The sequence below is a fragment of the Mycobacterium sp. AZCC_0083 genome (assembly GCF_014202335.1).
Classification (GTDB): Bacteria; Actinomycetota; Actinomycetes; order Mycobacteriales; family Mycobacteriaceae; genus Mycobacterium.
Genome location: NZ_JACHGP010000004.1, coordinates 202024 through 259294, shown reverse-complemented (window position 1 = coordinate 259294; position 57271 = coordinate 202024). Strand labels below are relative to the sequence as shown.

General features: G+C 67.3%; 59 protein-coding genes, 1 pseudogene and 1 riboswitch (1 of these 61 cut by a window edge). Of the genes and pseudogenes, 27 read left to right on the top strand and 33 right to left on the bottom strand.

Features of this window, described 5'->3' with window-relative positions:
* The 6 genes from HNP02_RS11570 to HNP02_RS11545 form a co-directional block, all read right to left on the bottom strand.
* Positions 1–42 carry the 5' end (the start) of an ABC transporter ATP-binding protein gene (locus HNP02_RS11570; RefSeq protein WP_184438331.1) on the bottom strand. It extends 1779 nt beyond the left edge of the window, so 42 of the gene's 1821 nt are visible here — the first part of the coding sequence; the start codon lies at positions 40–42; its stop codon lies beyond the left edge, outside the window.
* 28 nt (positions 43–70) lie between these two features.
* The gene (locus HNP02_RS11565) at positions 71–1987 is read right to left on the bottom strand and encodes an ABC transporter ATP-binding protein (RefSeq protein ID WP_184438329.1); all 1917 of its coding nucleotides are present in this window, start codon (positions 1985–1987) and stop codon (positions 71–73) included.
* 105 nt (positions 1988–2092) lie between these two features.
* Positions 2093–4000, bottom strand: a complete 1908-nt coding sequence (locus tag HNP02_RS11560; protein ID WP_184438326.1) for an ABC transporter ATP-binding protein — start codon at positions 3998–4000, stop codon at positions 2093–2095.
* A gap of 116 nt (positions 4001–4116) precedes the next feature.
* Complete coding sequence (locus HNP02_RS11555) at positions 4117–4662, bottom strand: chromate transporter (protein ID WP_184438324.1); 546 nt, start codon at positions 4660–4662, stop codon at positions 4117–4119.
* Positions 4659–5237 carry a chromate transporter gene (locus tag HNP02_RS11550; RefSeq protein ID WP_184438322.1) on the bottom strand — a complete coding sequence of 193 codons (579 nt, stop codon included), beginning with the start codon at positions 5235–5237 and terminating at the stop codon, positions 4659–4661. Before HNP02_RS11550 ends, HNP02_RS11555 begins: the two co-directional genes overlap by 4 nt.
* On the bottom strand, positions 5230–6219 hold the full coding sequence (locus HNP02_RS11545) for a phospholipase D-like domain-containing protein (RefSeq protein WP_184438320.1): 990 nt from the start codon (positions 6217–6219) through the stop codon (positions 5230–5232). Before HNP02_RS11545 ends, HNP02_RS11550 begins: the two co-directional genes overlap by 8 nt.
* Positions 6220–6345: 126 nt before the next feature.
* Between HNP02_RS11545 and HNP02_RS11540 the strand changes: the two genes are divergently transcribed.
* The gene (locus tag HNP02_RS11540; RefSeq protein WP_184438318.1) at positions 6346–7047 is read left to right on the top strand and encodes a response regulator transcription factor; all 702 of its coding nucleotides are present in this window, start codon (positions 6346–6348) and stop codon (positions 7045–7047) included.
* 12 nt (positions 7048–7059) lie between these two features.
* Positions 7060–8400 (top strand): HAMP domain-containing sensor histidine kinase, encoded by a 1341-nt coding sequence (locus tag HNP02_RS11535; protein WP_184438316.1) that lies wholly within the window; start codon positions 7060–7062, stop codon positions 8398–8400.
* 4 nt (positions 8401–8404) lie between these two features.
* Here the strand turns inward: HNP02_RS11535 and HNP02_RS11530 are convergent, their stop codons facing one another.
* From HNP02_RS11530 to HNP02_RS11515, 4 genes are read right to left on the bottom strand one after another with little or no spacing between them, the layout of a single operon-like run.
* Positions 8405–8848, bottom strand: a complete 444-nt coding sequence (locus tag HNP02_RS11530) for a hypothetical protein (RefSeq protein WP_184438314.1) — start codon at positions 8846–8848, stop codon at positions 8405–8407.
* Positions 8845–9000 carry a hypothetical protein gene (locus HNP02_RS11525; RefSeq protein WP_184438312.1) on the bottom strand — a complete coding sequence of 52 codons (156 nt, stop codon included), beginning with the start codon at positions 8998–9000 and terminating at the stop codon, positions 8845–8847. The genes HNP02_RS11530 and HNP02_RS11525 overlap by 4 nt, the downstream gene beginning before the upstream one ends.
* 11 nt (positions 9001–9011) lie before the next feature.
* Entirely contained in the window at positions 9012–10025 is a 1014-nt protein-coding gene (locus tag HNP02_RS11520; RefSeq protein ID WP_255506433.1) for an OmpA family protein, read from the bottom strand.
* Between the two features lie 58 nt (positions 10026–10083).
* On the bottom strand, positions 10084–10452 hold the full coding sequence (locus HNP02_RS11515) for an FKBP-type peptidyl-prolyl cis-trans isomerase (RefSeq protein ID WP_184438310.1): 369 nt from the start codon (positions 10450–10452) through the stop codon (positions 10084–10086).
* A 31-nt stretch (positions 10453–10483) separates the two neighbouring features.
* Between HNP02_RS11515 and HNP02_RS11510 the strand changes: the two genes are divergently transcribed.
* Positions 10484–10732 (top strand): DUF2630 family protein, encoded by a 249-nt coding sequence (locus HNP02_RS11510; protein ID WP_184438308.1) that lies wholly within the window; start codon positions 10484–10486, stop codon positions 10730–10732.
* Between the two features lie 103 nt (positions 10733–10835).
* Positions 10836–12398 (top strand): NAD(P)/FAD-dependent oxidoreductase, encoded by a 1563-nt coding sequence (locus HNP02_RS11505; RefSeq protein ID WP_184438306.1) that lies wholly within the window; start codon positions 10836–10838, stop codon positions 12396–12398.
* On the opposite strand, the gene HNP02_RS11500 is transcribed toward HNP02_RS11505, so the two are convergent.
* The 8 genes from HNP02_RS11500 to pdxH all read right to left on the bottom strand — a co-directional run bounded on the left by HNP02_RS11500 (position 12332) and on the right by pdxH (position 22309).
* On the bottom strand, positions 12332–15553 hold the full coding sequence (locus tag HNP02_RS11500; RefSeq protein WP_184438304.1) for an adenylate/guanylate cyclase domain-containing protein: 3222 nt from the start codon (positions 15551–15553) through the stop codon (positions 12332–12334). The two genes, HNP02_RS11505 and HNP02_RS11500, sit on opposite strands and share 67 nt — an antisense overlap.
* An 88-nt stretch (positions 15554–15641) precedes the next feature.
* Positions 15642–16061 carry a MarR family winged helix-turn-helix transcriptional regulator gene (locus tag HNP02_RS11495; RefSeq protein WP_184438302.1) on the bottom strand — a complete coding sequence of 140 codons (420 nt, stop codon included), beginning with the start codon at positions 16059–16061 and terminating at the stop codon, positions 15642–15644.
* A complete protein-coding gene (locus HNP02_RS11490; protein ID WP_184438928.1) occupies positions 16051–17490 on the bottom strand; it encodes an MFS transporter in 1440 nt (479 codons plus the stop codon). The genes HNP02_RS11495 and HNP02_RS11490 overlap by 11 nt, the downstream gene beginning before the upstream one ends.
* Before the next feature lie 92 nt (positions 17491–17582).
* Positions 17583–18887, bottom strand: a complete 1305-nt coding sequence (locus tag HNP02_RS11485) for a citrate synthase (RefSeq protein ID WP_184438300.1) — start codon at positions 18885–18887, stop codon at positions 17583–17585.
* Positions 18888–18956: 69 nt separating this feature from the next.
* On the bottom strand, positions 18957–19628 hold the full coding sequence (locus HNP02_RS11480; RefSeq protein WP_184438291.1) for a TetR/AcrR family transcriptional regulator: 672 nt from the start codon (positions 19626–19628) through the stop codon (positions 18957–18959).
* Positions 19621–20292: a TetR family transcriptional regulator gene (locus tag HNP02_RS11475; protein ID WP_184438289.1), complete on the bottom strand. Its 672-nt coding sequence runs from the start codon at positions 20290–20292 to the stop codon at positions 19621–19623. The genes HNP02_RS11480 and HNP02_RS11475 overlap by 8 nt, the downstream gene beginning before the upstream one ends.
* A gap of 34 nt (positions 20293–20326) precedes the next feature.
* A complete protein-coding gene (locus tag HNP02_RS11470) occupies positions 20327–21598 on the bottom strand; it encodes an MFS transporter (protein WP_184438287.1) in 1272 nt (423 codons plus the stop codon).
* A complete protein-coding gene (pdxH, locus tag HNP02_RS11465) occupies positions 21599–22309 on the bottom strand; it encodes a pyridoxamine 5'-phosphate oxidase (RefSeq protein ID WP_309241515.1) in 711 nt (236 codons plus the stop codon).
* A gap of 83 nt (positions 22310–22392) precedes the next feature.
* On the opposite strand from pdxH, the gene HNP02_RS11460 reads away from it, so the two are divergent.
* Positions 22393–23520 carry a citrate synthase 2 gene (locus HNP02_RS11460; RefSeq protein ID WP_184438285.1) on the top strand — a complete coding sequence of 376 codons (1128 nt, stop codon included), beginning with the start codon at positions 22393–22395 and terminating at the stop codon, positions 23518–23520.
* Positions 23517–24125, top strand: coding sequence for a maleylpyruvate isomerase family mycothiol-dependent enzyme (locus tag HNP02_RS11455; protein ID WP_184438283.1), 609 nt, complete (start codon positions 23517–23519; stop codon positions 24123–24125). Before HNP02_RS11460 ends, HNP02_RS11455 begins: the two co-directional genes overlap by 4 nt.
* Here the strand turns inward: HNP02_RS11455 and HNP02_RS11450 are convergent.
* Positions 24056–25492 (bottom strand): cytochrome P450, encoded by a 1437-nt coding sequence (locus tag HNP02_RS11450; RefSeq protein WP_184438281.1) that lies wholly within the window; start codon positions 25490–25492, stop codon positions 24056–24058. The genes HNP02_RS11455 and HNP02_RS11450 overlap by 70 nt on opposite strands.
* Positions 25493–25635: 143 nt before the next feature.
* Between HNP02_RS11450 and HNP02_RS11445 the strand changes: the two genes are divergently transcribed.
* Entirely contained in the window at positions 25636–26088 is a 453-nt protein-coding gene (locus tag HNP02_RS11445; protein WP_184438271.1) for a VOC family protein, read from the top strand.
* Between the two features lie 512 nt (positions 26089–26600).
* On the opposite strand, the gene HNP02_RS11440 is transcribed toward HNP02_RS11445, so the two are convergent.
* Positions 26601–28979, bottom strand: a complete 2379-nt coding sequence (locus HNP02_RS11440) for a family 1 glycosylhydrolase (protein ID WP_309241514.1) — start codon at positions 28977–28979, stop codon at positions 26601–26603.
* On the opposite strand from HNP02_RS11440, the gene HNP02_RS43670 reads away from it, so the two are divergent.
* From HNP02_RS43670 to HNP02_RS11430, 3 genes are all read left to right on the top strand, one after another.
* On the top strand, positions 28972–29328 hold the full coding sequence (locus HNP02_RS43670) for a hypothetical protein (RefSeq protein ID WP_309241513.1): 357 nt from the start codon (positions 28972–28974) through the stop codon (positions 29326–29328). The two genes, HNP02_RS11440 and HNP02_RS43670, sit on opposite strands and share 8 nt — an antisense overlap.
* A gap of 99 nt (positions 29329–29427) precedes the next feature.
* The gene (locus HNP02_RS11435) at positions 29428–31041 is read left to right on the top strand and encodes an HNH endonuclease signature motif containing protein (RefSeq protein WP_184438267.1); all 1614 of its coding nucleotides are present in this window, start codon (positions 29428–29430) and stop codon (positions 31039–31041) included.
* 26 nt (positions 31042–31067) lie between these two features.
* Positions 31068–31454, top strand: a complete 387-nt coding sequence (locus tag HNP02_RS11430; RefSeq protein WP_184438265.1) for a hypothetical protein — start codon at positions 31068–31070, stop codon at positions 31452–31454.
* Between the two features lie 10 nt (positions 31455–31464).
* Here HNP02_RS11430 and HNP02_RS11425 read toward each other — a convergent pair whose 3' ends face one another.
* Entirely contained in the window at positions 31465–33144 is a 1680-nt protein-coding gene (locus HNP02_RS11425; protein WP_184438262.1) for an FAD-dependent oxidoreductase, read from the bottom strand.
* Positions 33145–33167: 23 nt separating this feature from the next.
* The gene (locus HNP02_RS11420; protein ID WP_184438260.1) at positions 33168–34181 is read right to left on the bottom strand and encodes a diiron oxygenase; all 1014 of its coding nucleotides are present in this window, start codon (positions 34179–34181) and stop codon (positions 33168–33170) included.
* A 137-nt stretch (positions 34182–34318) separates the two neighbouring features.
* Here HNP02_RS11420 and map point away from each other — a divergent pair, with 137 nt between their 5' ends.
* The 4 genes from map (at position 34319) to HNP02_RS11400 (ending at position 38160) form a co-directional block, all read left to right on the top strand.
* Positions 34319–35083, top strand: a complete 765-nt coding sequence (map, locus tag HNP02_RS11415; RefSeq protein ID WP_184438257.1) for a type I methionyl aminopeptidase — start codon at positions 34319–34321, stop codon at positions 35081–35083.
* Positions 35084–35104: 21 nt separating this feature from the next.
* Positions 35105–36211: a phosphoserine transaminase gene (gene serC, locus HNP02_RS11410; RefSeq protein ID WP_184438255.1), complete on the top strand. Its 1107-nt coding sequence runs from the start codon at positions 35105–35107 to the stop codon at positions 36209–36211.
* Between the two features lie 126 nt (positions 36212–36337).
* A complete protein-coding gene (gene sepH / locus HNP02_RS11405; RefSeq protein ID WP_184438924.1) occupies positions 36338–37135 on the top strand; it encodes a septation protein SepH in 798 nt (265 codons plus the stop codon).
* Positions 37136–37251: 116 nt separating this feature from the next.
* Positions 37252–38160, top strand: coding sequence for an SAM-dependent methyltransferase (locus tag HNP02_RS11400; protein ID WP_184438240.1), 909 nt, complete (start codon positions 37252–37254; stop codon positions 38158–38160).
* A gap of 15 nt (positions 38161–38175) precedes the next feature.
* On the opposite strand, the gene HNP02_RS11395 is transcribed toward HNP02_RS11400, so the two are convergent.
* The 3 genes from HNP02_RS11395 to HNP02_RS11385 are packed head-to-tail and all read right to left on the bottom strand — an operon-like array spanning position 38176 to position 39704.
* Positions 38176–38448: a DUF2537 domain-containing protein gene (locus HNP02_RS11395; protein WP_184438237.1), complete on the bottom strand. Its 273-nt coding sequence runs from the start codon at positions 38446–38448 to the stop codon at positions 38176–38178.
* Positions 38449–38457: 9 nt separating this feature from the next.
* A complete protein-coding gene (locus HNP02_RS11390; RefSeq protein ID WP_309241512.1) occupies positions 38458–39276 on the bottom strand; it encodes an RNA methyltransferase in 819 nt (272 codons plus the stop codon).
* Entirely contained in the window at positions 39273–39704 is a 432-nt protein-coding gene (locus HNP02_RS11385; RefSeq protein WP_184438231.1) for a MarR family winged helix-turn-helix transcriptional regulator, read from the bottom strand. Before HNP02_RS11385 ends, HNP02_RS11390 begins: the two co-directional genes overlap by 4 nt.
* A gap of 95 nt (positions 39705–39799) precedes the next feature.
* Here HNP02_RS11385 and HNP02_RS11380 point away from each other — a divergent pair, with 95 nt between their 5' ends.
* Together HNP02_RS11380 and HNP02_RS11375 are read left to right on the top strand one after the other, a co-directional pair.
* Entirely contained in the window at positions 39800–40069 is a 270-nt protein-coding gene (locus HNP02_RS11380) for a DUF2530 domain-containing protein (RefSeq protein WP_184438228.1), read from the top strand.
* Positions 40070–40083: 14 nt separating this feature from the next.
* Positions 40084–40539 carry an SRPBCC family protein gene (locus tag HNP02_RS11375; RefSeq protein WP_184438226.1) on the top strand — a complete coding sequence of 152 codons (456 nt, stop codon included), beginning with the start codon at positions 40084–40086 and terminating at the stop codon, positions 40537–40539.
* On the opposite strand, the gene HNP02_RS11370 is transcribed toward HNP02_RS11375, so the two are convergent.
* Complete coding sequence (locus HNP02_RS11370; protein ID WP_255506462.1) at positions 40536–41498, bottom strand: DUF3027 domain-containing protein; 963 nt, start codon at positions 41496–41498, stop codon at positions 40536–40538. The two genes, HNP02_RS11375 and HNP02_RS11370, sit on opposite strands and share 4 nt — an antisense overlap.
* Positions 41499–41596: 98 nt before the next feature.
* Here HNP02_RS11370 and HNP02_RS11365 point away from each other — a divergent pair, with 98 nt between their 5' ends.
* Together HNP02_RS11365 and HNP02_RS11360 are read left to right on the top strand one after the other, a co-directional pair.
* Complete coding sequence (locus tag HNP02_RS11365; RefSeq protein ID WP_375373658.1) at positions 41597–43285, top strand: MFS transporter; 1689 nt, start codon at positions 41597–41599, stop codon at positions 43283–43285.
* Positions 43282–43770 (top strand): DUF2771 domain-containing protein, encoded by a 489-nt coding sequence (locus HNP02_RS11360; RefSeq protein WP_184438220.1) that lies wholly within the window; start codon positions 43282–43284, stop codon positions 43768–43770. Before HNP02_RS11365 ends, HNP02_RS11360 begins: the two co-directional genes overlap by 4 nt.
* Here the strand turns inward: HNP02_RS11360 and HNP02_RS11355 are convergent.
* A complete protein-coding gene (locus HNP02_RS11355; RefSeq protein ID WP_184438216.1) occupies positions 43767–44801 on the bottom strand; it encodes a glutathione S-transferase family protein in 1035 nt (344 codons plus the stop codon). The genes HNP02_RS11360 and HNP02_RS11355 overlap by 4 nt on opposite strands.
* A gap of 120 nt (positions 44802–44921) precedes the next feature.
* On the opposite strand from HNP02_RS11355, the gene HNP02_RS11350 reads away from it, so the two are divergent.
* The gene (locus HNP02_RS11350; RefSeq protein WP_184438213.1) at positions 44922–45800 is read left to right on the top strand and encodes an endonuclease domain-containing protein; all 879 of its coding nucleotides are present in this window, start codon (positions 44922–44924) and stop codon (positions 45798–45800) included.
* A gap of 43 nt (positions 45801–45843) precedes the next feature.
* Here HNP02_RS11350 and HNP02_RS11345 read toward each other — a convergent pair whose 3' ends face one another.
* On the bottom strand, positions 45844–46254 hold the full coding sequence (locus tag HNP02_RS11345; protein WP_184438210.1) for a cold-shock protein: 411 nt from the start codon (positions 46252–46254) through the stop codon (positions 45844–45846).
* Positions 46255–46433: 179 nt separating this feature from the next.
* Between HNP02_RS11345 and HNP02_RS11340 the strand changes: the two genes are divergently transcribed.
* From HNP02_RS11340 to HNP02_RS11325, 4 genes are all read left to right on the top strand, one after another.
* Positions 46434–46838, top strand: coding sequence for a YccF domain-containing protein (locus HNP02_RS11340; protein WP_184438207.1), 405 nt, complete (start codon positions 46434–46436; stop codon positions 46836–46838).
* Positions 46835–47893 (top strand): GTP 3',8-cyclase MoaA, encoded by a 1059-nt coding sequence (gene moaA / locus HNP02_RS11335; RefSeq protein WP_184438204.1) that lies wholly within the window; start codon positions 46835–46837, stop codon positions 47891–47893. Before HNP02_RS11340 ends, moaA begins: the two co-directional genes overlap by 4 nt.
* Position 47894: 1 nt before the next feature.
* Positions 47895–48164, top strand: coding sequence for a MoaD/ThiS family protein (locus tag HNP02_RS11330; RefSeq protein WP_309241511.1), 270 nt, complete (start codon positions 47895–47897; stop codon positions 48162–48164).
* Between the two features lie 217 nt (positions 48165–48381).
* Positions 48382–48586, top strand: a riboswitch (cyclic di-AMP (ydaO/yuaA leader).
* A 10-nt stretch (positions 48587–48596) separates the two neighbouring features.
* On the top strand, positions 48597–49850 hold the full coding sequence (locus HNP02_RS11325; RefSeq protein WP_184438201.1) for a transglycosylase family protein: 1254 nt from the start codon (positions 48597–48599) through the stop codon (positions 49848–49850).
* 11 nt (positions 49851–49861) lie between these two features.
* Here the strand turns inward: HNP02_RS11325 and HNP02_RS11320 are convergent, their stop codons facing one another.
* From HNP02_RS11320 to HNP02_RS11305, 4 genes are read right to left on the bottom strand one after another with little or no spacing between them, the layout of a single operon-like run.
* A complete protein-coding gene (locus HNP02_RS11320; protein ID WP_184438198.1) occupies positions 49862–50290 on the bottom strand; it encodes a molybdenum cofactor biosynthesis protein MoaE in 429 nt (142 codons plus the stop codon).
* The gene (locus tag HNP02_RS11315; protein ID WP_184438195.1) at positions 50287–50766 is read right to left on the bottom strand and encodes a molybdenum cofactor biosynthesis protein B; all 480 of its coding nucleotides are present in this window, start codon (positions 50764–50766) and stop codon (positions 50287–50289) included. Before HNP02_RS11315 ends, HNP02_RS11320 begins: the two co-directional genes overlap by 4 nt.
* Positions 50763–51191, bottom strand: coding sequence for a cyclic pyranopterin monophosphate synthase MoaC (gene moaC / locus HNP02_RS11310; RefSeq protein ID WP_184438918.1), 429 nt, complete (start codon positions 51189–51191; stop codon positions 50763–50765). Before moaC ends, HNP02_RS11315 begins: the two co-directional genes overlap by 4 nt.
* A 56-nt stretch (positions 51192–51247) precedes the next feature.
* The gene (locus HNP02_RS11305) at positions 51248–51451 is read right to left on the bottom strand and encodes a hypothetical protein (RefSeq protein WP_184438192.1); all 204 of its coding nucleotides are present in this window, start codon (positions 51449–51451) and stop codon (positions 51248–51250) included.
* Positions 51452–51521: 70 nt separating this feature from the next.
* On the opposite strand from HNP02_RS11305, the gene HNP02_RS11300 reads away from it, so the two are divergent.
* From HNP02_RS11300 to HNP02_RS11285, 4 genes are all read left to right on the top strand, one after another.
* Positions 51522–53777 carry a helicase-associated domain-containing protein gene (locus tag HNP02_RS11300; RefSeq protein ID WP_184438189.1) on the top strand — a complete coding sequence of 752 codons (2256 nt, stop codon included), beginning with the start codon at positions 51522–51524 and terminating at the stop codon, positions 53775–53777.
* A 43-nt stretch (positions 53778–53820) separates the two neighbouring features.
* Positions 53821–55470, top strand: coding sequence for a DNA repair helicase XPB (locus HNP02_RS11295; RefSeq protein WP_184438185.1), 1650 nt, complete (start codon positions 53821–53823; stop codon positions 55468–55470).
* Entirely contained in the window at positions 55467–55817 is a 351-nt protein-coding gene (locus HNP02_RS11290; RefSeq protein WP_184438182.1) for a VOC family protein, read from the top strand. The genes HNP02_RS11295 and HNP02_RS11290 overlap by 4 nt, the downstream gene beginning before the upstream one ends.
* Before the next feature lie 84 nt (positions 55818–55901).
* A complete protein-coding gene (locus HNP02_RS11285) occupies positions 55902–56753 on the top strand; it encodes an NAD(P)H-binding protein (RefSeq protein ID WP_184438179.1) in 852 nt (283 codons plus the stop codon).
* Positions 56754–56755: 2 nt separating this feature from the next.
* Here HNP02_RS11285 and HNP02_RS11280 read toward each other — a convergent pair.
* Positions 56756–57271: pseudogene (locus HNP02_RS11280) on the bottom strand (hypothetical protein); the annotation flags it as partial.

Genomic DNA, 57271 nt, shown 5'->3' with positions numbered 1-57271 from the left:
GTCATTGGTGACGGCCCGTCCCCGCCAGTCCGTGGTGGTCATCGGTGCCGTCTACTCTTCGCGCAAGCGCTCATCGGCGTTCCGCCGCTTCCCGCTCGCGCCCGTCTTCGCGCGGTTCGGCCGCCCCGCGCTCCTCGTACAGATGGTCGAGCCGGTTGCGGTCCTCGTCCTGCTCCCACTCGCAGCTGCGCTCGGCTCCGTCGTCGAGGTCGTCATCAGCTGCCAACAGATAGCGGTACTCCGGTGCGTCGGAGAGCAATTCGGTGTGCGTGCCGACGCGCGTGATGGTCCCGCCCTCGATCAATGCCACCCGGTCGGCGAGCAGCACCGTCGAGGCGCGGTTCGCGACGACGACGCCGGTCACCGATCCAAGGATGCGGCGCAGCGCCTCGGTGACCACGGCCTCGGTGTGCACGTCGAGTGCCGACAGCGTGTCGTCGAGTACCAGGATCGACGGGGCAGCGAGCAGCGCCCTTGCCAACGAGAGCCGTTGCCGCTGCCCGCCGGACAGGCTCATGCCCTGCTCGCCGATCCGGGTGTCCAATCCGAACGGCAGGTCGTAGACGAAGTCGGCCGCGGCAACCGTGATGGCTTGCGCCATCTGGTCATTGGTCGCGTCCGGCCTGCCCAGCTTGAGGTTCTCGTCCACCGACATCGAGAACAGCGTCGGATCCTCGAAGGCGGTGGCCACGGCCTGCCGCAGCGCGGGCAACGACAGCTCGCGGATGTCGGTCCCGTCGATGAGGATCGCACCCTCGGTGACGTCATACAGCCGCGACAGCAGCGACACCAGCACCGACTTGCCCGAACCCGTCGAGCCGACCAGCGCGAGCGTCTCACCGGGTTCGACGGTCAGATCGACATGGCGCAGTGACCACGTCGCCGAATCGGGGAACCGGAATCCGACGTCGATCAGCTCCAGCCGGCCACCTCGCGGGGTTTCGCCGTCGGGGCCGTCGGTGATCTCGAGCGGCGCGTCGAAGATCTCGGCGACGCGGTTGGCCGCCGTCATCGACTCCTGCGTCATCGACAGCAGGAACCCCAGCGAGGCGATAGGCCACACCAGCGACAGCATCATCGTGATGAAGGCGACCAACGTGCCCATGGACACCAAGCCGTTGCCCGCCGCGTAGGCGCCCAAGCCCAGCACGACGATCAGGCTGCCGGTCGGGATGGCCTCGAGCAGCGTCCAGAACTTCGCCGAGACGCCGACCTTGCGGACCTCGGTGTCGAAAAGGTCGGTGGCACGCTCGTCGAACCGCTGATACGCGTACTCCTCGCGGCCGAAGGCCTTGACCACCCGCAGCCCGAGCGCCTGCTCCTCGACGTGAGTCGCGACGTTGCCGGACTGGTCCTGGGCCAGGCGGGAGAGCTTGGTGTACTGGCGCTCGAAGTGCAGCACGGTCACGGTGATCGGCACGATCGACACCACCACCACGACGCCGAGCGGCCAGTACATGGCCAGCAGGATGCCGGTCACCACGATGATCTGGATGACGTTGAGAAGCAGGAACAGCAGCCCAAACGACAGGAACTGGCGGATGGTGCTCAGGTCGTTCATCACCCGCGACAGCAGCTGTCCGGACTGCCACTGCCCGTGGAAGGACATCGGCAGGATCTGCAGACGGGCGTAGAGGTCCTTGCGGATGTCGGCCTCGACGCCCATGGTGGCGCGTGCCACCAGCCAGCGGCGGATGAACCAGAGCACCGCCTCCGACACCAGCAAGGCCGTGGCTGCGGTGCCGAGAACCCACAACTGCTGTTGGTTCTGGTGGCGGATGGGCCCGTCGATCACGGCCTTGGTCATCAGCGGGATCGTGACGGTGGCGCCGAGGCTGAGGAGTGCGGCGACGAGCATCGCGGTCCACCGCACCCGGTACGGCAACAGGTAGGGCAGCAGCCGAAGGATGTCCGACGCCGACCTGATCCGACGCGGCGGCGGCGCAATGGCCGGCTCGGAGCGAAGCCCCGATTCCCCAGCACGCATCTCTCCACCACCCATCAGCTCTTGTCTATCCCATCCCTACGACATCGCGGACGCCGTCGATCCCCGTACTCAAGGTTCCCACGAAGCACAACTAATTAACCGGCGTCACGCCGCAGCCACGTCGTCGCGGAACTGCGTCTCGTACAACTCGGCGTACCGCCCGCGGCGGGCCAGCAACTGCGGGTGCGTGCCACGCTCCACGATCCGGCCGTCCTCGACCACCAGGATCTGGTCGGCCGCGCGGATCGTCGACAGTCGGTGGGCGATCACGATCGACGTGCGGCCGGCGAGTGCCTCGGCCAACGCCTGCTGGACGGCGGCCTCCGACTCGGAGTCCAGCGACGCCGTCGCCTCGTCGAGCACCACTACCCGCGAGGATCCCAGCAGCAGGCGCGCGATGGTAAGGCGCTGGCGCTGCCCGCCCGACAGCCGGTACCCGCGTTCGCCGACCACGGTGTCCAACCCGTCGGGCATGTCGGCAACGACGTCGGCCAGCCGGGCGCGCCGCAAGGCCTCCCATAGCTGATCGTCGTCGGCGCCGGGTGCCGCGAGCGTCAGGTTCGAGCGGATCGACTCGTGGAAGAGGTGCCCGTCCTGAGTGACGACGCCGACCGTCTCCTTCAGCGACGCGAACGTCACGTCGCGCACGTCGGCGCCCGACAGTCGCACGGTGCCGGAGTCGACGTCGTAGAGCCGGGCCACCAGCGACGCGATCGTCGACTTGCCCGCACCGGAGGACCCCACGAGGGCGACCATCTGTCCGGGCGCCGCAGTGAACGAAATCCCGTGCAGCACTTCGTCACCGCCGCGGTTGTCGAGGACCGCGACCTCTTCCAGCGAGGCCAGCGACACCTTGTCCGCCGACGGGTAGCCGAAGCGGACGTCGTCGAACTCGACACCGACCGAACCGCGGGGCACCGGCACCGCGCCGGGCCGCTCTCGGATCAGTGGCGTCAGGTCAAGCACCTCGAACACCCGCTCGAAACTGACCAGCGCACTGGCGATTTCGACGTGCGCGTTGGCCAGTGCCGTCAGCGGTGCGTAGAGCCGGGTCAACAGCAGGGCCAGCGACACGATCGCACCCGCCTGCAGGTGTCCGCCGATGGCCAGCACACCACCGAGGCCGTACACCAAGGCGAGCGCGAGGGCCGACATCAAGGTCAGCGAGTTCATGAAGGTGGACTGCAGCATCGACGTCCGCACGCCGATCTCGCGGACCCGGTCGGCGCGCACCGTGAATTCCTCGGACTCGCGCACCGGGTCGCCGAAGAGCTTGACCAGCGTCGCGCCTGGCGCCGAGAAGCGTTCGGTCATCTGGGTATTCATCGTCGCGTTGTAGATCGCGCTCTCGCGGCTCAGCGTGGCCATGGTGCGACCGATGCGGCGGGCGGGCAGCAGGAACAGCGGGGTCAGCAGAAGGGACAGCACGGTGATCTGCCACGAGATGCTCAGCATCACGGTGAGCGTCAACGCCAGCGTGACCAGGTTGCCCACCACGCCAGACAGCGTGTCGGAGAAGGCCCGCTGCGCGCCGACGACGTCGTTGCCGAGACGGCTGACCAGTGCGCCCGTTCGGGTTCTGGTGAAGAACGCCACCGGCATCCGCTGGACGTGGTCGAACACGGCGGTCCGCAGGTCGAGGATCAAACCCTCGCCAATGTTGGACGACAGCCAGCGCGTCAGTAGTCCGACCGCGGCCTCGGCCAGCGCCACGACCGCGATGATCGATGCGATGACGACGACTGTGGACGGTGCGCTGAAACCTGAATTGCTCCTCGCGTCCGCACCATGCACGATGGCGTCGACCACCCGGCCCGCAAGCACCGGTGTGGACACGGCAAGCAGCGCACCCACCACGCTGATCGCGACGAATCCGCCCAGTCGACGGTGGTGGCGCGCCGAGAACCGCCAGATGCGCCTCAGCAGCGTGCGGTTCGCCAACGCGCGCAGATCGCCGCCGGTTGCGTGCCGCTGCCGATACAAGGCCCGGCTGGCCACCATTTCCATGCTCATGTCATCACCGTAAAACCTCAACAATGGATGAGGTCAAAGCCTTCCTGCGTGTCCCCGAGCGATTTGTGCACGCTGGGTCGCGCTGATGATCGCAACCCAGCGTGCACAAATCGCGGTCAGACGATGCCGAAGTAGCCGACCACCCCGGCGATCGCGACGATGAACAGCGGGTTGATCTTGCTGCGCACGAAGATCAACGTGCACACCGCAGTCAGCGCGTACGCCTTCCAGTCGTGGTCGGCGGCCCGGCTCATCACCAAAGACGAGGCCAGGATCAGACCGACGGTCAGTGGCGCGAAGCCCTTCTCGACCGCGATCCGCCATTTCGACTGCTCGGCCTTCTGCCAGAACAGTGTGATGCCGTAGACCAGCGACGCGGCGGGAATCACCATGGCCGCCGTCGCGATCACGCCGCCAAGGATGCCGCCCGCGACGCCGCCGACCGGCAGCCCGGCGGCGTAGCCGATCATGCCGACGATGAGGATGCTCGGCCCCGGCGCGGTCTGCGAGATCGAGAAGAGGTCGGCGAATTGGCCGTCGGTCACCCAATGGTCTTGTTTCACGGCCCGAAGATGCATCTCGGGCAGCACGGCGTTGCCGCCACCGATCGACATCAGCGACAGGGAGCCGAACAGGACGATGAGTTGCAGATAGGTGCTCACGCCGCGGCTTCTTCCTTGCGCCCCCTAGGCCAGGCCCAGATGAGGGCGAGGGGCGCGACGATGCCGAGTACTCCCAGCAGCGGCCAGCGCAGCACGCCGTTGAGCACGAACGCGAGTCCGAACAGCGCCACCGGGATCACACCGGTCAGGCACTTCTGTCCGGTCTTGACCACCATCGCCAACGTCAGCGCGACGGCGGCCGCGGACGCCCCGTGCAGCACCCCCTTGACCGCGGGCACCTCCCTGAACTGGAAGTAGAGCCACGCCATGAACAAGACGATCGCCAGTGGCATGAAGCACAGCCCGATGACCGACGCGACCGCCCCTGGCATCCCGCGCATCTTGGTGCCGACGAATACCGCCATGTTCACCTGGTTGGCACCGGGCAGGATCCGGCACATGGTCATGGCGGACAGGAACTCGTTCTCGCCCATCCATTTCTTCTCGACCACGATCACCTCGCGCGACCACGCGGAAAGGCCACCGCCGAACGACGCCAGTGCGATGTGGTTGAAGGTCAAGGCCAAGGTCGCGAGCGACACCCGTTCCGCAGGCGGCAATGGCCCCTCACTCATGCACGAGTTCCGGGTCGTGGGGGAAGTCGTCCTCGTGGTGTTGGGCCGGATCGAGCGGGTCGGGCGGGTCGTACTGGTGTGAGAGCCGCCAGTCCTCGTCGAAGACGGCTCGCAGGCGCGCGACCACGGCTTCGTCGGTGACCGTGATGCCCAGTTCGCGGCGCAGATCGAAGGCACTGCGGTCGATGTTCATCGAACCGACAAGGGCCCGCTCGTCGTCGACGATCAGCAGCTTGGCGTGCACCCTGAGGTTCTTTTGCTTGTGCACCTTGACGCCGAACCTGCGCAACGTGCGCAGCGAGGCGAAGGTGTCGAGCACGTCCCAGTCACTGATGCCGTGCTTGCCGCCGCAGAGCACGTGCACCTTCACCCCGCGCTGCGCGGCGTCGATGATGCGGTCGAGGATCACCGCGTCGACGTACTTGGGGTGCTGGACGTCCAGGCGGTGGGTGGCGGAATCGATGAACTGGGCCATGTGGAGTCGCGAGTTGGAGTTGCTCCACGACAGGCCGTGGCTGTCCGTCGGCTCCCAGTCGCGGTGGCTCCAGTCGGCCTCGAACACCTCGACGATCTGGGCCACGTTTCGGGAGTCGTGGGTGATCACACCGTAGTCGCGGGTGAGGGTGAAGTACTTCTCGCAGAGGTTGAACGTCGCGACCAGGGCCGCCTCCTCGTCGACCACGATCGACTTTTCGTGCGACACATAGAACTTGGGGTTGGCCCACTGCACGTCGATCCCGGCGGCCAGGAACCGCTCAAAGGTCTCGTCATTGGCCCGGTCCCCGCCGGAGCGCGCCGCGTTGAGCATCACCCGCACGTCGACGCCCGCGTTCCTGCGGCCGATGACGGCGGCGATCAGGTCTTCGGAGGTGAAGGTGAACTGCTTGATCAGAAGCGACTTCTGCGCGGATTCGATGAATTCTCGGACCGGCCCGAGGCCATCGTCGGGTTGGACGATCAAGTGAGGACCGGTGGGATGCACGATTGATGAAGTTAGCACTGGTAACGGCTGTTTGGTCGGGACGCGGCATGAACTCTCACAGACGGCATCGCAGGCGCCGTCCCGCGCCTAACACGCCCGGAGAGGGTCATCGGGCAAGATGACCCTATGGACAGCGGAGGTTCATCCCCCCGAGTGCTCGTGGTCGACGACGATCCCGACGTGCTCGCGTCGTTGGAGCGTGGGCTCCGGCTGTCCGGATTCGACGTGTCGACCGCGGTCGACGGCGCCGAGGCTCTGCGCAGCGCGACCGAGACGCGGCCCGACGCCATCGTGCTCGACATCAACATGCCCGTGCTGGACGGCGTCAGCGTGGTGACCGCGCTGCGCGCGATGGACAACGACGTCCCGGTGTGCGTGCTGTCCGCGCGCAGCTCGGTCGACGACCGCGTCGCCGGCCTCGAGGCGGGCGCCGACGACTACCTGGTCAAGCCGTTCGTACTGGCCGAGTTGGTGGCGCGGATCAAGGCGCTGTTGCGCCGGCGTGGCGCCACCGCGACGTTCTCGTCGGAGACCATCGCCGTTGGCCCGCTCGAGGTCGACATCCCTGGCAGGCGCGCCCGCGTCAACGGCGTCGACGTCGACCTGACCAAGCGCGAGTTCGACCTGCTCGCGGTGCTGGCCGAACACAAGACCGCGGTGCTGTCCCGAGCCCAGCTTCTCGAGCTGGTCTGGGGCTACGACTTCGCGGCCGACACCAACGTGGTCGACGTGTTCATCGGATACCTGCGGCGCAAGCTCGAGGCCAACGGCGCGCCTCGCCTGCTGCACACCGTGCGCGGGGTGGGATTCGTCCTCCGGACCCAGTGAAGTAGCGCGCCGATGAATCGCCTGTCGCGGTACTTCCGGCGCACCCCGTCGCTTCGAACCCGCGTCGCGTTCGCCACCGCCATCGCGGCGGCGATCGTGGTCGGCATCGTCGGCACCATCGTCTGGGTCGGCATCACCAACGACCGCAAGGAGCGCCTCGACCGTCGTCTCGACGAGGCCGCCGGTTTCGCGATCCCGTTCCTGCCGCGAGGGCTCGACCAGATCCCGAAGTCGCCCAACGATCAGGACGCGATCATCACCGTGCGCAAGGACAGCGAGGTGACGTCGAACTCGAACGTGATCCTGCCCGAGTTGTCGCCCGGCTACGCCGACACCTACGTCAACGGTGTGCGGTACCGGGTGCGCACGGTCGAGATCCGGGCGCCGGAGCCGATGTCGGTTGCCGTCGGCGCCACCTACGACTTCACCATCACCGACACCTACAACCTGCACCGGCGGGTCATCATCATCTGCCTGTTCGCGATCGGCGCCGCCGCGGTCGCAGGCTGGCTGCTTGCCGCCTTCGCGGTGCGGCCGCTGAAGCGGCTCGCGCAGCAGACGCGGGCGATCGACGTGGGCGGTGAGGCACCCGACGTCGACGTGCGGGGTGCCACCGAAGCGGTCGAGATCGCCGAGGCGGTCAACGGCATGGTGCAACGCATTTGGGAGGAGCAGGACAACACCAAGGCCGCGCTCGCGTCGGCCCGCGACTTCGCCGCGGTGACGTCGCACGAGCTGCGCACTCCGCTTACCGCCATGCGCACCAACCTCGAAGTGCTGTCCACGCTCGACATGCCAGAGGAACAGCGCAAGGAGGTGCTCACCGACCTCATCCGCACCCAGACGCGCATCGAGGCGACGCTGTCGGCGATCGAACGACTTGCCCAGGGCCAGTTGTCCACGTTCGACGACCACGTTCCCGTCGACATCACCGAGCTACTCGACAGGGCCGCTCACGACGCGATGCGGGTCTTCCCCGAGTTGGACGTGTCGCTGATACCCGCGCCGACGGTGATCATCGTCGGCTTGCCCGCGGGGTTGCGACTGGCCGTCGACAACGCGATCGCCAACGCCGTCAAGCACGGCGGCGCCACCAGGGTGCAGCTGTCGGCGGTCAGCTCACGCGCTGGGGTTGAGATCGCGATCGACGACGACGGATGCGGCGTGCCCGAAGAGGAACGCAAGGTGGTGTTCGAACGGTTCAGCAGGGGCTCGACCGCGTCGCATTCCGGCTCCGGCCTTGGCCTGGCACTCGTAGCGCAGCAGGCCGAATTGCACGGCGGCACGGCGACATTGGACGACAGCCCGCTTGGCGGCGCGCGACTGCTGCTGCGGCTCCCCGGCCCGTCCTGAGCTGCTACGTGCCGCGCTGAGACTTACCGCTGTCCCACCGATTGAAGCCGGCCGCCTCTGCCGTCTCCACGTCGCGGAACCACACTTCGGCGATGGTCCGCCTATACGTCGGGCTCTCCGGTGAGTGGTAGAGCATCGAGTCCTCGTTGCCCTTGATCGTGTAGCCGGACGGTGCATCCGCCGATCCCACCGCAAGCCGCAGCGAACCCTCGCCGTACGGTGGTTCCTCAACGGGAGCCGTTGTCGCGGCGACTGTTTCGGCGGTGACCTTCTCGGCCTGCGGGATATCGCTGCCCGAGTCGACGAGCTTCGCCGGGGTCGCAGCACCGGCCGCTCCCGCCGCGACGGATACGGGCACTTCGCGCTCGACCCTCCGGACCATGAAGGCGAGCGTGATGACCAAACCGAGCACGAACGCCAGTGCCACCAACCACCAGTTCACGGTCATTTCGCTGCCTCCGATTCCGGCGCACCGGACAGGTCGGCCCGTGCGGCTTCCTCGCTGGTGTGCTTGATCGTGACCGCGGCGAGCGCCAATGCGACCAGCGACCCCGCGAGGAACGCGAGCAGGTACCACACCCATTGGATGACGAAGTCCATGTCGAATCTCCTCAGCTGACCGTGATCTCGACGCGGCGGTTCTGCGCTCTACCCTCGGGGGTGCCGTTGTCCGCGACGGGATCGGCCGAGCCCGCACCCCGCGAGGTCACCGCACCTGCGGCCACTCCATCCGAAACAAGGCCATCCGCAACGGCTTTGGCACGGCTGGCACTGAGAGGCACGTTGATCGCGTCGGAGCCGCTGCTGTCGGTGTACCCGGCGACAGCCACCTTGACATCGGGGCAGGCCTTCAGCTTGCCCGCGATCTGGGACACCAGCTGCCGTGAGTCCGGCGCCAACGTGAAGCCGTCGGTGCTGAAGTTGATCGGCGTGCGCAGCAGCGCAGTGACGTCGGCCTGCAGTGTCGCGCAGGGCCCACTTTGGCCCGTTCCGCTGACCGGACCCGGTGGCGGCGCAGGTGGTGCCGATGCGGCCTCGACCTGAATGTTGTTGACTATCTTCACACCCGGCCACGTTGCGGCGGCTGCCGACTCAGCGGCCGCCTTCAGCTCCTCGGAGGGCGCGGTGCCGCTCAACGTCAAAGTGTCACCGACGAGGTTCAAGCCGAAGCCGGGAATGCCGATGGCCGCGCTGAACACCCCACCCAGTCCGGCGATGTCGGGAACCGTGACGCCGGGAGTGATCTTGAGTTCGTCGACGATCTTTGCGCCAGGCATCGTCGTCACCAATGCGTCGATCAATGACGTCTTCGTCGCCTCGTCGGGTACTTCACCGGCAACGGTGAAGCCCATGGCGCCTGCGGGGTCGCCAACGTTCCCGTTGCGCACGATCGAGAACGGCGCGTATCCCCCGGCAGGCATGCCTGCGGTCGTGGTCGGGACCGGAGGACTCGCCGGCGTCGTGAGCGTTGCCGACGGGTTCACGCTCGGCGCGGTGAGTACGGGGTCGTTGGCGGAGCGGTCGGTACCGGCCCAACCGATCAGGGCGATCAGCGCGGGAACGACCAGAAGAGCCAGAAGCCAGCCCAGGCCAGGTTGTCGTCGGTAGAACTTCGAATCGGCCATAGGCCCCCCTATCGTCGGCAGCCAGCCTATGGCCGCCTGGGAACGGTCGGTAGTCCGGTCAGCGAACGTCGAGCAGATCGATGACGAAGATCAACGTCTTGCCCGACAGCCGGTGCCCCGAGCCCGCCGCTCCGTACGCCTGGGCCGGCGGGATGGTCAGCTTGCGCCGTCCACCCACGTGCATGCCAGGAATACCGTCCTGCCAGCCCTGAATCAGGCCGCGCAGGGGAAATTCGATCGACTCGCCCCGGTTCCACGAGCTGTCGAACTCATCGCCCGTGTCGTACTCGACGCCGACGTAGTGCACCGTGACGGTGCCGCCGGGGACTGCTTCTGCGCCGTCGCCGACCGCTACGTCTTCGATCACCAGCTCAGCGGGTGCAGGACCGTCGGGGAATTCGATCTCGGGTTTCTTGTCGCTCGCCACGCCCAACACCGTAGTCGGGCAGACTGGTCGCGTGGACAAGGACCGTGACATTCTCGCCGAGGTCAACCAGCTCGTCGCCGAAGAGCGCGAGCTCCGGGCCAAGGTGCAACACCGCGAGATCGACGAAACCGAGGAACATCAACGGCTGCGCGCCGTGGAAGTTCAGCTCGACCAGTGTTGGGACCTGCTTCGGCAACGCCGGGCCCTTCGTGGGACCGGCCAGGATCCCGATCAGGCTCAGGTGCGTCCGCCCGATCAGGTCGAGGGCTACCTGAACTGACCGCAGCCATGACGTCCCCCGTCGCTTCGCTCGCCTCGGTGACATCTCCCGTCGCTTCGCTCGCCTCGGTGACATCTCCCGTCGCTTCGCTCGCCTCGGTGACATGACGTCGGACGATCGCTTCGACGTCGTCATCATCGGCGGCGGTCACAACGGCCTCGTCGCCGCGGCCTACCTGGCGCGAGCGGGCCGCACGGTGCGGGTACTCGAGCGGCTGAATCACGTCGGGGGCGCCGCCGTCTCGGCGCACGCGTTCGACGGCGTGGACGCCCGGCTGTCGCGCTACTCCTACCTCGTCAGCCTGCTGCCGAAGCGCATCCTCGACGATCTCGGGGCCCGGGTTCGGCTGTCCCGCCGCCGCGATTCGTCCTACACCCCGAACCCCGCGACCGCGGGTGAGACCGGCCTGCTGGTGGGGCGGCACAGTACGTTCGACGCCGTCGGCGCGGCCGATGATCAACCGGGTTTCGACGAGTTCTATCGCCGCTGCCGCACCGTCACCGGGCGGCTGTGGCCGACGTTGACCGAGCCGCTGCAGACCAGACGCACCTCGCGGGACCACGTGCTGGCATGTGGCGATCCCGACGCCGCCACCGCATGGGACGAGATGATCGCCAGGCCCATCGGCGACGCGATCACCGGTGCGGTGCGCAACGACCTGGTCCGCGGCGTGATGGCCACCGACGCGTTGATCGGTACCTTCGCCCGCACCGACGACCCGTCACTGGCGCAGAACGTGTGCTTCCTCTACCACCTGCTCGGCGGCGGCACCGGCGACTGGGACGTCCCGATCGGCGGCATGGGCGCGGTGAGTGGCGCGCTCGCCGCAGCGGCATTCGGGCATGGCGCCGACATCGTCACCGGCGCCGACGTTCACGCGCTCACCCCCGACGGCGAGGTCACCTACCGCCACGACGGGACCGAACGCCGGATCCACGGGCAGACCGTGCTGGCCGGGGTGACCCCGACGGTTCTGGCGCGGCTACTCGGCGAACCGGAGCCCACGCAGGCGCCGGGCGCTCAGGTCAAGGTAAACCTGATGCTGCGACGACTACCGCGGCTGCGTGACGAAACCGTGCGTCCCGAACAGGCTTTCAGCGGCACCTTCCACATCAACGAGAACCTCAGCCAACTCGACGCCGCATACGACCGGGCCGTCGCAGGTGCGGTGCCCGATCCACTGCCGTGTGAGATCTACTGCCACTCGCTGAGAGATCCGACGATCCTGTCCGACGAACTCTCGCGTTCAGGCGCGCAGACTCTCACGGTGTTCGGCCTGCACACCCCGCATCATCTTCTGGCAGGCGCCGATCCCGACGACGTGCGGGCACGACTGACCGACGCCGTCCTGACATCGCTGGATTCCGTTCTCGCCGAGCCCATCCGGGACGTGGTGATGAACGACGCGCACGGCAGACCCTGCATCGAGGCGAAGACCACGGCGGATCTGGAGGACGCGCTCGGCATGACGGCGGGCAACATCTTCCACGGAGCTCTGCGCTGGCCGTTCGTCGAGGACGACGCGCCACTGGAGACTCCTGCCCAGCGCTGGGGGGTGGCCACCCCGCACGACCGAATCCTGTTGTGCGGCTCGGCTTCTCACAGGGGCGGCGCCGTATCGGGGATCGGCGGACACAACGCCGCGATGGCGGTATTGGAGGGATGACCTGCGGCCATCGACTCTGCCAATGCCATGTGACCCTCGAAACCGAGGTTGGTCACCCTCGCCTGGTAGCGGTCGGAAAACTGCCGATACGCCGTGTCATCGCCACGGGCTCTTGCCAGCAACGCCCGAAGCCGGAGCAGCGTGACGTCGCACACCACCAGATCTTGGATGGTCGCGTTCGCTAGTCTCGCGGTCGCCTCCTCCGCCTCCGCCAGGTCGCCATCGGCAGCACGGTCGAGCAATGTCTCCACCAGAATGCTGGTGCACATGACGCTGAATCCGAACTGCCCGTTGGCGAAGATGGTGTCCACCGATGCCCGCATGATCGGAATCGCGTCATCGGCATCACCCTGCCGCACCCGCTCGCGGGCGAGGTAGATCTCGACGATCGGCAGTTCGGTCGCGAAGAACTGCCCACTCAGACACAGGTCGCGCGTTTCGGCGAGGTATCGCAGTCCGCGATCCCGGTCGGTGCCGCTTTCGATGAGGGCGCCGGCGGTGATGTACCTGGTCAGCGCCAACGTGGTGTGATCGCCGGTGTTCACGGCGATCACCAGCGCCTCCTCCAGATCACGAACCGCCGTGGCGTCGGGCAGCAGGACACGGTTGACGATCGCGGAGCCGTACTTGTATACGACGGCGCTGGCGAAGGTGTGCGCGTCGGCATTCCGGGCCATCGCGAGGGCGTCGTCGAAATCGGCTCGCCAGCCCGGAATCCCCAGCCAAAACCGGGCAAGGCCGCGAAACAGGATCGACAGAGACAACGGCGACCCGAGAACGAAACCGCCCTTGGTGACATCACCGTCGGCGAGGTCGATCGCGCGCTGGGTCCAGTGCAGTAGTTCGGTCATCTGACCGGTCTCCTGGTAGACGACCATTGCGCCGAAGGCCAGCCCGACAGTCAGGTCGGGGTCTCCGATCGTCTCGAGCAGAACAGTCTGTTCGGACACCAGTCGGACCGCCTCCGGCGCGCGGCCGTGCAGCATGCACTCCGTGATCTGGCCGAGCATCGCGATGGCCAACGACCGATTGTCACCCGCCGCGGCGCACAGTTCGCGCAGTTCGTCGAAGCCGGAATGAGAGACGTTGGTCGCCGTTCGATACGCGGTGGCGCACAGCAGCGTTCGGGGTGCAATGCGCATCCCCCTGCGATCCGGGTCGTCTGAGGGCAAGGCATCTGCGACTTCTCGCGCCCGGTGCCAGCTGGTGCGCGCGGCGATGATGTCACGGTTGGTCGACCATGCGCCGGCCCGCATGTGCCAGACGTACGCGGCATGGCTCTCACCAGCCGATTCCAGGTGTTCGGCGATCAGCGCGGCGTTCTCGTCGGCCTCCTCGGGATTGCGCTCCGCGATCGACGATGCCAGCCGTCGGTGCAGTTCTGCACGGTCGGCCTTCAGCTGCGACTCGTAGGCCACTGCGCGGATCAACGGGTGGTGAAAGACGTACTCCGAGGGCTGGGTGAACTTCACCTGGTCGATCAACTCGGCCGCGACCAGTTCGTCCACGACGTCGTCGATGCCGAGCGCGACGAGCAGTTCGGTGCCGAACCGGGATCCGATCACCGCCGCGGCGTTCAGCGTGCGCTTGCCCGCGGGGTCGAGGCGATCGATGCGGGCAGCGATGGTCGCGTGCAGGGTCGGCGGGATGGTGACGTCCGTGTACTCGACGTTGCGGACGTACGACCCGCGTCCGCCTCGAAGCGCACCCTGCTCGGCGAGATTACGCACCAGTTCCTGGGCGAAGAAGGGATTGCCTGCCGCTCTCTCCGCGATCGTCCCGGCAAGTACCGCCACCGACGGATCGGTGCCCAGGTGTTCGGCGATCAACGCTGCCGAGTCCGGCCGACTCAGCGGCGCAAGCGCAATCGTCTGGCTACCGGCGACACGGCTCAGAGCCCCACGGTATTCGGGACGATAGGTCACCATCACCAACGACGGGGTCTGCGGAATGACCACCATGAAGTCGGCCAACATCGATTCGCTGACGTCGTCGATCCAGTGGGCGTCCTCGATGACGTAGACGGCCGGTGTCGCTCGGGCCTGCAAGACCGCATTGACCAATGCGGTCAGTCGCCTCCGGCGCGCGTCCGGGTCGATGCTGGGCATGGCCACGTCCGGATTCGCAACCCCAAGGAGGTCGTAGAACAGCAGCATGTCCTGCGGGTCGGCGTCGGGGACCAGAACCTGCAATCGGGTGCGCGCGGTTTCGTCATCGGCTTTGTCGACCCCGGTGGCCGCACGGAGCAGCCGGCCGACGACGTGGAAGGGCACTTCGCGCGCATGTGATTCGCAATACGCGCTGATGACCTCGACGCCCTTCGTGATCGCGATCGACGCGATTTCGCGAACGAAGCGGCTCTTGCCCATTCCGGCAGGGCCAACGACACCGACCACCCCACCGTGTCCGTCGATGGCGCCCTGCAGGATGCCTTCCACCGCCGGTATCTCCCAGCGGCGGCCAACGAGGCTCAGCTCACTCCGGCCGCTCACGCCGGACTGCAGGGTGACGGCCAACAGACGTCGCGCGAGAACGGGATCCTCGCGGCCCTTGATGCGTACCGGCTCAGGGTCACTCAGTTTCACCAGGTCGCCGACGAGCTGCGCGGTCGACTCGGAGACCATCACACCACCCGGCGGAGCGGCGGACTCCATCCGCTGCGCCATCCCGACCTGCTCACCCACGGCGGTGTACGCCGTTGGGCCCGATCCGATTTCACCGGCGATCACCTGACCGGAGTTCAATCCGACCCGCACGGCGAACGTTTCGCCGTCGCGTTGTGCGACGTCCTGAGCCAGATGTGCGGCCTCGCGCTGAATGTTCAACGCCGCCCGACACGCGCGAACAGCGTGGTCTTCCAAGGCGATCGGTGCTCCGAACACCGCCATGAGACCGTCGCCGGTGAACTTGTCGACGGTGCCGCCGTAGTGGCGGACGATGCCGGTGGAAGAATTGAACAGCTCGGTCATGATCTCGCGCAGTCGCTCGGGTCCGAGTTCCGTAGCCAATTCCATGGATCCGACCACGTCGGCGAACAGCACCGTCACCTGCTTGTACTCGGCGGTGCTCGCAGCCGATCCGGCAGGCGCACCGCACGCGTCACAGAAGCGGGCACCCTCCCGTGGTTCAGTGCCGCAGGCCCCGCACGTAGTCATCGTCCTTCCGACCCCCCGCCGGCCCATGATCCGTCAAGGATAGGACGCTGCGGGAATCTGGACCAACGAATAACGAGGCCGTCGTTCGCTAATCCGCGGCCAGCTTGGCCAGGATGGTCTCGAGCGTGCGAAGTTCGGCCCGGGTCAACGCGGCGAACGGGTGCGGGGCGGGGTCGTCGACCTCGTCGATCCTCGTAACCACCTCGCGGCCCCTTTCGGTGAGTGACACCAGCTTTGAGCGACGGTTGGTCGGATCGGCTTCGCGCACGATCAGTCCGCGGTCCTCCAGGTCGTTCAGTGCGACGGTGGTGGCGGGCGCATCCAAGGTGGCGGCCTCGGCGATCTGCTTGGCCGTCATGGCCCGCTTGGCCAGCCTTCGGATCACGCGCACCCTACTGAACGGAAGCCCGCTGGCGTCGACGACGTCGCGCCGCCAGCGGTCGCGGTTGTCGAATACCACGGCGGTCATCGCGCGCCAAACCTCGTCGGCGAGTGGGTTATCCGACACGAGCCTCACATTCCGCGATGACTGGCGTGCCCGCGATCAGGGGCGCGACGCGGTGCGCGGACCGGGCCGCCCGCTGCGACGTCGACAGGAATGCGAGCACGAAGATGACGACGCCGAGCCCTACGCACACGAACCACAGCGGTCGCGACGCTGCGGCGAAGTCGCCGCCCGTATGCGCCAGCGCTCCTCCGGCGACCGAGCCACACAGCGCCACACCGATGCTGACGCCGATCTGCCGACTGGTGGACGTCACGGCAGATGCCGCGCCTGCGCGGTCCAACGGCATCCCGCTGACCGCCGCGTTGGTGATGGGCGCGTTGACCATCGAGAAGCCGATGCCGTACACCGCGAAGATGCAGAGCAGCGCCCACACCGCGGTCGTCGCGGTCAGGAACGACAGCATTGCCGACGCAATGGTGATGAGCGCGCCGGCCACCACCAGTGAGGGACGGGCGCCGTGCTTGCCGACCAGTCGCCCGGACAGCGGGGAGAACAGCAGCGCTCCGATCGCGATCGGAAGGTAGATCAAGCCGGTGTGCAGAGCACTGAAGTGCCGCTCGGACTGCAAGTACAGCGACATCATGAACAGGAACGCACCCCACGCCGAGAAGGCGCACACCGCGGTCAGGGTCGCGGATGCGAACGGGATGCTTCGGAAGAAGCGCAGGTCGATGAAGGGGTCGTGGCGCCTGGCCTCGTAGCGCAGGAAGGCGATGAAGGCCAGCACCGCGGCGACCGCCACCCCGATGACGCGAGGGTTGGTCCAGCCGAGGCCGGGGCCTTCGATGAGCGCGAACACCACGCCGAACAGGAACACCACGGCAAGCGCCTGGCCGATCGGGTCGACGTTGCGCATCGTCAACGACTTGGTCTCGGGCACGAAGACCGCGGTCAGCACGATGGCCGCCACACAGATCGGCAGGTTGATCCAGAACACCGCCCGCCAGCTGATCAGCTCGATCAGCAGGCCGCCGACCGTCGGCCCCAAAGCCATCGAGATGCCGACCACCGCGCCCCAGACCCCCAGGGCGCGGGCGCGCTCGACGCGACCTGTGAAGACTTGCGAGATGATGGACAGCGCAACGGGATTCATCATCGAACCACCGATTGCCTGCAGGAAGCGCGCAGCGATCAGTGTGTCGACGTTGGGCGCCAGGCTGCACAGCAGCGAGCTCACCGCGAACACGGTGAGACCGATCTGGAACACCCGCCTTCGGCCGAACCGGTCCCCCATCGCACCGGCCAGCATCAGCAGCGACGCCAGCACCAAGGTGTAGACGTCGAGCACCCACTGCAGCTGCGACGGTGACGCGCCAAGATCCTCGCGGATGTTCGGGACCGCGACGTTCACGATCGTCGCGTCCATCGAGACGATGAGCAGGCTCAGGCAGCAGGACATCAGCACGATGACCTTGCGGCGCGGGCTCAGCGTCCCGATGGTTTCATTCACACAACTATTGTGAAACTACAACTATCTTCGATGCAAGCGAGATTGGCGTGAGTTGGGTCTCGCAGAAAGAACTAGCGGCCGGAGATGGCGCCGTAGTCGCGCTCGGTGTAGCCGGTGTAGATCTGCCGCGGCCTGCCGATCTTGCCGCCGGGCTCCTGGTGCATCTCTTGCCAGTGCGCGATCCAGCCGGGCAGCCGGCCCAGCGCGAACAGCACCGTGAACATCCGGGTCGGGAACCCGAGGGCGCGGTAGATCACACCGGTGTAGAAGTCGACGTTCGGGTACAGCTTGCGCTCGATGAAGTACTCGTCGGTCAGCGCGACCTCTTCGAGCGCCTTGCCGATGGCCAGCAGATCGTCGTCACCGCCGAGCTTGCCGAGGATCTTGTCGGCCTGCTCCTTGACGATGCGCGCCCGCGGGTCGTAGTTCTTGTAGACCCGGTGGCCGAAGCCCATGAGCTTGACGCCGTCTTCCTTGTTCTTGACCTTCTTGACGAATTCGTGGACGTCGCCGCCCTGCTTGCGGATGTCCTCGAGCATCTCGAGCACCGCCTGGTTGGCGCCGCCGTGCAGCGGACCCCACAGTGCGTTGATGCCGCCGGAGATCGACGTGAACAGGTTGGCCTGCGACGAGCCGACCAGGCGCACCGTCGACGTCGAGCAGTTCTGTTCGTGGTCGGCGTGCAGGATCAAGAGCATGTCCAGTGCCCGAACGATCTCGGGATCTACTTCATACGGCTCGGCGGGGAATCCGAACGTCATCCGGAGGAAGTTCTCGACCAGGGTCAACGAGTTGTCCGGGTACAGGAACGGCTGGCCGACCGACTTCTTGTAGGCGTAGGCGGCGATGGTGGGCAGCTTTGCCAGCAGCCGGATCGTCGACAGCTCGACCTGCGCCTTGTCCAGGGGATCGAGCGAGTCCTGGTAGTACGCCGACAGCGCGTTGACGGCGCTGGACAGCACCGGCATCGGGTGGGCGTTGCGCGGGAAGCCGTCGAAGAAGCGCTTGAGGTCCTCGTGCAGAAGGGTGTGCCGCTGGATCTGGTTGGTGAACGTCTCCAGCTGATCGGTGGTCGGCAGCTCGCCGTAGATCAGCAGGTAACTGACTTCGATGAAGGTCGACTTCTCCGCCAGCTGCTCGATCGGGTAGCCGCGATACCGCAGAATGCCCGCGTCACCGTCGATGTAGGTGATGGCGCTCTTGGTGGCCGACGTGTTCACGAAACCGCCGTCGAACGTGGTGTATCCGGTCTTGGCCAGCAGCGATCCCAGGGCGATGCCGTCGGACCCCTCGGTCGCCTGCACGATCTCCAAGTCGATCTCACCACCCGGATAACCGAGCTTGGCGACCTCTCCGGAATTGGAGTTTTCGGGCACGTTAACCCCTTCTGCGGTTGTCGACTGCAACAGAGCTGTCCGTCACTAGAGAAAGTAGTCGCTTCGTACTTAGCGCGCTTGCGGGGGGCTGGAGTCGGGTTCTCGCTCGGGTTGTCCCCATGGTGACCAGGACCTGCGGAACAGCTCGAAGCTCGCGCACATCCGGTCGCAGACGATTCTCGACTCGATCGGTTCGTTGCCGGGCTGACCTAGGCCGGCGAACGACGCGGCGAACAGCAACGTCCAGACGTCGGTCACCATGCGCACCGCCGGATGGTCGGGCGGCTGGCCCATCCGTCTGCTGAGCACGGCCACGGAGGCATTGGCCGAGGCCCGTTGGAACGCGAACGCCGAGGCGTTCAACGACGAGGACGCGTTGACGATCTGGATCAGCACCGCCATCCCCTTGAAGGCCTGCGTCTGGTGGTCCAGCGCTGGACCGAACACCTCGAGATGCGCGCGCAACAGCGCCTCGTATTCGGTGATGTCGGTGGGCTGATGCTCGAGCGCCCCGGCGATGTGGGCGTCGAGTTCGTCGGCGATGGCGGCGATGACGGAGTCCTTGGTCGGGAAGTACCGGCTGAACGTCCGTGGCGCGACGTCGGCGGCGGCGGCGATCTGCTCGACCGTGGTGTTGTCGAACCCCTGCCGAAGGCAAAGCTCGGCCGCCGCCTCTATCAGGGTCGCGCGCGTCCGCAGCTTCTTGCGTTCCCGTAGTCCGGACACCGAGGTTTCAGCCATACACCGACTCGTAGTCGACCGTCGGTGCCGGCAGATCCGATGTGATGAGCGCCAGCTGGCCGAACGCCTCGTTGATGCGATCCACCATGACCATCGGGCCCAACCGGAACGTGTCGGTATCGGTGATGAGATCACCACAGGCGGTCACGACCGTCGACGCGAAGATGGATGCGACCAAACGCCTGCGGCGGTCGTCGACGTCGACGCCCATCCGCTTGGCCAGGATCACCTCGGTCACCTCGTGCCGGTATTCGAAGGCGGACCTCCGGAGCGTGTCGGAGGCGTTGATGACGCGCAACATGAGGATGATCCGCTCCGTGGTCAGCCTGCCGACCTGCCGGCTCGCCACCCGCATCAGAACCGCCACGTGCGCCTGCCGCAACGCCTCGAGGGGACCGACATCCGCTGGCACCGTCTCGAGTTCGATCGACACCTCGTGGGAGTAGTCCTCGACGAGGGTCATGAACGCAGCGTCCTTCGTCGCGAAGTACCGACTGAACGTGCGCGGCGACACATCGGCCGCCGCCGCGATCTGTTCGACCGTCGTGCTCTCGTAACCGTTGCGCAGACAGAGCTCCATCGCCGCATCGATCAGAATCGCGCGAGTCCGTAGTTTCTTTCGCTCGCGCAAGCCGGGGACCGAGTCCTCCGGGAATTCAGCCACGCGCGGAATATTAACTCCCCTATCTATGAAAAGCTTAAGTCGCTAGACCGGTTACGCGATAGCGCACGAACGCAGGGACCACCAGTGCGGCGACGACGACGCCGATCACGACCAGCACACCGCCGCCCGTCGCGGCCACCGCCGTCCCCACCGCAGCCGCGGCGGCCCCGTGTAGTGCATCAGCCAGCCGTGGCCCGCCTGCGACGACGACGGTGAAGACTCCTTGCAACCGCCCGCGCAGTTCGTCGGACGCCGCCTGTTGAAGGATGGACTGCCGGAATGCGGACGACACCATGTCCGCCGCCCCGCCGATAGCTAGAAACGCCAAGGCAATCCAAAGCCAGGTGTGCGCGGACCCATGGGCGAGCCAGCTGGCAACCCCGAAACCGGCTATCGCCACACCCCACACGCCGACCGCGACCACCACCGCGAGACCTTGACGCCGGATCCGCGGCAACCACCCGGAGAACACTCCGCCCGCCACCGCACCCACCGCCATCGAGGCGGCAAGCAAGGCCATGGTCGTGCCGCCCTCGATCGGGCCGCCGAAGCTCTGGTGAGCCATCTGGGGGAAGAGCGCCCGCGGCATGCCGAGGATCATCGCGATCAGGTCGACCACGAACGACATCAACACCACCCGGTTGCCAGCCAGATACCGGAAGCCGTCGAGTACCGCGGCGAACCCCCACTGGCCGGTCTTCTGCTGGGACGTGAGGGGCATCGGCGTCAGCCGGAACGTCGCCCAGATCGGCAGCACACACGTGATGGCGTCGATCACGTACAGCGTGGACAGGTCCACCCAGCGCAACATCACCCCGGCGAGCAACGGCCCGACGATCGCGCCGAATTGAAACACCGTCATGTTCAGCGAGTTGGCTGCTGGCAATTGGTCGCCGGGAATCATCCGCGGGATCGCAGCCGACCGGGTCGGCGAGTTGACCGCGTAAAACGCCTGCTGGAACGACAGCAGGCACAGCACGACCCAGACGTTGTTCAGCTCCAGCGCCGACTGCAACCACAGCAGCACCGACGCCACCGCCAGCCCACAAGAGGTGATGATCAGAAGCAGCCTGCGGTCCATCGCGTCGGCCCATGCACCGCCCCACAACCCGAACACGACGAGGGGGACGAGGGCGAAGACACCGGCAAGCCCGACATACGCCGAGTTCTGCGTCAGCGCATAGAGCTGTACCGGCACCGCGAAGATCGTGAGGTTGCCGCCGATGACGGTGACGATTCCGGCAAGCCACAGCCGGCGGAAGTCGAGTGTCCGTAACGGTGTCGTGTCGGCGAAGAGCCGCGCCACCTAGGGTTGCAACCGCTCGACGCCAGCGCCCGTCACGCGAATTCTGTTGTGCACCCGATTCTCCCGGCCCTGCCAGAACTCGACGACCTCCGGTGCGATGAGGTAACCACCCCAATTCGGGGGCACTGGGACGGCGTCGAGGTCGGCGAACCTTTCCGTGACGTCGGCCAGCTGCCCCAGCAGCGCGGCGCGCGACGCGATCGGCTGGGACTGGTGCGACGCCCACGCCCCGAGCTGCGAGCCGCGCGGGCGCTTCGACCAGTAGTCGGCCGTGTTCTCCTGAGACACCTTGGTCACCGGGCCGCGGACGTGTACCTGGCGGCCGAGGGCAAACCACGGGAAGGTCGCCGAGGCGTACGGCGTCGTAGCGAGTTGCTCGCCCTTCTCGGAGTCATAGTTCGTGAAGAACGTGATGCCGGTTTCGTCCACGCTCTTGCACAACACCGTGCGGGTGACCGGCCTTCCCGCTGCGTCGACGGTGCCGATCACCATCGCGTTCGCCTCGCTGACGTCCGCGGCCTGGGCATCGGCCAACCACTTGCGCAGCAAGACAACCCATCCATCGGGATCCTGGCCGATCCAGTCGGCATCGAGGTCGGGGCTGCCGTCCTTCTCCACCGAGCCGTACTCCACTCGCATCCGCGCCAGCTCTTCGCTCCTGCCCTCCGAAGAATCTTCCCGGGTCGCTTCGCTCCTGCCCTCCGAATTCACGTGCTCGACGCTACGCCCGCGGGCTCCCCATTTCTTACCCACCGGTAGTGACGGCAGCGGGCCTTGGTGCGAGAATCTGGCCCATGACTGCTGTGCCCGACGGCTTCGTCGAGGGACTCGAAGGCGTCGTGGCCTTCACCACCGAGATCGCGGAACCCGACAAGGACGGTGGGGCGCTTCGGTACCGCGGCGTCGACATCGAGGACCTGGTCGCCAGCCACGTCACGTTCGGCGACGTGTGGGCCCTTCTGGTCGACGGCCGATTCGGCCACGGGTTGCCGCCCGCAGAGCCCTTCCCACTGCCCATCCACAGCGGCGACGTCCGGGTCGACGTGCAGGCGGGCCTTGCCATGCTCGCCCCGATCTGGGGCTACCTCCCGATCCTCGACATCGACGAGACCACCGCCCGCGATCAGCTGGCGCGGGCGTCGGTGATGGCGCTGTCGTACGTCGCGCAATCCGCCCGCGGCATCCACCAGCCCGCCGTGCCGCAGCGCAACATCGACGAATGCACAACCGTGACAGAGCGATTCATGACCCGATGGCAGGGCGATCCCGACCCCAAGCACGTCGAGGCCATCGACGCCTACTGGGTGACCGCGGCCGAGCACGGCATGAATGCATCGACGTTCACCGCGCGCGTGATCGCCTCCACCGGGGCGGACGTGGCCGCCGCGCTGTCCGGGGCAGTCGGCGCGATGAGCGGGCCCCTGCACGGCGGAGCGCCTGCGCGGGTCCTTCCGATGGTCGACGAGGTCGAGCGCAGCGGCGATGCCCGCGCCGTGGTCAAGGGCGTCCTCGACCGCAAGGACAAGTTGATGGGTTTCGGCCACCGGGTGTACCGCGCCGAGGACCCGCGCGCCCGGGTACTGCGCGCCACCGCCAAGCGACTGGAGGCGCCGCGCTTCGAGGTGGCCGCCGCGTTGGAACAGGCCGCGCTGGCCGAACTGCGGGAACGACGGCCCGACCGCGCCATCGAGACCAACGTCGAGTTCTGGGCTGCCGTGATCCTCGACTTCGCCAAGGTGCCGCCCAAGATGATGCCCGCGATGTTCACCTGCGGCAGGACCGCCGGCTGGTGCGCGCACATCCTCGAGCAGAAGCGGCTCGGCAAGCTGGTCCGCCCGTCGGCCATCTACGTCGGCCCGGCCCCGCGCAGCCCGGAGTCCGTGGAGGGCTGGGACGAGATCTCGTTGCCTTCGGCGTCGTGATCGCGGCGACATTCGCCTCCGCGGCAACGGCATTCGCGAGGCTGGTGCACGACATCCCGGCGTCGAAGTGGGACGGTCCAGGGCTGGGTGACTGGGACCTGCGCTCGCTCGTCGGGCACACGACGCGGTCCCTGATCACGGTCAGCACCTACCTGCACACTACCGCCGAACGCGAAGATCTCGCCGGTCCGGTCGAGTATTACGTGTATGCAAGGGATTTCGCGTCCAACGCGGGCGCCGAGGCAGTGACCGAACGTGGTCGCCAGGCGGGCCGCGAGCTGGGCAGCGATCCGGCGGCGACCGTCGATCACCTGGTCGCGAAGGCGCTCGACGACCTCGAGGCGGTGGACGATCCGCTGATCGTCGTCATCGGTGGTGTCGGCATCCGGTTGAGCTCGTACCTTCCCACCCGCACGTTCGAGATGGCCGTGCATGGGCTCGACATCGCCAGGGCCACGGGCGTGGACTTCGCGGTGCCCGAGGAGGCCCTGGTGGAGGTCGCGGTGCTGGCCACGCGCGTCGGGGTGGCGCTGGGTCAGGGTGAGACCGTGCTCTCTGCGCTCACGGGCCGCACCGCGTTGCCAACGGCGTTCTCCGTCGTGTAGGCGGGTCTGCGGGTCACCCGCGCCGGGACCGGTCCATCCGCCACCGTCGTGAACGGCGTCGCCATGGCGAATTCCGCTTGCGTGGAGCGGATTTCGACCGTGCGGACGATGGTCGCCAGGGCAAGCGCGAGTTCGAGCATCGCGAAGTGGTCGCCGACGCAGGTCCGCGGGCCTGCCCCGAAGGGCAGGTATTGCCAGCGGTCGATGCTCTTTGCGAGCTCGGGGCGGAACCGGTCGGGGTCGAACTCCGTCGCCCGTTCCCAGAGCCGGGGGTCGCGCTGAATGGCGTACACGCCGACGGTCACCATCGAGCCTGCCTTCGCCCGGTAACCGTCCACCTCGATGTCCTTGGTCAGCAGTCGCGCGTTCGCTGCGCCAGGCGGACAGAGCCGAAGCGCCTCGTGGAGCACCTGAACGGTGTAGCCGAGACTCGGTACGTCGTCCGGGGTCAGTTGCCGGTCTCCGATGGCGTCGACCTCCGCCCGAAGCCGGTCTTGAAGCTCGGGATGCCTGCCGAGTTGCCACAGTGCGTACGCCATGGTCGTCGCCGTGGTGTCGTGGCCGGCACTGATGAAGACGATCAGTTCGTCTCGGATCTCGTCGTCGGTCAACTGGCGACCGGTCGCGGGATCGGCGGCGCCCATGAGCGCACGGACCAGCGGCGCATCGCGGTCCGGATCCTCACGACACGACTTCAACACGTCAGCGGCGAGGCGGCGCAGGTCCGCACTCGCTGCACGAGCGCGGCGGTTCTTTCGGGTGGGCACCCAGCGCGGCAGGTGCAACGGAGACGTGCCGCGATCGGCGATGTACTCGACCACGATCCGAAGCGGTTCTGAGAGCCGGTCGGCCTGCTCGTCGAGGTCGAGCCCCAGGACCGAACGCCCCAACGCCCGCATGGTCAGCCTGCGACACTGGACGTCGAGGTCGATGTCGCGGTCGGATTCCCAACTCGTGGCGATCGCCTCGGCCGCCTGTGCCATGTCGTTGCCGTAGCCGCGCACGTGCTTCTTGGTGAACAACGGCTGGAGCAACCGGCGCCTGGGTAGCCATTCATCGTGTTTCATCACGAAGAGGCTGGCGCCGATGCTCTTGCGCAATTCGCCGTGCATGTTGGTGCGCTCGACGATGGCGTCTGAAGTGCCGAGCACGTCGTGCGCGCCCTGCGGCGAGGTGATGACCACCAACTCCGGCACGAGCCACGACGGCCCCAGCTTGATGCGGGTGACGGGTCCACCCGCGTCGCGAAGCTCCTCGATGCCGGTGTGGAACCGGCGCACCACCTTCAGCGACTGCCGCAGTGGCAACGGGTTCCGCGGCGGGAGGGGCAGCGTCGCGAGGTCGACGTTCTGGCCTGTGTTGAGCATGGGTCCAGCATTGCGGCGGACGACACCGCGACCTCGAGTAGTCGGCTACCCGAGTTCCGCCGAATCGGCGACGATGAGAATCTGCCCGCCGGGCAGTCAGTACACGTGTCCCGCCCGGATCGCTCACCCCGAGGAGAATCTCCATGGCAATCGAAGTTCAGCCCGCCCTATCCCCGCACCTCGTCGTCGACGATGCCGCAGCCGCCATCGACTTCTACGTGAAGGCGTTCAATGCCACCGAAATCGGCCGCGTCCCCGGTCCCGACGGCAGGCTCATCCATGCGGCCCTGAAGATCAACGGCGCGACGGTCATGCTCAACGACGACTTCCCCGAGATGAACGACGGCAAGTCGACCACGCCCACCGCGCTCGGCGGCACCCCGGTGACCATCCACCTCACCGTCACCGACGTCGACGCCAAGTTCCAGCAGGCCATCGACGCAGGCGCCACCGTGGTCGCACCGCTGGAAGATCAGTTCTGGGGTGACCGCTACGGCCTGCTGCGCGACCCGTTCGGCCACCAATGGTCGCTCGGTCAGCCGATGCGCGAGGTCAGCATGGAGGAGCTCGCAGAGGCGATGAAACAGCAGCAGTAGCCCCCTCTCGGCGACATTGTTTGGGATCGGTAGCCGCTTGGCCGTTGTCTACTTGCTTCAAGGCCGACCGCGGCCCACCAGCAACGACAGGAGCCAGCCATGAATCGAGTGTCGCCATTTTCGCGTGTTCCCTGGACACGGCGACTCATCATGGGGTTGGCAGGCACTGCATTGGTGGCCGGCGGCCTGGGTTTGGCCGTGGGCGAAGGTACCGCCCAGGCCCAGCCCGGTGCTCCATTCGTCGCGGACGACAACGGTTGGGGCCCGCCACAACACTGGTGCCCTGGGCAACTACCTCTTCCGGCAACCGGTAATCACATAACAGACCCTCTCAACTGGGACTGGAATGTCTGCCACACCTACTACTTCCTCTGGTCGGGGATGGGCAACGTCTCCAACATGATCTGGGACGGAGACAATCCCCCACCGAGGCCGCCTCCTCCGGTTGGCCTCTATTGCGATCCCGGGACATTCGCGAATTGCCGGATAAGTGACCACCCGTGAACCACGCCCTAGACGACGCCAGGTAGGTAGAGCGCCAACAGGCTGGTGGGCAACGCGTTGTTCGTGGCGATCTGGCTGATCGCCGAGATGCTTGCTGGCTTCGGGGTGCGTTCCAGATCGGGTGTCGTCGGATCGGACCCGTACAGGCCGAACTGCAGGCCGTAGCCGTTGGCCCACTCGAGGTTGTCGACCAGCGACCAATAGGTGTAGCCGCGGATGTCCATCCCGTGCGCCACCAGGTCCTGCACGACGGCGATGTGGTTGACGATGTAGGACGGCCGTTTGGAGTCGTTGGCGTCGGCGATGCCGTTCTCGGTGATCCAGACCGGCTTGCCGTAGGACGCGGCGGTCTCGAGGACCTCGCGGAAACCACCCGGGTCGGTGGGCTGGTTGAAGTCGCTGCACGTCGGCGACTCGGCCGCGCACCGGCCCGGAATGCCTTGCAGCCATGGGATTCCCGGGATGAGCGGGAGGCCGAAGCCCTGCATCGGCTGCGAGCCGTAGTACTGCACCCCGATGAAGTCCGCCTTGTCCATGAAGTCGGCGTGTATCTCGTCGGATGTCTTGATGCCGTCCAGGTTGGCGTCCACCCAGCCGTCGATCACTGCCCTCGGGAACCAGTTGTTGTAGAAGTCGTTCCAGGCGTTGGCCGCCTGCACGTCGAGCGGATTCACCGGATTGGCCGGGCGTGCCGGGATCATGTTGTTGGCGAACCCGACGAAGGCCGCCTGCTGCCCCGGGGTGGCGGCGGTGGTGTCCCAAGCGTGGATCGCGTCGTACGCGCCCACGTAACCCTTGGCCTCGTTTACCAGGAAGGTCGAGGCGAGGTCCGGCCTGATCACACCGGGCGGCCAGCTCGGGACGACACCCGGTATGGACAGGTACTGGGTCAGCACCGGCGGCACCGGCTCGTTGAGCACCGTCCAGTTGTCCACCTGATCGCCGTACTTCCACGCGACATATGCGGCGTACTTCTCGAATTCGGCAGGGGTCGACGGCGACAGCCACCCGGCCGTCGGTGCAGGCAACCCGAGCTGGGCCAGCAGCCGCGTCGTGGTCGGGTCGTTCACCCACGACGGCAGGGTGAAGTGGTTGACCGTGATCAGCGGTTCCAGGTGATGGTCGATCAGGGAGTCGAACACGTCGCGGTAATGCTGGACCTCGGCCTGGTTGGCCAGCAGGTCCATGGCCTGTAGATCGGCGAGGCTGACACCGCCGCCTTCATCCGAGATGTCAATGGATGCAGTGGAACTCGGGAAGATGCGGCTCCACTCGATGCCCATCCGGAACGTATTCATGCCGAGTTCGTCGTGAGCTAGTTGTGCGTCGCCGTCATACGAGACGTAGGTGCCTGGCCCGTTTTCTGGAACCCCGTGGGTGAGTCCCAGGAGCTGGTTGATCGGGTCGTGCACCCACTTGTACCAGTCGGAGTTGGGATCCACCGGTGAGCCGGGGCCGCCCTCGGCCTGGAATCCCGCAGTCGCCACACCCCAGTGGAAGCTGGCGGGGAACGACAGGTCGACGCCGGCCACCGGATCGACGTTGACCGTGATCGTCTGCGCCACCGCATCGCCGCCGCCGGGATTGATGAAGTTGCCAAGGATCGGCACCAACTTGAGCAACCCGAGCGGGCCGTGCACGTGGAAGCCTGCGGCCTCGTCGCTGACCACGACCGTGAACTGATCGACTCCGCCGACCGCGGCCATCGCGTTCATGGGGCGGTAGGTGAAGTTGCCGTCCTGATCGATCTCGAGCGTTCCGCCGTTCTGTGGCCTTCCGATGACGGTGTAGGTGAGCGGGTCGCCGTCCGGGTCGACGGCGCCGATGTTGCCGGTGATCAGCCCGTTCGTTTGTGGGTTGATCACCGGGGTGACGGTTGGCGACTCGTTGAAGAGTTCGCGACGCACCCAGGCCAGCAGCGCCCACGGCGACGGATCGGTCGGTAGCGCAGGAAGGCCTGAGGCGAACGGGCTCAACAGCGCGTTGACGAAACCCGTCACCAATCCCGACACGTAGGTCACCACCGTGAGCGGGTCGAACGCGGTCGGCCACGGTCGCAGGGATGGGACGACGGGTTCGGTCGCTGCGGCGCTCAGCAGTTGAGCGGGTGATGACATTGTCTGTGCCGCAAGCGAAGTCACGTGCAACGGCTCCGACTCGTCGGCGCCCTCCGACGACGTGTCGACCTTCACCGCGGCGGCGTCGACCTTGCTAGTGGGCGTGTCGACGGGACGAGCCGGGTCGACGGTGTCGGACTTCGCGGTGGGCTTGGGGGTGGCGGGTTCGGGGACGCTGGCCGTCGGCTCGGGCTGCTTAACCGTCTCCTCGACGAGTTCGGACTTCGCTGCCTCCTCCGCATCCCTGGTGTGGGCGCCACCGGTGCCCACCACCACGCCGGGCGGAGCCGAGGTGATCGTCGACCCCGTTGAGGTCGACGGGGTGAACGTCGATGGACCGGACGTCGATGGACTGGACGTAGCCGGTGTGGACGTTGGGCCCGATGTGGGGTCGGCCGGCGGAGTCGATGCGTCCGGGGATTCTGTCGAGCCCTCCGCCTGCTGGCTGCTGGCCGACTCCGACGACGAGGATGAAGACGACGAGGGCGATGACGGTGAATCGGCTCCAGGGGTGTCGGCCCACGCCACCCTCGGGCCGGTCAGAAGCACGGCGCCGACGCCAAGCGCGACGGCCAACGATCCGACTCGCCCCACGTACGCAGCAGCAGCATTCATCTGACTTGCATACGCCGACACCAGAACCACCGCCCTGAATTCAGGAAAGTCGGCCTGTGGATAACTTCGACCCGCGTCGTAGGGCAGTGGCATAATCGAACGTATGTTCGAGACGGCGTGGCCTGACATTCTGGTCGGAGAGATCGAGGACTGCCAGCGTGAGGAGTCCGTCCTCATCTCGCGACGGATGACAGCCATCGCCGCGCTGTTGTGGCATCGCACCGGCGAAGCCGAGGGCACATCGTCTGACGACCCCGGGTATGCGTTGATCACCGGGTTCACCCGGACGTGCGCCGAGGTGTCGGCCGCGATGAACAAGTCCATGATGGCCGCCAACAAGATGGTCGGCCAGGCCGAGGCTCTGGACACCCGACTGCCCGAGGTCCGCAAGTTGCTCGCAACAGGCCGGACCGATTGGTCGACCGTGGCGCTGATCATCACCCGTACCGACCTGGTCGACGATGCATTGATGCCGCAGCTGGATCGGTCGATGGCCGAACGAATCATCAACTGGCAGTGCTGGTCACGGCGCCGCATCATCAACGCACTGGACGCGGCGGTCCAGGACATCGATCCCGAAGCCGCCAAGGAACGCCGCGTCACCGCCGACAACGAGCGCCGCGTGAACGTCACCGCGCAACCCAACGGCATGGCGCGACTCGACGGTGCATTGTCTGCGCCCGCCGCCGCCATCGTCGACAAGCGACTCTCGGAAATGGCGACCTCGGTGTGCACCCATGACACGCGCACCATCGCCCAGCGACGCGCCGACGCACTGGTCGCACTCAGCGAAGGCGGCACACTGGCCTGCAACTGCAATCGAGCCGACTGCCCCGCACGCGTCATCGGCGAGTCGACGGCGCTGCCACGGTTCGTCATCAACGTGATCGCCAGCCAAGAAACCGTCGACGGGTCCAGTGATCAGCCCGGCCATCTCGAGGGCTACGGGGTGATCGACGCCGACCAAGTCCGCCAACTCGCCGAATCTGCCACGCTGCGAATGCTTTCCGAACCCGCGGTGACCGACGCCGCAGCGTTGCGGTATCAACCCGGTGCGGCACTCGAGCGCTGGATCCGGTGTCGCGATCTGTTGTGTTGCTTTCCCGGGTGCGACCGCTCGGCATGGTTCGCCGACATCGATCACACCATCCCCTTCAACCACGTCAGACCCAGCGCTGGCGGGTTGACCGTGCCGAGCAACAACAAGTGCTACTGCCGGCATCACCACCGGATCAAGACGTTTCACGATGGTCCGGGCGGGTGGCGTGATGAGCAGTTTCCCGACGGGACTGTCGTGTTGACGTCGCCGACGGGACGGGTCTATCGCAACACCCCCGCCGGCGCCGAACTCTTTCCCCAGATGCGCGGCCCACGCCCCAAGCCCGGCGGCCCATGCGCCGAACCCGAGCCACGAAGACACAGCCGCCGCCGCGAGAAAACGGCCCGCACCGCACTCGCACGCCGCAAGCTCAATGCGTTGCGCGCGCCCAACGCCGAGACCCGGCGCATCAATCGCGGCCGGTACCTAGAAGTCGATCTGCGCATGTGGCGCAACAACATGCGCAAGACACTTCTGGTCCTCAAGGGCGGCCATCCCAGCACCAGCCCGTGGTGCACCTGGGTCAACGAACCGCTCGAGGACGTCAACATCAGCGCCGACTGGGTGCCGCCTCCCCCACCGCCGCGGACACCCGGCGGCGACAAACCACCGTTCTGATCCACCACGCCGAAGGAGCATTAGCCATGAAGATCCTCGTCGCCACCGGACTGACCCAGGGCATGGAGGCGAACGACTACCACTACTGCATCGAGGGCGAATTGGTGTGGATTCAGGAGCCCTGCCGAAGGGGCCGCGAGGACCCCGATGGCGGGTGCGGATGCGGCAGGGGTTTCGCAGGGGCGGCGTCACACCGGGCCACCACCACCGCCATCGTCGTGGAGTCGGAGATGACGCCTGACGACATGATCCTGGCTTTCCAAACCAGCCTCGCCGATGGTGGCTGGCCGACCGCGTGGGCATGCGACGTCACCGACGAGAACCTGGAACTCGCGAGACGACTGCCGGCCGGGACCGTCATCACACGACGACTGGAAGCCGTCTGCGTGCGCGCCGAGACGTTGAGGGACTAGCGACGAGTGTCTAGCGGCGCAAGCCGGCGAGCAGCCGGCGCCCCATTGACGGCGTTGGCGCGGTCGCCGCGGCGGCGAGCATGTCCTCGACCGAGGTGAACTTGTTGCGGGGTCGGTCGCCTCCCCCGCGGGAGATCTCCGCCGCGTCGATCGCCTTCCACCCGGCGCTGTCGACCACCTCGGGCCTGCGCTCGCGGACGAGCCGGTCCAGCGCTGCCGGCCGCGCAACGGGGTCGTGGAGCCGACCGTCGTTGTAGTCGGCTACCAGTTCGTGCACGGTCTCGGCGGCGCACGACTTGTTGGTGCCGATGAACCCGGTGGGTCCGCGCTTGATCCAGCCTGCGACGTAGGCACCGCGCACCGGTGTATTCGAGGTGGGGTCGACCACGCGACCGCCGGTGTTGGGCACCACGCAGGCGTCGTCGTCGAACGGCAGGTCGCGAATGGGCTTGCCGCGGTAGCCAATCGAGGTGAGCACCAGCCCGGCCTCGACGGTGCGGATCTCGTCGCTACCGGTGGCGGTGAACGCCACGCCCACCACTCGATCCGTGCCGAGGACGCGCTGCGGGGTCATGCGGTAGGCCAGCCGGATCCGGGGGCCGTCGATCGGCGCGGAGGCGTCGCCGAGCTTCGCGAGGATCTCGAGTTTGTTGCGGGTCAAGGAGTCCGACACTTCCGCGAGGTCGCGTTGAACGAGTTCGTGGTCGGCCGCGTCGAGCACCACGTCGCACTTCGCGGTCAGCCCGATCAACTCCGGCAGCGTGAACGCCGACTCCGCCGGGCCACGCCGCGCCGCGATGACGACCTCCCGCACGTGCGATCCGCGCAGCACGGCAAGGGCGTGGTCGGCGATGTCGGTGCGCGCGAGGTCGTCCGGGTCGGTGGTCAGCACGCGCGCCACGTCGAGGGCGACGTTGCCGTTGCCGATGACGACCACGCGTTCGTGACTGAGATCGACGGGCAGATCGGCGAACTCGGGATGGCCGTTGATCCAGGCCACCATCTCGGTGGCCGTGCCGCTGCGTGCCAAGTCGATGCCCTCGACGTCGAGCCGGCGGTCGTTGGGTGCACCGACTGCGTAGAGAACCGCGTGATGGTGGGCCAGCAGTTCGGCGTGGCTGACGTCCCGACCGATCTCGAGGTTGAGGTAGAACGAGAACCCGGGCAGCCGCGACATTCCGTCGAACAGCCGGGTCACCCGCTTGGTGCTCTGATGGTCGGGCGCGACGCCGGCGCGGACCAGTCCGTAGGGGGTTGGCAACTTCTCGAAGACGTTGACCCGCACGCCCTTCTGCGTGAGCAGCTCGTCTGCGGCGTACATGGCGGCTGGCCCCGACCCGACGATGGCCACGGTGAGCGGGCCACCGGAGCGCGGCCTGATATTCGGCGCTTCGATCACGGGTGCCAGCTTCGAGGTCGGCGGAACCTTCTCGTCGGCCCGCCGCGTCGGATAGAACGCCGCGTTGAGCTCGATGAACGGCGATTCCACCAGCTTCGAGGCGGTCGAGATGGCCCCGACCGGGCACGCCGACACACACGCGCCGCAGTCCACGCACGATGCCGGATCGATGTAGAGCATCTCGGCCGTGGCGAAGCCCGGCTCGTCCGGTGACGGATGAATGCAGTTCACCGGGCAGGCGTAGACACAGGACCCGTCGCTACAGCACGACTGGGTGATCACATGGGGCACGAAGGTCTCCGGCGTTGATCCGGTTACGCCGCGACGACGTGCTGGCGTTGCGGCTCACTGCGGAACCGGCTTGGCCTGCCGTCGATCTTGCAGATCCGCCAGACGAGCTTGGCGGCCGGGTTGATCAGACCGGTGTCGTGGCACAGCATCCGGACGTCACCGAACATGTCGCGCAGCATCTGCCGCGACTCCGGCGAGCGGAAGAACACGTCCTTGCGCACCGAGCGCGGGATGTCGAACGTCTTCCAGAACGAACGCGGCGGAACGATGATGGCCGAGCACAGGATCCGCATGGTCAGCGGGACGTACACCGACAGCAGGAACCGCTTGCGCCACGGCAGGTGCGGAAGCCGCTTGCGCAGGTACTCGTGCGCGAACGAGATGTGCCTGGCCTCCTCCGCGACGTGGATGGCCATCACCCGCTCCATGATCGGGTGCAGCGTCTTGCCTTCGCGCAACACGTTCTTCTGGGTGTGGTCGATGGGCTCCTCGCCCGCGAGGATGCCGAACCAGAACGGGATCGGCAGCGGACCGGCGACCAGCGGGATGAGCGGCTGAATCCACTTCAGCAGCCGCGGCATGCCAGGCACGTCGACACCGATGCGGTTCACCATCTCCTGGAACATCATGGTGTGGTTGCACTCTTCGACGGCCTCGTGCAGGCAGTACCGGTACTCCGGCGAGCCGTTGGGCGCCCAGAAGGCGTACTCCATCAAGCCCCGGATGAGGATCGATTCGAAGTGCAGGCCGACCTTGGCCACGTTGGCCTGGCGCCACATGCCGATCTTGATCTGCTGCTCGAGCGGCTGCGACTGGTACCAGGGATGGCGGCCGAGCGGGTCGGTGCCCGGGAGGACCCAGCGCGGATCGTTGTCGGTGACCTCGAACTCCGGGGAGTTCCAGTCGATGTCGGTGTACGGGTTGAAGTTGCGCCGCACCGACCCCTCAGACAGTGTGGTGAGCATGTCGACGTATCCGGCGTCGTCGGTCACATCCATGTTCCGACGCCAACGCGTGATCATCTTCGTGCGAGCCATTCGAACCCTCTCCTGAGGTTTACATTGACCTGCTTGATGTACAACACGGTACCGGAGGTCCCAGGAATTGAACAGGGGGTTCCTGAGATGTGGTCCAGCCAGGTAATGCCAGTCACATGTGATGTGAGTCACATGTGATGGTCCAGCTGAAGACCGAATCCGAGATCGAGGCGATGGCCGCCGCAGGCGCCGTCGTGGCCGAAGCTCTGCGGGCCGTCATCGGCCACGCGCAACCGGGACGCACCACCGCCGACCTCGACAAGGTCGCTGCTGACGTGCTCGCCCGACACGGCGCCACCTCGCCCTTCCTCAACTACCACCCGGACTGGGCGCCGTCGCCGTTCCCCGCAGTGCTGTGCACCAGCGTCAACGACGCCATCGTGCACGGCGTCCCCAACGCCGAGGTGCTGGCCGACGGCGACCTGGTGTCAGTGGACTTCGGCGCCACCCTGCGAGGGTGGTGCGGCGATGCGGCCCGCAGCTTCATCGTCGGGACACCCCGCACGCAGGACGCCGCGCTGATCGCCGCCACCGACGCGGCGCTGGCGGCCGGGATCGCCGCGGTCCGGTCGGGCAACACGCTCGGTGACATCGGGTACGCCATCGAGAAGGTGGCCCGCGGTGCCGGCTACGGCATGCTCGCCGATCACGGCGGCCACGGCATCGGACGCACCATGCACGAAGATCCCCACGTGCCCAACGAAGGTCGCCGCGGCAAGGGCATGAAACTGCGCCCCGGTCTGGTGATCGCCATCGAGCCGATGCTGATCGCCGACGGCACCGACGGATACCGGCACGACTCGGATGGCTGGACGCTGCGCACGGCGACCGGCGCCAGGGCAGCGCACAGCGAGCACACCGTCGCGATCACGCGCGACGGTGCCCGCATCCTGACCACCTGATCGCGCCATTAGGCTGGGACCATGGCCGACTTAACGATTCCCGCCGACCTCAAGCCCAAGGATGGCCGCTTCGGCTCCGGGCCGTCGAAGGTCCGACCCGAGCAGCTGCAGGCACTCGTCGCCTCGGGCCACCTGTTCGGTACGTCGCACCGGCAAGCACCGGTGAAGAACCTCGTCGGCCGGGTCCGCGACGGCGTCCGTCAGCTGTTCTCGCTGCCCGACGGCTACGAGGTCATTCTCGGCAACGGCGGCTCGACCGCGTTCTGGGACGCCGCGGCGTTCGGGCTCATCGACAAGCGCTCGCTGCACCTCACGTTCGGCGAGTTCAGCGCCAAGTTCGCCTCGGCTGTCGCCGCCAACCCGTTCGTCGGCGATCCGATCATCGTGAAGGCCGATCCCGGCAGCGCGCCGGAGCCACAGTCCGATCCGTCGGTCGACGTCGTCGCCTGGGCCCACAACGAGACCTCGACCGGCGTCGCGGTCCCGATTCAGCGTCCAGCCGGTGATGCGCTCGTCGTCATCGACGCCACGTCGGCCGCAGGCGGTCTGCCCGTCGACATCGCCGACACCGACGTCTACTACTTCGCGCCGCAGAAGAACTTCGCCTCGGACGGCGGGCTGTGGCTGGCGATCGCCAGCCCAGCGGCTCTGGCGCGCGTCGAGGCGATCGCCGCGTCCGGCCGCTGGGTCCCCGACTTCCTTTCGCTGCCGATCGCGGTCGACAACAGCCTGAAGAACCAGACCTACAACACCCCGGCCATCGGCACCCTGGTGCTGCTGGCCGAGCAGCTCGACTGGTTGCTGGGCAACGGCGGGCTGGACTGGGCCGTCAAGCGGACCGCCGATTCCTCGCAGCGGTTGTACTCCTGGGCAGAGGCTGGGTCGTACACGACGCCGTTCGTCTCCGATCCTGCGCTGCGGTCACAGGTGGTCGGCACGATCGACTTCGCCGATGCGGTAGATGCTGGCACCGTCGCCGCGACAATGCGGGCCAACGGCATCGTCGACACCGAGCCGTACCGCAAACTCGGCCGCAACCAGCTGCGGGTGGCGATGTTCCCCGCCGTCGACCCTGACGACGTCAGTGCCCTCACCGCCTGCGTGGACTGGGTCGTCGAGCGCCTCTGACCTGCTCGCGCCGTCTGTTCTTCGCGCAAGCGCTCATAACCGCGTGTCAGAAGCGGTAACGGCCCGATAACGCAGTAGGGTCACCCGTTGAGCCGCGCTTCGTCCGGCGGCCAGGAGGAGGTCGGCATGCGAGAACTCAAGGTCGTCGGACTAGACATCGACGGCAAACGCATCATCTGCGAAACAGCCGACTCTTCAGACAAGTTCGTGCTGACCCCAGACGACCGATTGCACGCTGCACTGAACGGCGAGAACGCCAGTTTCACTCCACCCAAGATCGAGGCTGAGATTCCAAGCGTGCTGCGTCCCAAGGACATTCAAGCCAGAATTCGCGCGGGTGCATCCGTCGAGCAGATCGCTTCGGCCTCCGGCGAAAGCATGAGTCGAGTCGAGCGATTCGCCCACCCCGTGTTGCTGGAACGCTCTCGCGCGGCGGAGCTGGCCACCGCCTCCCACCCGGTATTGGCCGACGGGCCCACCGTCATGACGCTGCTGGAGACGATCACGACCGCCCTGGTGTCCCGTGGCCTCGATCCCGAAGGCACCTCTTGGGATGCCTGGCGCAACGAGGACGGCCGCTGGACCGTGCAGCTGACCTGGAAGGCAGGCAGATCCGACAACGCCGCGCACTTCCGCTTCACCCCCGGCGCGCACGGTGGCACCGTGACGCCGTTCGACGATGCCGCCGCCGAGCTCATCGATCCGCACTTCTCCCGCCCGCCGCTGCGTTCGGTGGCGCCGGTGCCCACGCTCGACTTCACCGAACCGATCCCGGTCGTCGCGCCAGAGCTCTTCACACCCGAGCCCGTCACACCGGAACCCGAGCCTGCTGCGCCGAAGCCTGCGCGCGCCCGCAAGCGCAAGCCCGAAGTGCCCGGCTGGGAGGACGTCCTGCTTGGCGTGCGCTCCGGCACCCAGCCGTGACCGGCGCCTGACTCCTTCACCGAAAGACGGCCGTCTGCGCATGGCCGCATGCTGTGGCATCATTGATTAAGCCGACTAACTAATCTCGGTGATTCCGCAGCTAAGGACGTGAATTCATGCCTCGTACCGACGGCGACACGTGGGATCTGGCCTCCGGTGTCGGTGCGACCGCGACCGGCGTTGCGGCCGCTCGCTCGCCCGCCTCACTGGGCCCCAACCCACTGATCGAGGACCCGTTCGCCGAACCCCTGGTCCGCGCCGTCGGTGTCGACTTCTTCATCAAGATGGCTCTTGGTCAGATCGAGGCCGACGAAGACAACCCGGTCCTCGACACGCGGCACCTGGCCGACGGCATGGCCGTCCGCACCAAGTACTTCGACGACTTCTTCACCTCGGCGACCGACGCCGGCCTGCGGCAGGCGGTCATCCTGGCCTCCGGTCTCGACGCCCGGGCGTACCGCCTGCAATGGCCGTTGGGAACGACGGTGTTCGAGGTGGACCAGCCAGAGGTGATCGATTTCAAGGAACGCACCTTGGCCGAGCTCGGCGTCACCCCGACGGCCACTCTGCACTCCGTCGGCATCGACCTGCGCAGGAACTGGACACGGCAACTGCTGCTGGCCGGGTTCGATACCAAGGTGCCAACGGCGTGGATCGCCGAGGGGCTTCTGGGCTATCTGCCGCCGGAGGCGCAGGACCGGCTGTTCGACGAAATCACCCGACTGTCCGCGCCGGGCAGCCGTATCGCCACCGACTGGTTGCCGGACATGGAGGCGCTGACCAACGACCGGATCCGCGCATTCGGCGCCAGCCAGCGAGCCAAGGGGCTGGACATCGCCGACCCGTCGGAGCTGAGCTATATGGGCGAGCGCAACAGCGTCGTCGAATATCTCCATCAGCGCGGCTGGCACACCTCGACGGTGACCGCCGAGGACGAGTTCGTCGCCAATGGCCTCGCCTTCCCTTCCGACGACGCCATGACCGGGTTCTTCAACGCGTCCTACACGTCGGCGCAGCTGACCTGACGGCGACGAAAGACGTTACGCGCCAAGCGCCATCCCGAGCAGCGTCAGCCATCCCACTGCCACACCGACCCCGCTGCCAAGCACGAACCACCGCCACACGGGGCGCGAGCGCCAGCCCCATACCGTTGGGGCCAGCCCACCGACGGCCACCAGGTTGAGCCCGACCGCCAGCAGCGGATGCACGCGGGTGAGGCCAAGGCTCAGCACGATGATCGCTGCCGCGGTCACCGCCGCGACGAAGGCGGCCACCGTCAGCCCGGTCCCCCACGGAGTCGCGTCGTCGGTCACGCGGACAGCCTAGTGGCCGGTCCTGGAACGTTCGTAGAACGTCAGGGCGGCGGCCGTCGCGACGTTCAGCGAGTCGGTGTCCCGCGACATCGGAATGCGCACCCTGACGTCGCACGCCCGCATCGCCCGCTCGGTCAGTCCAGGCCCCTCGGCACCGACGAGGATGGCCACCCGCTGATCGGCCAGCGCGGGCATGGCCTCGGCCAACGAGTTCGCAGCAGGATTGGGCGTCATGGCCAGCAACCGGAAGTCCTTGTCCTGCAACAGTTCCAGATCACGTGGCCAGTGCGGCGCCCAGGCATAGGGCACCAGAAGCGCGTGCCCCATCGAGACCCGGACGGCACGCCGGTACAACGGATCGGCGCAACCACTGCCGAACACCACCGCATCGACGCTGAGGCCGGCGGCGTTGCGGAAGATTGAGCCAAGGTTCTCGTGGTCGTTCACGCCCTCGAGCACTGCGACCGTGCGGGCATGCTCGAGTACCTCGGCGACCGATAGCTCCGGCGGCCGCGGCGCCGCGGCCAACACTCCCCGGTTGAGGTGGAAGCCGACGACGTCGGCCATCACCTCGGCGCTCGCGATGTAGAACGGGGCGTCGGTGCGATGCAGATCGGCGGTCAGCTCGCCGAGTCGGCGTTCGGTGCCGAGGAACGCGCGGGCGACGAACCGCGATGCCAGCATGCGCTGCACCACCAGGACACCCTCGGCGATCACCAGGCCCTTGCCGGTGGGCAGGTCGGGCCGTCTATCGATGCTGTTGAGATCTCGGAAGTCGTCGAGCCGCGGATCGGCGGGGTCGTCGACCACTACGAGTTGGGCGCTCACGTGCTTTCGTCGACGATGGCCAGCATCAGTTCTGCCGCGACGAGCAGCGTCTTGCGCTGTTCGGGCTCGAGTGCGGCCAGCCGCTGTTGCAGCCATTCCCGGCTGGCGCGGCGCTCCACTTCGAGGAGCTCGGCGCCCTTCTCCGACACCGACACCAGTACCTGGCGGCCGTCGTCGGGGTGCGGGCCCCTGTCGACGAAGCCGATTTCGCACAGCGACGCGATCACCCGGGTCATCGACGGCGGCCGTACGCGTTCGCGGAAGGCGAGTGCGCCCGGGGTCATCGGGCCCTCCTTGCCGAGCGTGGCCAGCGCCGACAATTGCGACAGTGACACCGGCGAGTCGGGCCGACGGAAGCGCAGTTGCCGTGCCAAGCGCAGGACCGCGAGCGATAAGTCGCTGGCCAGTCGCGCGTCGGCGTCGGTCACGTGCCAAAGAGTACCGACACCGTTAGCAGATCCGGTGCAGACGACCATTTCGGGCGCGTACCCCAGTCGGGCCCAATCGACTAGGTTTGTCCGCGATGGCCGAGACGACACCCGAGCCCGGCGCTGATGCGCAGGCACCGCCCGCGTTGCCCGCTGCGCTGTTGCAGCCGTGGCCGGTCATCGTCGCGATCGCCGCGGGCTGGCTGATCGCCGTCGTGCTGGCCTTCACGGTGCCCGACCTGCACGCCTGGCGACCGGTGACCGTCGCCGGGCTGGGCGTGGGAGTGCTTGGCACGTCGATCTTTCTGTGGCAGCGGCGCGCGGTACGACGTGGATCCCGTGGTGCGCAGTCCGGACTCAGCTGATCGAAGGAGGGGCAATGGCGGAACCGTTGTTGCAGGCCCAGATCGACATCGATGCACCGCCCGCGACGGTGTGGGCGCTGATCTCCGACTTCCGCCTCATGCCGCGCTGGAGTCCTCAGTGCCGACTGATGAAGGCGCGCGGCCCGCTGCGGCAGGGCACCAAGACGATCAACATCAACCGGCGCAAGTTCATGTACTGGCCCACCAGGGCCCAGGTCACCGAGCTGATCCCCGAGCAGAAGCTGGCCTTCCGGGTGACCGAGAACAACACGATCTGGAGCTATGAACTGGAGCCCACCGCCACGGGCACCCGTGTCGTCGAGAGCCGGCACGCCGAGAACGGGGTGAAGCCGACGTCGAACTTCATGGTCGGCGCGTTGTTCGGTGGGGTGCCCAGCTTCGAGCGCGAACTGGTCGACGGGATGAACGATTCGCTGGCGCGCATCAAGGCCGCCGCCGAGAGCGGTTAGTTCGCCGGTTCGGTCGGTTCCGCAGGTTCAGTCGGTTCCGGAGGCTCTGCCACTTCCGCAGACTCGGTCGGCTCCACGACCTCCGCAGACTCCGCGGGTTCGACGATTTCAGCCGCTTCCACGACGTCCACGGGCTCAGCGGGATCTGCCGGTTCGGCTGCGTCCTCGACGGGTGCCACCGGAACCACCTCGGTGACCTCGATGACGCCGTCGTCGAACGGATCGAACGCAGGCGATCCGATTCCCGGTGGCGCCGGGGTCTCCGAGTGCGCGCCGCAGCCGTACTCGTCGGCCACCACACGGCCGTCGGCCGACATCTCGTTGGCGCACACCCCGAAGGACGTTCCCAGCGATCCGGTCAGTGGCAGATAGAAGCCGCAGTCCCTGCAGACCCGGCGCGTCGAGCGCGCCATCGTCGAATCCGGCCCGAAATCGCCGTCCTGCCAGCGCTGCGCGGCTTCGATGCGGCCCCACGCGCTGAGCACCTGGCGGCGGCCCAAACCGAGCTCGCCTGCGAGTTCGTCGAGGTCCGGATCACCCGACGACACGTAGCCGGGTACCAGCCGTGGGTCGTTGGTGGGTGGGGACAGCAAATCGCCGGGGCTCAGATCGCCCGGCTGGAGGCGGTTCTCCCACGGCACCCACTGCGGCGCCAGCAGCGCCGTCGGTCCAGGCACCAGGACCACTTCACTGATCGTGGCACGGTCTGCGCCGGGGTAGGCCGCCACCACCACCGCCCACTGCCAGCCCTGATAACCGGGCATGCTGGCCAGGAAGCGATGGGTTGCGGCGGTCGGATCGTCGAAGCTGGCGCCGAGGTACTCGCCGACGGCGTCGGGCCCGTTGAACTCGGTGATCGCCGTGCGAGCCAGGTCAACGGCACCCGTCAGCACCGTCGCGAGATCCGCCCGTTGATCCGTCGGGGGGACCGCGGCGTCGTGCTCGGCGGCTTCGATCATGCTGTCCATCGGGGTCAATACTGCCTGATAACCAAGGAGCAAGGCCACACCGGTCGCCCTACGGGCGGCTGTGGTGGCGATGGGGAAGAATCGGAGGCGTGAGCGGATCGCGTCGTGACCCCGGCAGCGCCGGTGACCCGAGGGATCCCCGCTACTACCCGCCGCGGCCGCCCGCCGACAGCGCAGAGCACCCTGGCATGGCCAACTACCCCAGCGGCGACGCCGGTTACCGGCGAGGTGCGCCGCGCAACCAGCAGGGCCCGAGCGCCAACCGGTGGCTGCCTCCGCTGGACGGGACGCAGTCCACTGAGGGTCGGATCCCGCGCGCCGATGCTCCGCCGCATGGCGCCGGGCAGGCAGCCGGCCAACGGGTCACGGTGACAAGGGCCGCGGCGCAGCGCAGCCGCGAAATGGGCTCGAAGATGTACGGCCTGTTCCACCGCGCGGCCACCGCCGACGGTGCCGACAAGTCCGGGCTGACCGCACTCACCTGGCCGGTGATGGCCAACTTCGCCGTCGACGCCGCGATGGCCGTCGCGCTGGCCAACACACTCTTCTTCGCCGCCGCATCCGGCGAGAGCAAGAGCAAGGTCGCGTTGTACCTCTTGATCACCATCGCACCGTTCGCCGTGATCGCCCCGCTGATCGGCCCGGCGCTGGACCGGTTTCAGCACGGTCGCCGGGTGGCGCTTGCCATGTCATTCGTGGCGCGCACCGCGCTGGCGGTGGTGCTGATCGCCAACTACGACACCGCGACGGGCAGCTTCCCGTCGTGGGTGCTCTACCCTTGCGCCCTCGGAATGATGGTGTTGTCCAAGTCATTCAGCGTGCTGCGCAGCGCCATGACACCGCGCGTGCTGCCGCCGACGATCGACCTGGTCCGAGTCAATTCACGGCTGACGGTGTTCGGCTTGCTCGGCGGGACCATGCTCGGCGGCGCCATCGCCGCTGGGGTGGAGTATCTGTTCAACATGTTCCACATGCCCGGCGCGCTGTACGTGGTCGTCGCCGTCTCGGTCTGCGGCGCGGTGTTGTCGATGCGCATTCCGAAATGGGTCGAGGTCACCGAGGGTGAGGTGCCGACCACGCTGACGTATCACGCCCCCACCGAGCAACTCCGCAGGAAGCCCGAGAAGGCGGCACGACAACCGTTGGGGCGCAACATCATCACCTCTTTGTGGGGCAACTGCACCATCAAGGTCATGACAGGTTTCCTGTTCCTGTATCCGGCGTTCGTGGCGAAGTCGCACGATGCGAGCGGCTGGGAGCAGCTGCGCATCCTCGGCCTGATCGGCGCCGCCGCAGCCATCGGCAACTTCGCAGGCAACTTCACCAGCGCCCGGCTCTCACTCGGACATCCCGCGAAGTTGGTGGTGCGAGCCACGACCGCGGTCACCGCCGTCGCTCTGGCCACCGCGATCACCGGCAACCTGTTCATGGCCGCGTTCGCCACCCTCGTCGCGTCCGGGTCCAGCGCGATCGCCAAGGCATCACTGGACGCGTCGCTTCAGGACGACCTACCGGAGGAATCGCGTGCGTCGGCGTTCGGCCGGTCGGAGTCGCTATTGCAGTTGGGCTGGGTCGCGGGCGGCGCGACGGGCGTGCTGATCTACACCGACCTGTGGGTCGGTTTCACGGCGATCAGCGCCGCGCTCATCGTCGGGCTTGCGCAGACATTGGTCAGCTACAACGGCGACTCGCTGATCCCCGGCTTCGGCGGCAACCGCCCGGTGTTCGCCGAGCAAGAGGGTGGTCTCCCCGACCCAGCGGCAGTGCCGCGGCAGTGAAGAAGGTTCTGGCGGTACTGATTACGGTCGCCGTGCTGGCATCGGCGGCGACCGGCGTGCTGATCTGGCGGCTGACCCGCGACCCGGCTCCGCTGCACCCGGAGATCAGCGCGTACACCCACGGCCAGTTGGTTCGGGTCGGGCCGTACCGGTTCTGCGACGTCTTCGAGATCACCAAGTGCGACGTCGCGGAGACCATCGGCGAGCTCGTCGTCACGTCCCGCGACCCGGTGCAGTTGTCGGTGCCGCCGTCGATCTCGCGGGCGCCATGGGTGCTGCTGCGCGCCTACGAGGATTCCGGCGACAGCGTGGTCGAGGAGTTCCGGCCGGGCAGCAGGCTCGCGGTCACCATTCCGACCGTCGATGCGCGCCGCGGCAGGTTGACCGGCATCGCGGTGCAGCTTCCGACGTTGGTGCGCGACGAGCAGGGCAACGTGTTTCCGTGGCCGCACGCCGAATGGTCGGTGCGGACGGTCTGGCCCTAGCCGGCCGAGTGCCCCGGCGGTACCCGCTCGGCCTCCAGCGTTGGCCCCGGCGGTGAGCCGTCACCGAAGGGTCTGCCGCCCAACGCTTCCCGGCCATGCGCGGTCAACCAGTTGGACAAGTCGGGCCCCTTCGGCACGACCTGTGTCGGGTTGATGTCGGCGTGCACGACGTAGTAGTGCCGCTTGATCTGGACGAAGTCGACGGTGTCGCCGAAGCCGGGCGTCTGGAACAGGTCGCGGGCGTACGCCCACAGCACCGGCATCTCGTCGAGCTTGGACCGGTTGCACTTGAAGTGGCCGTGATAGACGGGGTCGAACCGGGCCAGCGTGGTGAACAACCGGACGTCCGCCTCGGTGATGGTGTCCCCCACCAGATACCGCTGCCCGCTGAGGCGTTCGGTGAGCCAGTCCAGTGCGGTGAACAGGCGATCGTAGGCCGCGTCGTAGGCCTCCTGGGACCCGGAGAACCCGCAGCGGTACACGCCGTTGTTGACCTCGGTGTAGACGCGCTTGGCCACCTCGTCGATCTCGGCGCGCAGCGGCTCGGGATAGAGCTGCGGCGCGCCTGCCCTGTGGTGGGCCGTCCACTCGGTCGAGAGGTCCAGCGTCATCTGTGCGAAGTCGTTGGTCACCACCTGACCCGTCGGCACGTCGACGATCGCGGGCACGGTGATGCCCTTCGGATAGTCGGGGAACCGTTTGAAGTAGGCGTCCTGCAGGCGCGGGATCTGCAGCACGGGGTCGACGCCGCCGGGGTCGAGGTCGAACGTCCAACTGCGCTGATCGTGCGTCGGCCCGCAAAAGCCTATGGACAGAACGCCTTCCAGGCCGAGGAGCCTGCGGACGATGATCGCCCGGTTGGCCCATGGGCACGCCCTGGCGACGACGAGACGGTACCGCCCCGGCTCGACGGGATAATGATCGGAACCGTCGACTCCGGCTTCTTTTGCTCCTCGCGTCCGCAGGATCCGGGTGGTGATGTAGTTGGTGTCGCGGTTGAAGTCGCCCTTGGGCGCGACGTAGGAAGCCACGGTGTCGATTCTTCCCCTCGAACGTCGACTTTTCGGTGCGAAACCAGCCGATTGTCACCGAAAGGTCGACGTTCGCGCCGCCCCGCGGAACGCCACGGCCTCTGTCGGCGTCCAATGTCCGTGGCAGCACCAAGGTGGCCGTTCGTCGGCACGGAGGCACTCGCGGCTGGGTCGGTGACCGACCATCGGCTCCGCAGCTCATACGTCGCAGTCCACCGAAACGTGTACGTCCCCCGCGGTGCCGAGCTCACCGCTGCGGACAAGGCCGTCGCAGCCTGGCTGTTCTCCCGGCGGCTCGCCGTCGTCGCGGGTATGTCGGCGGCGGCGTTGCACGGCGCGCGCTGGATCGATCCGAAACTCCCCGCCGAACTCAACCGGTCAGGGCGCGACAAGGTCGACGGGATCGTCCTTCACAGCGATGTACTGGCCGACGACGAGACCTGCATCGTCAACGGCTTACCGGCGACGACCCCCGCGCGTACGGCATTCGACATCGGTCGACGCCGAGGCCTCGAGGTCGCGGTCATTCGGCTCGACGCGCTGATGCAGGCCACCAAGCTCAAAACGCCCGACATCGACCTACTCGTCGAACGTCACGCCGGCGCACGAGGAATCGTCCAGTTGCGCAACGCGATCAGCCTTGCTGACGCCGGGGCGGAGTCACCTCAGGAGACACGCACCCGGCTGCTCCTGGTCGCTGCAGGGATGCCACCGCCAACGACGCAGATCGACGTCTATGACGCCGACGAATACTTCGTCGCACGCTTGGACATGGGTTGGCCGCAGTACAAGGTGGGCGTCGAGTACGACGGTGCCCAGCACTGGACCGACGCCAGCCAACGGAGTCGTGACATCGATCGGATGGCGGAGCTTAACGCGCTCCGCTGGACGATCGTGCGAGTCAGCAGCGAGATGTTGCGACACCGTCCGGCGACGGTAGTCGCGCGAGTTCGATCAGCACTTCGCGAACGTGGACTTCTCGTCGACAGAATCGACTGAAGTCAACGACAACTCGACGTTCGAGGCACCGAAACGCGGAGATCTAGGCGTCGAGCTCCTGCGCGACGGCCTTGACCACCTCGGACACCCGGCGGGCGGTCTTGCGGTCGGGGTACTTGCCCTTGCGCAGCTCGGGCTGCACCGCACCCTCCAGCAGCGTGATCATGTCCTCGACCATGCCGTGCAACTCGTCCGGAGTGTGCTTGTGCTCGACGGTCGTGGCCTCGCGGCGGGTACGGGTCAGGCTCGGCGGCGGGTCGATCACCTTGACGCTCAACGCCTGCGGTCCGCGTCGGCCCGCGGCGATGCCGAACTCGACCTTCTGCCCGGCCTTGAGGTCCTGAATCCCGGACGGCAACGCGGAGGAGCCGACGTAGACGTCCTCGCCCTCCTCCTGGGACAGAAAGCCGTAGCCCTTTTCGGAGTTGTACCACTTAACCCTGCCGGTAGGCACTGGTCCTCCACCCGCTCGTCGTCTCGCTTGTAACCTGGTCACATAATGAAAGCGTCCCGCCTGCGCAGGACGCGAATGCAATGATCCTACTCGGCCGCCATTCCGACCAGCACCTCGATTACTCCCGCCAACGCGGCCCGGGCCGCACTCGGTAGGCTGGGAGAACCGCTGGAGGGAAGATGCGCCTGATCCTGAACATCATTTGGTTGATCTTCGGCGGTCTCTGGCTGGCGTTGGGTTACTTCCTGGCCGGAATCATCTGCTTCATTCTGATCATCACGATCCCATTCGGCTTCGCCGCGTTCCGCATCGGCCTGTACGCCCTGTGGCCGTTCGGCTCCACCGTGATCGACAAGCCAGGAGCACGGCCGGGCGCCCTGATCGGCAATGTCATCTGGCTGATCCTGTTCGGCATCTGGCTGGCCATCGGACACGTCATCACCGCGATCGCAATGGCGATCACGATCATCGGCATCCCGCTCGCACTGGCCAACCTCAAACTGATCCCGGTTTCGCTGATGCCGCTTGGCAAGGAGATCGTTCCCACCGACGTCCCCGCCGGTCACGTGGGGGTGCCGCGATGACGGCCACGGATCTCGGCCTGCCCTCGCTGCGGTCGGCCATCGCAACGACGGACTCCCCGAGCACGGGCCCGCTGGTCGACACGTTCGGCCGCGCCGCGACGGACCTCCGGGTGTCCCTGACCGACCGCTGCAATCTGCGCTGCACGTACTGCATGCCCGCCGAGGGCCTGGACTGGCTACCGGGCGACGACCTTCTCAGCACGTCCGAACTGGCCCGGTTGATGGGCATCGCGGTCACCCGGCTCGGCATCACCAGCATCCGATTCACCGGTGGCGAACCACTGGTGTCCAAGAAGCTCGATGAGATGGTGGCGGCCGCCGCCGCGTTGCGCCCGCGTCCCGAGATCGCCATGACCACCAACGGAATTGGCCTGGCGCGGCGGGCCGCGCGGCTGAAGGCGGCCGGCCTGGACCGCGTAAACGTGTCCCTGGACACCGTCGACGCCGCGCACTTCGCCCGCATCACCCGGCGCGACAGGCTCCGCGACGTGCTCGAGGGTCTGGCCGCTGCCTCCCAGGCCGGCCTGGCCCCGGTGAAGGTGAACGCCGTACTCGACCCGGTGACGGGCCTCGACGACGCCGTGACGCTGCTGCGCTACTGCGTTCAGTACGGATACCAGCTGCGCATCATCGAGCAGATGCCGCTGGACGCCGGCCACCACTGGGATCGCGACCAGACCATCGGGGCCGACGCCATCCTCACCACCCTGCGCCGTCACTTCGACCTACGGCCGGACTCCAAGCCACGTGGGTCGGCTCCCGCGCAGCTGTGGCAGGTCGACGGCGGCGCAGGCACCGTCGGCGTGATCGCGTCCGTGTCGGACGCCTTCTGCGGCTCCTGCGACCGGACTCGGCTCACCGCCGACGGCCAAGTCCGCAGCTGCTTGTTCTCGCAGGAGGAGACCGATCTGCGACGCCTGCTGCGCACCGGCGCGGACGACGACGCGATCGAGGCGGCCTGGCGGGCGGCAATGTGGGCCAAGCCTGCGGGACACGGCATCAACGATCCCGACTTCGTCCAGCCCGACCGCCCGATGAGCGCGATCGGCGGCTGACGTGACCCATGTGCAGGCCGAGATCAAGGTGAACATCCGATACTTCGCTGCCGCGCGGGCGGCGGCGGGCATGGAAGAAGAGACGCTTGTCGTCCTCGATGGGACGTCGGTGACGGATCTGGTCGAGCAGCTCAGCGCCCGCAACCCGAGCCTGGCGACGGTGCTGGAGAGGTGTTCATTCCTGTGCGACGGCATCGCCGTCCGCAATCGGGCCGAACCGCTCCGAACAAATCAGACCGTCGATGTCTTACCGCCCTTCGCCGGCGGGTGACAGTGATCCTCATCACATAACGAAACGGTCACAAACTGTCCCACGTGACATTGGCCTCATCGAAACCCTGCGAAAACGCCACGCCGTGCAGCCGTTTTAATGTCCTCATAAGATTTGCCACACGAAGAATCGCCGCCTCTGTCAAAAGGTGACGGGGACTCGCGTACCCGTTACGGTCATGACCCAAGCCACACGACCCCCCTCGGGTGGCCCGCTGTGCCCGATAACGCCGAATTCCATCCATTGGGCACCAGTAGAAACAGACGGATGGAGGCGGGGGACCCAACCGGTCCACCGATATAGAAGGACCAGGAGCCTTGGCTCCTTGGGGTGAAGCCGAAGTCGCCACGAGCGACGGAGGCCGGGTAGCCTCTCCAACCCGAACCCGACAGCTGACCTCGCAGGCGTTTACGAGAGGACTTACCTGTACCTATGGGTCGGCATCGCAAGCCCACTACATCGGCCGTAAAAGTCGCGAAGATCGCCTTCACGGGCGCCGTGATCGGAACGGGAAGCATCGCCCTCGCCGGGCAGGCTGGCGCAGCCACCGACGGCGAATGGGACCAGGTCGCCCGCTGTGAGTCTGGCGGCAACTGGGCCATCAACACCGGCAACGGCTACCAGGGCGGCGTGCAGTTCTCGCCGAGCACCTGGGCCTCGCACGGTGGCGGCGAGTTCGCACCGGCCGCGAACATGGCCACCAAGGAAGAGCAGATCGCCGTCGCCGAGCGCGTGCTGGCCTCGCAGGGCCGCGGCGCGTGGCCGGTGTGCGGACACGGGCTGTCCGCCTCGACACCGCGCAACGTGGTCGCCGACGCACCGCAGCCGCTCGACAACCCCGATCTGAACGGTGAGCTGCCGCCTCCGCCGCCGTTCGATCCGATGGCCCCGCCGCCTCCGCCGGAGGGCTTCGCTCCTCTGGGCGCCCCGATGCCGCCGGCCCCGCCCGCGCCCGATCTGCCTCCGCCTCCGCCTCCGCCCGCGGACATCGCGCCGCTCGACGCACCCCTTCCCGCCGACGCCCCGATGCCGGTCGACGCTGCGGCGATCACGCCGCTCGACGCACCGCTTCCGGCTCCCGACGCACCGGCACCCGATGCACCGCCACCCGTGGTCGAGGCCGCGAACTGGGACGTCGTCGACGGCGGTCCGGCCCCGGTCGATCAGCCGCAGGCCTGGGCACTGCACGCCGGTGACGTCCCGCTCGATCCGGTGCTCCCGGTCGTGCCGCCGGCGCCCGCGCCCGCACCGGCCCCGGAAGCAGCTCCCGCACCGGATCCGTTGGCACCGCTGAACGCCGTCAACGTCCCGGCGCCCGCCTTCGACGCTGCCAACCAGGCGATCAGCGGCGAACTGCCGACTCCCCCGAACGGCATCCCGCACCTCGCCAGCCCGGACGCTCCGCCTCCTGGTTCGACCATGGACCCCGACCAGGCGGGCCCCGGCGATACGCCGAACGTGAGCTACCTCAAGGATCTGTGGCAAGCCGTCCAGAGCCATGACATCAGCGGCAAGGAAGCCCTGATGATGGGACTGGCTCAGCGTGGGATGAACACCCCGTACCCGGACCAGGCTCCCGGCCCGAACGTTCCCGTCACCCCGGGAGATCCGGCCGCTGCGGCGCCCGTGAACCCGGCGCTGCCGCCGGCACCCGCGCCGCTGCTGCCTCCGCCTCCCGGCGCGTAGTCAGCGCGCCGTCAGGCGGATCCGACCCACTCCTCGGAGCCGTCGCCGAAGAACTGGTGCTTCCACACCGGTAACCGTGCCTTGACCGTGTCCACCAACAGTGCGCACGTCTCGAATGCGGCGCGCCGATGGTCTGCCGCGACCGCGGCGGCCAGTGCGACGTCTCCGATCTGCAACGTGCCGATGCGGTGGCTGACCGCGATGGCCCGCACGCCGTGACAGCCGAGGGCGATCTCGTCGGCGACCTCGATGAGCGTCTGCTCCGCCGTGGGATGCGCGGAGTACTCGAGGCGGGTCACGTGCCGTCCCCCGTCGTGGTCGCGCACGACGCCTGCGAAGCCGACCACTGCCCCGGCGGCCCGGCGTCCCACCAACGCCTCGTGCTCGGCGAGGTCGATCAGCTCCGTGCTCAGCGCGACGCGCACCACGATTGCGGTCATCGGCTGTGGTCCTTCCCACCGAGTTGGTCCAGTGCATGCTCGAGCACGTCGGCGAGCACCCCGAGACCGTCCTTGACGCCCCCTGGCGACCCGGGCAGGTTGACGATCAGGATGCCGTCCCGCACGCCGCACACCCCGCGGGACAGGACCGACGTCGGTACGTGCGGGAGCCCGGAACGCCGGATCGCCTCGGCGAGGCCGGGGATCTGGTAGTCGACGATGTTGGCGGTCGCCTCGGCGGTGCCGTCGGTCGGCGAGATGCCGGTCCCGCCGGACGTGATGATCACGTCGGGCTTCTCGCCGACCGCCGCGAACAGCGCGCGTGGGATCGCGAGGCCGTCGGGCACCACGACCGGAGGGGGCACGTCGTAGTCGCGTTGGGTCAGCCAGTCGACGATGACGGGACCGGTGCGGTCCTCGTACACGCCTGCCGAGGCGCGGGTCGAGGCGATGATGACGCGGGCCGAGCGGGTCACGGGCGGGACCAGGGACCGGTCTTGCCGCCCTCCTTGCGCACGACCTGGATGCCCTCGATGCGGGCGGCGGGGTCGACGGCCTTGAGCATGTCGTAGAGCGTCAGGGCGGCCACGCTGACCGCGGTCAGCGCCTCCATCTCGACGCCGGTGCGGTCGGTGGTGTGCACGGTGGCGGTGATGCCGATATCCGTCGAGCCCACCTCGAACTCGACGTCGACGCCGGTGAGTGCCAATTGGTGGCACAGCGGGATCAGGTCGCTTGTCCGCTTCGCGGCGAGGATGCCTGCGACCCGCGCGGTGGCCAGCGCGTCGCCCTTGGGCAGGCCGCCAGTGGCGATCAGCTCGATGACGTCGGCCCTGGTCGCCAGGGTGCCCACGGCGACGGCGGTGCGTTTGGTGGCGTCCTTGCCGGTCACGTCGACCATGTGCGCCGCGCCCGAGTCGTCGAGGTGGGACAGCCGATCTGGTCGTGCCGTCACGGCTATTTGTTGATGACCGTGACCGGGTGGGTGTACGGCAGTTCGTCGGCCGGCAGGGGGAACGTCAGCTCACCGAAGGGTGACAGCGCGCCCGTGCGATCGGTGGCCAGCTCGCTGACCGCGTGATCGTCGTCGCCGTTGACCTCGGGCCAGCCGTTGTCGACGTAACGCTTCTTCTGCGGTTTGTTCTCAGCCACGCCCCACATTGTGGCAGGCGATGCTCGCGCTGGCGAGACCGGCGGGCAGTAACGCGCAGCTGGCTTAGGCTGGTCGGCAATGACCGAAGTTTCCCCGGGTGTGCCGCTGGGCGCCTGGTTGGCCGAGTTGCCCGACGAGCGGATCATCCGACTGCTGGAGTCGCGGCCCGACCTGACCCAGCCGCCGCCCGGGTCGATCGCTGCGCTGGCTGCCAGGGCCCAGTCCCGGCAGTCGGTGAAGGCTGCCACCGACGACCTCGACTTCCTTCGGCTCGCGGTGCTCGACGCGCTCTTGTTGTTGCACGCCGAGGCCTCGGCGGTTCCGTTGACGAAGCTGTTCGCGTCGATCGGCGAGCGCAGCTCGGAGGAACAGCTCAGCGCCGCCGTCGATGACTTGCGAACCAGAGCGCTGGTGTGGGGCGACACCTCGGTACGCGTGACTGCCGAGGCGGCCGCGGCACTGCCCTGGTACCCGGGGCAAGTCACGCTCGAGGCCACCGATCTCGACGCGGCGCGGGTGGGCGAGCTGCTCGAGCACATCGACCTGCCGCAGCGCGAGCTGCTGGAGCGACTCGTCGACGGGTCACCAGTCGGCCGCACCCGCGACGCCGAGCCGGGTACCCCCGCGGACCGGCCGGTACAGCGGCTGCTGTCGTCCGGCCTGTTGCGCCAGGTGGAGACCGACACCGTAATCCTGCCGCGGCTGGTGGGTCAGGTGATGCGCGGTGAGTCACCCGGGCCCACCGAGCTCACCCCTCCGGTCCCGGTGGCGACGACGACGAAGGTGGCCGACGTCGATGCCGTCGCCGCAGGCGCCGCCATCGATCTGCTCCGCGAAGTCGAGGTCGTACTCGAGACGCTGTCGAGTGCACCGATCCCCGAATTGCGCAGCGGCGGCGTCGGAGTGCGTGACGTCAAGCGGTTGATGAAGGCCACCGGGATCGACGACCAACGACTCGGGCTCATCCTCGAAGTCGCCGCGGGGGCCGGGCTGATCGCGGTGGGCACGCCCGAGCCCGACCCGCTCGACGGCAGCGGCCCCTACTGGGCACCGACGGTGGCAGCCGACCGATTCATCGAGGCACCTGCCGCGAATCGCTGGTATCTGCTGGCGTCGACGTGGCTGGATCTGACGTCCCGGCCAGGGCTGATCGGCGAGCGCGGGCCTGATGGCAAACCCTATGCCGCGCTTTCAGATTCGCTGTTCTCCACCGCCGCGCCACTGGACAGGCAACTGCTCCTCGCCGTGCTCGCCGACCTGGCACCCGGGCAAGGAGTGGACGCGGAACTCGCGTCGCGCGCGTTGGTGTGGCGCCGGCCCCGATGGGCGGCGCGGCTCCAACCGAAGCCGATCGCCGCGCTCCTCACCGAGGCGCATGCGCTTGGCGTGGTCGGACGTGGCGCTCTTGCGACCCCGATCCGCAAGCTGCTCGCCGGGGCCTCGGAGTCCGACATCGTGCTGGCGATGGACAAGGCGCTGCCCAAGCCGATCGACCACTTCCTCCTGCAGGCCGATCTCACCGTCGTGGTACCCGGCCCGCTGGAACGTGAACTGGCCGAACAGTTGTCGGCACTCGCGACCGTCGAGTCGGCGGGCGCGGCGATGGTGTACCGCATCAGCGAGCAGTCGATCCGGCGCGCGCTGGACACCGGTCGCACGGCGAGCGGGATCCATGCCTTCTTCGCACGGTATTCCAAGACGCCCGTGCCGCAGGGATTGACCTATCTCATCGACGACGTCGCCCGCAGGCACGGCCAGCTGCGGGTCGGGATGGCGGCCTCGTTCGTCAGGTGCGAGGATCCTGCCCTGCTGGCGCAGGCCGTCGCCGCACCGTCACTGGATGCGCTGGACCTGCGGGTCCTTGCCCCGACCGTCGCGGTGTCTCAGGCCGCGATCGGCGACGTGCTCGCCGCGCTACGCACTGCCGGTTTCGTGCCGGCGGCCGAGGACTCGTCGGGCACGATCGTGGACATCCGCGCCCGCGGTGCCCGGGTGCCCGCGCCCGTCCGCCGCCGCGGCTACCGTCCGATGGCCACTCCGACCACGCAGACGCTTGGCGCCATCGTCGCCGTGTTGCGCAAGGTGGCGGCCGCGCCGTTCGGCGCGGGCAAGCTCGATCCGGCCGAGGCGATGGCCCAACTGCAGAGCGCCGCCCACCAGCAGGCGTCGGTGGTGATCGGCTACGTCGACCCGGCAGGCGTCGCGACGCAGCGCGTGGTGGCCCCGATCAACGTCCGGGGAGGCCAGCTGACCGCCTACGATCCGGCGTCTGGGCGGGTGCGTGAGTTCGCCATCCACCGCGTGACGTCAGTGGTGTCGGCAGACCAGGGATAATGCACGGAATGACCTTCAAGCGAGAAGCGAAGCGGCATCGCGCATGACCGACGGCCCCCTGATCGTGCAGTCCGACAAGACCGTGCTGCTCGAAGTCGACCACGAGCTCGCAGGCGCCGCCCGCGCGGCGATCGCACCATTCGCCGAGCTGGAGCGCGCCCCCGAGCACATCCACACCTACCGCATCACCCCGTTGGCGCTGTGGAACGCCCGCGCAGCGGGCCACGACGCCGAGCAGGTGGTCGATGCGCTGGTGTCGTTTTCTCGCTATGCGGTGCCGCAGCCGCTGCTCGTCGACATCGTCGACACGATGGCGCGCTACGGCCGGCTGCAATTGGTGAAGAGCCCGGTGCACGGCCTCGTGCTGGTGAGCCTTGATCGCGCCGTGCTTGCAGAAGTGCTGCGCCACAAGAAGATCGCCCCCATGCTCGGCGCCCGCATCGACGACGACACCATCATCGTGCACGCCAGCGAGCGCGGGCACATCAAGCAGATGCTGCTCAAGATCGGGTGGCCCGCCGAGGACCTCGCCGGCTACGTCGACGGCGAGGCGCATCCCATCACGCTCGATCAGAACGGCTGGGAGCTGCGCGACTATCAGGAGATGGCGGCCGAGTCATTCTGGGCGGGTGGTTCGGGCGTGGTGGTGCTGCCGTGCGGCGCGGGCAAGACGATCGTCGGCGCGGCGGCGATGGCCAAAGCGGGTGCGACGACGCTGATCCTCGTCACCAACACCGTCGCCGGGCGACAGTGGAAGCGCGAGTTGATCGCCCGCACGTCGTTGACCGAAGAGGAGATCGGCGAGTACTCCGGCGAGCGCAAGGAGGTCCGGCCGGTCACGATCGCCACCTATCAGGTGATCACGCGCCGCACCAAGGGCGAGTACCGCCACCTCGAATTGTTCGACAGCCGCGACTGGGGGCTGATCATCTACGACGAGGTGCACCTGCTGCCCGCCCCGGTGTTCCGCATGACGGCCGATCTGCAGTCGCGACGCAGGCTCGGGCTCACCGCGACGTTGATCCGCGAGGACGGCCGCGAGGGTGACGTGTTCTCGCTCATCGGGCCGAAGCGGTACGACGCCCCGTGGAAGGACATCGAGGCGCAGGGCTGGATCGCGCCTGCGGAGTGCATCGAGGTGCGCGTGACGATGACCGACAACGAGCGAATGATCTACGCCACGGCCGAGCCCGAGGAACGCTACAAGCTGTGCTCGACGGCGCACACCAAGATCGCGGTGGTGAAGTCGATTCTGGCGCGCCACCCCGATGAGCCGACGCTGGTGATCGGGGCGTACCTCGATCAACTCGACGAACTCGGCCGGGAACTCGACGCACCCGTGATCCAGGGCTCGACCAAGACCGCGGACCGCGAAACGCTGTACGACGCGTTCCGCCGCGGGGAGATCCGGACGCTGGTGGTTTCCAAGGTCGCCAACTTCTCCATCGATCTACCGGAAGCCAGTGTGGCCGTGCAGGTTTCGGGAACGTTCGGGTCGCGGCAGGAGGAGGCGCAGCGGCTCGGCCGGCTGCTGCGACCCAAGGCCGACGGTGGCGGCGCGATCTTCTACTCGGTGGTGTCCCGCGACAGCATGGACGCGGAGTACGCCGCGCATCGGCAGCGCTTCCTCGCCGAGCAGGGTTACGGCTACGTCATCAAGGACGCCGACGACCTGCTGGGCCCGGCGATATGACCGTGCGACGGGTGATGCCGATCATCACGGTGTCGGACCTGGAGGCGTCACGCGATGCGTATGTAGCGGCGCTGGGGCTGCGGGAGGTGATGAACCACGGATGGATCATCACGCTCGCCGACGATGAGCACCGCCACCAGGTCAGCCTGATGACGCAGGATGCGACTGCGCCGGTGAACCCGACGGTGTCCATCGAGGTGGACGATGTCGACGCTGCCCATCAGGCGGCCCTCGACGCGGGGCTGCGGATCGTCCATCCGCTCAGCGACGAGGAATGGGGCGTGCGGCGGTTCTTCTTCGCCGACCCCGCAGGCAACGTCGTCAACGTGTTGAGCCACCGCCACTAGACTTGCGGCCCGTCAGACGATCAAACATGTCATAGAGTGTTTCGACTATGGATCGTCTCACCGCGCGGTTGTTGAATTTGGGCCATGACCAACACATCGCAACCCCAACTGAACCACTCCATCCTCGTCATCGGTAGCACCGGCAAGACCGGACAGCGTGTCGTAGACCAACTCGAAGCGCGCGGCATCGCCGTCCGGCATGGCTGCCGGACGGCGGACATCTCATTCGACTGGGACAACCCTCAGACCTGGGCGCCCGCACTCGCGAACGTCGACAAGGTCTACATCACCTACTACCCCGACCTCGCCGTCCCAGGATCGGTCGACGCCATCCGCAAGCTCAGCAACCTCGCCAAGGAGGCCGGCGTGCGCCGGTTGGTACTCCTGTCCGGTCGCAACGAGGTCGAGGCCGAACGCGCCGAGGACGTCGTCAGGGCGTGCGGCCTGGAATGGACGATCGTCCAGTGCGCCTTCTTCTCACAGAACTTCAATGAAGGCGCCTGGCTCGAAGAGGTTCTCGCAGGCAGTGTTTCGCTGCCGGTCCGCGACGTCCAGGAGCCGTTCGTCGACGCCGACGACATCGCCGACGTCGTGGTGGCGGCGCTCACCGACGATCGCCACGTCGGCCAGCTCTACGAGCTGACCGGGCCGAGGCTGCTCAGCTTTGGCGACGCCGTGGCAGAAGTCGCGGCAGCCGCAGGGCGGCACATCGACTTCGTGTCGGTGTCCATCGACGACTACGTGGCGATGCTGAAGGAGTACGGGGTGCCCGACGACTTCATCTGGCTGCTCAACCACCTGTTCACCGAAGTGCTTGGCAGCAAGGCGCAATTGGGCGACGGTGTGCAGCGAGCGCTCGGTCGCCAGCCACGCGACTTCACCGACTACGCACGCGAGGCCGCAGCGACGGGCGTGTGGGGCGCCGACAATGCCTAGGTCTACAACCCGACAAGGATGGCGACCAATCCCGGCAGCAAGGGCGAAGCATCCAGAATGTCGGTCACCACAAACGTCACCGTGCGGAGTCCTAGATTCAGATTGAGGACGCCGCCGCTGGTCGCGAACGTGACCGACTGCAGTGCATCCTGGTACTCCTGGACCGAAGCGGTACCCGTCAGCGTCAACGTGCCCGCGGTCGGGTTCCACACCTTGGTCAGGTGGGTACCAGCGGGAAGGTTGACCGCGAGTACGTCATTCCCCCCGAGGAGTCCGCCGGTGACCGTGATGACGGCTTGCTTCAACGACGTCGAGGAGTCGACTATCGAGACCAACGGATCCACGGTCTTCGGCGCAGCGTTGTTGCTGTACAACAGGTTTCCGACGACCGAGGTGATCACGATGGGGGGATCGTTAGCCAACACCGTCAACACCACCGGCACCGACACCGCCGGCAACAACGCCCCCGGATCGGTCACCCCATAGGTAATCGCGCGGGCCAACAACCCCACCGTCGT

Coding starts and splice junctions, on each gene's coding strand:
- HNP02_RS11565 (WP_184438329.1), bottom strand. CDS start 1,987: ATGCGTGCTGGGGAATCGGGGCTTCGCTCCGAGCCGGCCATTGCGCCG.
- HNP02_RS11560 (WP_184438326.1), bottom strand. CDS start 4,000: ATGAGCATGGAAATGGTGGCCAGCCGGGCCTTGTATCGGCAGCGGCAC.
- HNP02_RS11550 (WP_184438322.1), bottom strand. CDS start 5,237: ATGAGTGAGGGGCCATTGCCGCCTGCGGAACGGGTGTCGCTCGCGACC.
- HNP02_RS11540 (WP_184438318.1), top strand. CDS start 6,346: ATGGACAGCGGAGGTTCATCCCCCCGAGTGCTCGTGGTCGACGACGAT.
- HNP02_RS11535 (WP_184438316.1), top strand. CDS start 7,060: ATGAATCGCCTGTCGCGGTACTTCCGGCGCACCCCGTCGCTTCGAACC.
- HNP02_RS11530 (WP_184438314.1), bottom strand. CDS start 8,848: ATGACCGTGAACTGGTGGTTGGTGGCACTGGCGTTCGTGCTCGGTTTG.
- HNP02_RS11525 (WP_184438312.1), bottom strand. CDS start 9,000: ATGGACTTCGTCATCCAATGGGTGTGGTACCTGCTCGCGTTCCTCGCG.
- HNP02_RS11520 (WP_255506433.1), bottom strand. CDS start 10,025: ATGGCCGATTCGAAGTTCTACCGACGACAACCTGGCCTGGGCTGGCTT.
- HNP02_RS11505 (WP_184438306.1), top strand. CDS start 10,836: ATGACGTCGGACGATCGCTTCGACGTCGTCATCATCGGCGGCGGTCAC.
- HNP02_RS11500 (WP_184438304.1), bottom strand. CDS start 15,553: ATGACTACGTGCGGGGCCTGCGGCACTGAACCACGGGAGGGTGCCCGC.
- HNP02_RS11480 (WP_184438291.1), bottom strand. CDS start 19,628: ATGGCTGAAACCTCGGTGTCCGGACTACGGGAACGCAAGAAGCTGCGG.
- HNP02_RS11460 (WP_184438285.1), top strand. CDS start 22,393: ATGACTGCTGTGCCCGACGGCTTCGTCGAGGGACTCGAAGGCGTCGTG.
- HNP02_RS11450 (WP_184438281.1), bottom strand. CDS start 25,492: ATGCTCAACACAGGCCAGAACGTCGACCTCGCGACGCTGCCCCTCCCG.
- HNP02_RS11445 (WP_184438271.1), top strand. CDS start 25,636: ATGGCAATCGAAGTTCAGCCCGCCCTATCCCCGCACCTCGTCGTCGAC.
- HNP02_RS11435 (WP_184438267.1), top strand. CDS start 29,428: ATGTTCGAGACGGCGTGGCCTGACATTCTGGTCGGAGAGATCGAGGAC.
- HNP02_RS11430 (WP_184438265.1), top strand. CDS start 31,068: ATGAAGATCCTCGTCGCCACCGGACTGACCCAGGGCATGGAGGCGAAC.
- HNP02_RS11420 (WP_184438260.1), bottom strand. CDS start 34,181: ATGGCTCGCACGAAGATGATCACGCGTTGGCGTCGGAACATGGATGTG.
- map (WP_184438257.1), top strand. CDS start 34,319: ATGGTCCAGCTGAAGACCGAATCCGAGATCGAGGCGATGGCCGCCGCA.
- serC (WP_184438255.1), top strand. CDS start 35,105: ATGGCCGACTTAACGATTCCCGCCGACCTCAAGCCCAAGGATGGCCGC.
- sepH (WP_184438924.1), top strand. CDS start 36,338: ATGCGAGAACTCAAGGTCGTCGGACTAGACATCGACGGCAAACGCATC.
- HNP02_RS11400 (WP_184438240.1), top strand. CDS start 37,252: ATGCCTCGTACCGACGGCGACACGTGGGATCTGGCCTCCGGTGTCGGT.
- HNP02_RS11380 (WP_184438228.1), top strand. CDS start 39,800: ATGGCCGAGACGACACCCGAGCCCGGCGCTGATGCGCAGGCACCGCCC.
- HNP02_RS11375 (WP_184438226.1), top strand. CDS start 40,084: ATGGCGGAACCGTTGTTGCAGGCCCAGATCGACATCGATGCACCGCCC.
- HNP02_RS11370 (WP_255506462.1), bottom strand. CDS start 41,498: ATGATCGAAGCCGCCGAGCACGACGCCGCGGTCCCCCCGACGGATCAA.
- HNP02_RS11340 (WP_184438207.1), top strand. CDS start 46,434: ATGCGCCTGATCCTGAACATCATTTGGTTGATCTTCGGCGGTCTCTGG.
- moaA (WP_184438204.1), top strand. CDS start 46,835: ATGACGGCCACGGATCTCGGCCTGCCCTCGCTGCGGTCGGCCATCGCA.
- HNP02_RS11325 (WP_184438201.1), top strand. CDS start 48,597: ATGGGTCGGCATCGCAAGCCCACTACATCGGCCGTAAAAGTCGCGAAG.
- HNP02_RS11320 (WP_184438198.1), bottom strand. CDS start 50,290: ATGACCGCAATCGTGGTGCGCGTCGCGCTGAGCACGGAGCTGATCGAC.
- moaC (WP_184438918.1), bottom strand. CDS start 51,191: ATGGTCGACGTGACCGGCAAGGACGCCACCAAACGCACCGCCGTCGCC.
- HNP02_RS11305 (WP_184438192.1), bottom strand. CDS start 51,451: ATGTGGGGCGTGGCTGAGAACAAACCGCAGAAGAAGCGTTACGTCGAC.
- HNP02_RS11300 (WP_184438189.1), top strand. CDS start 51,522: ATGACCGAAGTTTCCCCGGGTGTGCCGCTGGGCGCCTGGTTGGCCGAG.
- HNP02_RS11295 (WP_184438185.1), top strand. CDS start 53,821: ATGACCGACGGCCCCCTGATCGTGCAGTCCGACAAGACCGTGCTGCTC.
- HNP02_RS11290 (WP_184438182.1), top strand. CDS start 55,467: ATGACCGTGCGACGGGTGATGCCGATCATCACGGTGTCGGACCTGGAG.
- HNP02_RS11285 (WP_184438179.1), top strand. CDS start 55,902: ATGACCAACACATCGCAACCCCAACTGAACCACTCCATCCTCGTCATC.